49 protein-coding genes, 1 tRNA gene and 1 riboswitch (1 of these 51 cut by a window edge) are annotated in these 57,391 nt (G+C 65.4%); of the genes, 22 read left to right on the top strand and 28 right to left on the bottom strand.

The window, feature by feature from the left end; translation table 11 throughout:
* Positions 1 to 80, bottom strand: the 5' portion of a protein-coding gene (gene tcuC, locus B9Z01_RS04450; RefSeq protein ID WP_085480998.1) for an MFS transporter. 1,222 nt of this gene lie to the left of the window's left edge; 80 of the gene's 1,302 nt are visible here — the first part of the coding sequence; it begins with the start codon at positions 78 to 80; the stop codon falls past the left edge of the window.
* A gap of 313 nt (positions 81 to 393) precedes the next feature.
* Here tcuC and B9Z01_RS04455 point away from each other — a divergent pair, with 313 nt between their 5' ends.
* Positions 394 to 918 carry a GNAT family N-acetyltransferase gene (locus B9Z01_RS04455; RefSeq protein ID WP_085480999.1) on the top strand — a complete coding sequence of 175 codons (525 nt, stop codon included), beginning with the start codon at positions 394 to 396 and terminating at the stop codon, positions 916 to 918.
* 304 nt (positions 919 to 1,222) lie between these two features.
* Positions 1,223 to 2,413, top strand: a complete 1,191-nt coding sequence (locus B9Z01_RS04460; protein WP_085481000.1) for a hypothetical protein — start codon at positions 1,223 to 1,225, stop codon at positions 2,411 to 2,413.
* A 175-nt stretch (positions 2,414 to 2,588) separates the two neighbouring features.
* Here B9Z01_RS04460 and B9Z01_RS04465 read toward each other — a convergent pair whose 3' ends face one another.
* The 3 genes from B9Z01_RS04465 to B9Z01_RS04475 form a co-directional block, all read right to left on the bottom strand.
* On the bottom strand, positions 2,589 to 3,308 hold the full coding sequence (locus B9Z01_RS04465; protein WP_085481001.1) for a DUF2968 domain-containing protein: 720 nt from the start codon (positions 3,306 to 3,308) through the stop codon (positions 2,589 to 2,591).
* A gap of 419 nt (positions 3,309 to 3,727) precedes the next feature.
* Positions 3,728 to 5,227 (bottom strand): gamma-glutamyl-gamma-aminobutyrate hydrolase family protein, encoded by a 1,500-nt coding sequence (locus B9Z01_RS04470; protein WP_085481002.1) that lies wholly within the window; start codon positions 5,225 to 5,227, stop codon positions 3,728 to 3,730.
* Between the two features lie 161 nt (positions 5,228 to 5,388).
* The gene (locus B9Z01_RS04475; protein ID WP_085481003.1) at positions 5,389 to 7,146 is read right to left on the bottom strand and encodes a cation:proton antiporter; all 1,758 of its coding nucleotides are present in this window, start codon (positions 7,144 to 7,146) and stop codon (positions 5,389 to 5,391) included.
* Between the two features lie 261 nt (positions 7,147 to 7,407).
* On the opposite strand from B9Z01_RS04475, the gene B9Z01_RS04480 reads away from it, so the two are divergent.
* The 13 genes from B9Z01_RS04480 to B9Z01_RS04540 all read left to right on the top strand — a co-directional run bounded on the left by B9Z01_RS04480 (position 7,408) and on the right by B9Z01_RS04540 (position 24,518).
* Positions 7,408 to 8,094, top strand: a complete 687-nt coding sequence (locus B9Z01_RS04480; RefSeq protein WP_085481004.1) for a DUF2848 domain-containing protein — start codon at positions 7,408 to 7,410, stop codon at positions 8,092 to 8,094.
* 44 nt (positions 8,095 to 8,138) lie between these two features.
* Positions 8,139 to 9,479, top strand: a complete 1,341-nt coding sequence (locus B9Z01_RS04485) for an MFS transporter (protein WP_085481005.1) — start codon at positions 8,139 to 8,141, stop codon at positions 9,477 to 9,479.
* A 103-nt stretch (positions 9,480 to 9,582) separates the two neighbouring features.
* Positions 9,583 to 10,263: a GntR family transcriptional regulator gene (locus B9Z01_RS04490; protein WP_085481006.1), complete on the top strand. Its 681-nt coding sequence runs from the start codon at positions 9,583 to 9,585 to the stop codon at positions 10,261 to 10,263.
* Between the two features lie 54 nt (positions 10,264 to 10,317).
* Positions 10,318 to 11,697 carry an amidase gene (locus B9Z01_RS04495; protein WP_085481007.1) on the top strand — a complete coding sequence of 460 codons (1,380 nt, stop codon included), beginning with the start codon at positions 10,318 to 10,320 and terminating at the stop codon, positions 11,695 to 11,697.
* A 248-nt stretch (positions 11,698 to 11,945) separates the two neighbouring features.
* On the top strand, positions 11,946 to 12,455 hold the full coding sequence (locus B9Z01_RS04500) for a disulfide bond formation protein B (protein WP_085481008.1): 510 nt from the start codon (positions 11,946 to 11,948) through the stop codon (positions 12,453 to 12,455).
* A gap of 378 nt (positions 12,456 to 12,833) precedes the next feature.
* On the top strand, positions 12,834 to 14,459 hold the full coding sequence (gene xdhA, locus B9Z01_RS04505; RefSeq protein WP_208625849.1) for a xanthine dehydrogenase small subunit: 1,626 nt from the start codon (positions 12,834 to 12,836) through the stop codon (positions 14,457 to 14,459).
* A complete protein-coding gene (gene xdhB, locus B9Z01_RS04510) occupies positions 14,459 to 17,029 on the top strand; it encodes a xanthine dehydrogenase molybdopterin binding subunit (protein ID WP_085481010.1) in 2,571 nt (856 codons plus the stop codon). The genes xdhA and xdhB overlap by 1 nt, the downstream gene beginning before the upstream one ends.
* Entirely contained in the window at positions 17,010 to 18,035 is a 1,026-nt protein-coding gene (xdhC, locus tag B9Z01_RS04515) for a xanthine dehydrogenase accessory protein XdhC (protein WP_085481011.1), read from the top strand. The genes xdhB and xdhC overlap by 20 nt, the downstream gene beginning before the upstream one ends.
* A 116-nt stretch (positions 18,036 to 18,151) precedes the next feature.
* Positions 18,152 to 19,204, top strand: coding sequence for an adenosine deaminase (locus tag B9Z01_RS04520; protein WP_085481012.1), 1,053 nt, complete (start codon positions 18,152 to 18,154; stop codon positions 19,202 to 19,204).
* 217 nt (positions 19,205 to 19,421) lie between these two features.
* Positions 19,422 to 20,786: a guanine deaminase gene (gene guaD / locus B9Z01_RS04525; protein ID WP_085481013.1), complete on the top strand. Its 1,365-nt coding sequence runs from the start codon at positions 19,422 to 19,424 to the stop codon at positions 20,784 to 20,786.
* Between the two features lie 278 nt (positions 20,787 to 21,064).
* The gene (locus B9Z01_RS04530; protein ID WP_085481014.1) at positions 21,065 to 22,366 is read left to right on the top strand and encodes an Nramp family divalent metal transporter; all 1,302 of its coding nucleotides are present in this window, start codon (positions 21,065 to 21,067) and stop codon (positions 22,364 to 22,366) included.
* A gap of 149 nt (positions 22,367 to 22,515) precedes the next feature.
* Positions 22,516 to 23,538 (top strand): YVTN family beta-propeller repeat protein, encoded by a 1,023-nt coding sequence (locus tag B9Z01_RS04535; protein WP_167387437.1) that lies wholly within the window; start codon positions 22,516 to 22,518, stop codon positions 23,536 to 23,538.
* Between the two features lie 14 nt (positions 23,539 to 23,552).
* On the top strand, positions 23,553 to 24,518 hold the full coding sequence (locus tag B9Z01_RS04540; protein ID WP_085481016.1) for a sterol desaturase family protein: 966 nt from the start codon (positions 23,553 to 23,555) through the stop codon (positions 24,516 to 24,518).
* A gap of 48 nt (positions 24,519 to 24,566) precedes the next feature.
* Here B9Z01_RS04540 and B9Z01_RS04545 read toward each other — a convergent pair whose 3' ends face one another.
* From B9Z01_RS04545 to B9Z01_RS04625, 17 genes are all read right to left on the bottom strand, one after another.
* On the bottom strand, positions 24,567 to 25,811 hold the full coding sequence (locus B9Z01_RS04545) for an NAD(P)/FAD-dependent oxidoreductase (RefSeq protein WP_085481017.1): 1,245 nt from the start codon (positions 25,809 to 25,811) through the stop codon (positions 24,567 to 24,569).
* Between the two features lie 63 nt (positions 25,812 to 25,874).
* Positions 25,875 to 27,122, bottom strand: a complete 1,248-nt coding sequence (locus B9Z01_RS04550; protein ID WP_085481018.1) for a beta-ketoacyl-[acyl-carrier-protein] synthase family protein — start codon at positions 27,120 to 27,122, stop codon at positions 25,875 to 25,877.
* On the bottom strand, positions 27,119 to 28,345 hold the full coding sequence (locus B9Z01_RS04555; protein ID WP_085481019.1) for a beta-ketoacyl-ACP synthase: 1,227 nt from the start codon (positions 28,343 to 28,345) through the stop codon (positions 27,119 to 27,121). Before B9Z01_RS04555 ends, B9Z01_RS04550 begins: the two co-directional genes overlap by 4 nt.
* Positions 28,345 to 29,070, bottom strand: a complete 726-nt coding sequence (locus B9Z01_RS04560; RefSeq protein WP_085481020.1) for a 3-ketoacyl-ACP reductase FabG2 — start codon at positions 29,068 to 29,070, stop codon at positions 28,345 to 28,347. Before B9Z01_RS04560 ends, B9Z01_RS04555 begins: the two co-directional genes overlap by 1 nt.
* Positions 29,067 to 29,561, bottom strand: a complete 495-nt coding sequence (locus B9Z01_RS04565; protein WP_085481021.1) for an ApeP family dehydratase — start codon at positions 29,559 to 29,561, stop codon at positions 29,067 to 29,069. Before B9Z01_RS04565 ends, B9Z01_RS04560 begins: the two co-directional genes overlap by 4 nt.
* Before the next feature lie 4 nt (positions 29,562 to 29,565).
* Entirely contained in the window at positions 29,566 to 30,750 is a 1,185-nt protein-coding gene (locus B9Z01_RS04570) for a beta-ketoacyl-[acyl-carrier-protein] synthase family protein (protein ID WP_085481022.1), read from the bottom strand.
* Entirely contained in the window at positions 30,747 to 33,413 is a 2,667-nt protein-coding gene (locus B9Z01_RS04575) for an MMPL family transporter (protein WP_085481023.1), read from the bottom strand. Before B9Z01_RS04575 ends, B9Z01_RS04570 begins: the two co-directional genes overlap by 4 nt.
* Positions 33,413 to 34,162 (bottom strand): outer membrane lipoprotein carrier protein LolA, encoded by a 750-nt coding sequence (locus B9Z01_RS04580; RefSeq protein WP_085481024.1) that lies wholly within the window; start codon positions 34,160 to 34,162, stop codon positions 33,413 to 33,415. The genes B9Z01_RS04575 and B9Z01_RS04580 overlap by 1 nt, the downstream gene beginning before the upstream one ends.
* Positions 34,150 to 34,581 carry an acyl-CoA thioesterase gene (locus B9Z01_RS04585; protein WP_085481186.1) on the bottom strand — a complete coding sequence of 144 codons (432 nt, stop codon included), beginning with the start codon at positions 34,579 to 34,581 and terminating at the stop codon, positions 34,150 to 34,152. The genes B9Z01_RS04580 and B9Z01_RS04585 overlap by 13 nt, the downstream gene beginning before the upstream one ends.
* Positions 34,578 to 36,230 (bottom strand): HAL/PAL/TAL family ammonia-lyase, encoded by a 1,653-nt coding sequence (locus tag B9Z01_RS04590; RefSeq protein WP_085481025.1) that lies wholly within the window; start codon positions 36,228 to 36,230, stop codon positions 34,578 to 34,580. The genes B9Z01_RS04585 and B9Z01_RS04590 overlap by 4 nt, the downstream gene beginning before the upstream one ends.
* Positions 36,217 to 38,055, bottom strand: coding sequence for a glycosyltransferase family 2 protein (locus B9Z01_RS04595; protein ID WP_085481187.1), 1,839 nt, complete (start codon positions 38,053 to 38,055; stop codon positions 36,217 to 36,219). Before B9Z01_RS04595 ends, B9Z01_RS04590 begins: the two co-directional genes overlap by 14 nt.
* Complete coding sequence (locus B9Z01_RS04600) at positions 38,052 to 39,785, bottom strand: ApeI family dehydratase (RefSeq protein ID WP_085481026.1); 1,734 nt, start codon at positions 39,783 to 39,785, stop codon at positions 38,052 to 38,054. The genes B9Z01_RS04595 and B9Z01_RS04600 overlap by 4 nt, the downstream gene beginning before the upstream one ends.
* Positions 39,782 to 40,450 (bottom strand): COG4648 family protein, encoded by a 669-nt coding sequence (locus B9Z01_RS04605; protein ID WP_085481027.1) that lies wholly within the window; start codon positions 40,448 to 40,450, stop codon positions 39,782 to 39,784. The genes B9Z01_RS04600 and B9Z01_RS04605 overlap by 4 nt, the downstream gene beginning before the upstream one ends.
* Positions 40,450 to 40,701: an acyl carrier protein gene (locus B9Z01_RS04610; protein WP_208625852.1), complete on the bottom strand. Its 252-nt coding sequence runs from the start codon at positions 40,699 to 40,701 to the stop codon at positions 40,450 to 40,452. The genes B9Z01_RS04605 and B9Z01_RS04610 overlap by 1 nt, the downstream gene beginning before the upstream one ends.
* Positions 40,702 to 40,703: 2 nt before the next feature.
* A complete protein-coding gene (locus B9Z01_RS04615) occupies positions 40,704 to 41,003 on the bottom strand; it encodes a phosphopantetheine-binding protein (protein WP_085481029.1) in 300 nt (99 codons plus the stop codon).
* Positions 40,978 to 41,772, bottom strand: a complete 795-nt coding sequence (locus tag B9Z01_RS04620) for a lysophospholipid acyltransferase family protein (protein WP_085481030.1) — start codon at positions 41,770 to 41,772, stop codon at positions 40,978 to 40,980. The genes B9Z01_RS04615 and B9Z01_RS04620 overlap by 26 nt, the downstream gene beginning before the upstream one ends.
* Entirely contained in the window at positions 41,756 to 42,496 is a 741-nt protein-coding gene (locus B9Z01_RS04625) for a beta-ketoacyl synthase chain length factor (protein ID WP_085481031.1), read from the bottom strand. Before B9Z01_RS04625 ends, B9Z01_RS04620 begins: the two co-directional genes overlap by 17 nt.
* Positions 42,497 to 42,960: 464 nt before the next feature.
* Positions 42,961 to 43,109: riboswitch (yybP-ykoY riboswitch) on the top strand.
* Positions 43,110 to 43,186: 77 nt separating this feature from the next.
* Here B9Z01_RS04625 and B9Z01_RS04630 point away from each other — a divergent pair.
* Entirely contained in the window at positions 43,187 to 43,759 is a 573-nt protein-coding gene (locus B9Z01_RS04630; protein WP_085481188.1) for a TMEM165/GDT1 family protein, read from the top strand.
* Positions 43,760 to 43,801: 42 nt separating this feature from the next.
* On the opposite strand, the gene B9Z01_RS04635 is transcribed toward B9Z01_RS04630, so the two are convergent.
* The gene (locus B9Z01_RS04635; protein ID WP_085481032.1) at positions 43,802 to 44,524 is read right to left on the bottom strand and encodes a DUF4136 domain-containing protein; all 723 of its coding nucleotides are present in this window, start codon (positions 44,522 to 44,524) and stop codon (positions 43,802 to 43,804) included.
* A 405-nt stretch (positions 44,525 to 44,929) separates the two neighbouring features.
* Between B9Z01_RS04635 and pepN the strand changes: the two genes are divergently transcribed.
* The 3 genes from pepN (at position 44,930) to B9Z01_RS04650 (ending at position 49,068) form a co-directional block, all read left to right on the top strand.
* Positions 44,930 to 47,647, top strand: a complete 2,718-nt coding sequence (gene pepN / locus B9Z01_RS04640; RefSeq protein WP_085481033.1) for an aminopeptidase N — start codon at positions 44,930 to 44,932, stop codon at positions 47,645 to 47,647.
* A gap of 254 nt (positions 47,648 to 47,901) precedes the next feature.
* Positions 47,902 to 48,918, top strand: a complete 1,017-nt coding sequence (locus B9Z01_RS04645; protein ID WP_085481034.1) for a class 1 fructose-bisphosphatase — start codon at positions 47,902 to 47,904, stop codon at positions 48,916 to 48,918.
* A 74-nt stretch (positions 48,919 to 48,992) separates the two neighbouring features.
* Positions 48,993 to 49,068: transfer RNA gene (locus tag B9Z01_RS04650), tRNA-Thr, on the top strand.
* Positions 49,069 to 49,448: 380 nt separating this feature from the next.
* Here B9Z01_RS04650 and B9Z01_RS04655 read toward each other — a convergent pair.
* A complete protein-coding gene (locus B9Z01_RS04655; RefSeq protein WP_085481035.1) occupies positions 49,449 to 50,378 on the bottom strand; it encodes a LysR family transcriptional regulator in 930 nt (309 codons plus the stop codon).
* A 180-nt stretch (positions 50,379 to 50,558) separates the two neighbouring features.
* On the opposite strand from B9Z01_RS04655, the gene B9Z01_RS04660 reads away from it, so the two are divergent.
* Complete coding sequence (locus B9Z01_RS04660; protein WP_085481036.1) at positions 50,559 to 51,161, top strand: NADPH-dependent F420 reductase; 603 nt, start codon at positions 50,559 to 50,561, stop codon at positions 51,159 to 51,161.
* 203 nt (positions 51,162 to 51,364) lie between these two features.
* Here B9Z01_RS04660 and B9Z01_RS04665 read toward each other — a convergent pair whose 3' ends face one another.
* Entirely contained in the window at positions 51,365 to 51,970 is a 606-nt protein-coding gene (locus B9Z01_RS04665) for a TetR/AcrR family transcriptional regulator (RefSeq protein WP_085481037.1), read from the bottom strand.
* A gap of 169 nt (positions 51,971 to 52,139) precedes the next feature.
* Between B9Z01_RS04665 and B9Z01_RS04670 the strand changes: the two genes are divergently transcribed.
* Positions 52,140 to 52,910, top strand: coding sequence for an alpha/beta fold hydrolase (locus B9Z01_RS04670; protein WP_085481038.1), 771 nt, complete (start codon positions 52,140 to 52,142; stop codon positions 52,908 to 52,910).
* 130 nt (positions 52,911 to 53,040) lie between these two features.
* Here the strand turns inward: B9Z01_RS04670 and map are convergent, their stop codons facing one another.
* Positions 53,041 to 53,808 carry a type I methionyl aminopeptidase gene (map, locus tag B9Z01_RS04675; RefSeq protein WP_085481039.1) on the bottom strand — a complete coding sequence of 256 codons (768 nt, stop codon included), beginning with the start codon at positions 53,806 to 53,808 and terminating at the stop codon, positions 53,041 to 53,043.
* Positions 53,805 to 54,017, bottom strand: a complete 213-nt coding sequence (locus B9Z01_RS04680; RefSeq protein WP_085481040.1) for a ParD-like family protein — start codon at positions 54,015 to 54,017, stop codon at positions 53,805 to 53,807. Before B9Z01_RS04680 ends, map begins: the two co-directional genes overlap by 4 nt.
* Positions 54,018 to 54,331: 314 nt before the next feature.
* Between B9Z01_RS04680 and B9Z01_RS04685 the strand changes: the two genes are divergently transcribed.
* Positions 54,332 to 54,994: a dihydrofolate reductase family protein gene (locus B9Z01_RS04685; RefSeq protein WP_085481041.1), complete on the top strand. Its 663-nt coding sequence runs from the start codon at positions 54,332 to 54,334 to the stop codon at positions 54,992 to 54,994.
* Positions 54,995 to 55,083: 89 nt separating this feature from the next.
* On the opposite strand, the gene B9Z01_RS04690 is transcribed toward B9Z01_RS04685, so the two are convergent.
* Both B9Z01_RS04690 and B9Z01_RS04695 read right to left on the bottom strand, forming a co-directional pair.
* On the bottom strand, positions 55,084 to 56,547 hold the full coding sequence (locus tag B9Z01_RS04690) for an MFS transporter (protein ID WP_085481042.1): 1,464 nt from the start codon (positions 56,545 to 56,547) through the stop codon (positions 55,084 to 55,086).
* Positions 56,548 to 56,551: 4 nt separating this feature from the next.
* A complete protein-coding gene (locus tag B9Z01_RS04695) occupies positions 56,552 to 57,304 on the bottom strand; it encodes an alpha/beta hydrolase (protein WP_085481189.1) in 753 nt (250 codons plus the stop codon).
* Positions 57,305 to 57,391 lie beyond the last annotated feature (87 nt).

Raw genomic sequence — 57,391 nt, forward strand, 5'->3', positions numbered from 1 at the left:
AAGTTGCCGCTGACAACGCGGAAAACTGTCTTGACTTTGGATTCTTCCGTGGCGGAAGTAGCGGGGGTCGCAGTAGACATGACACTCTCAGATAAACCCGCCGCCCTGTTCGATGGGAATGGACAGAAGCGATCGGGCAGTTGAAACGATCCACTGCGTTTGGCAAGCGGATGCCACAGACGAACGGAAAAGCGCGCCTTGGGGCGCCGCATTTTGCGGCTCAAAGCGCTTAACCGGTATCAGGGTAAACCTTGTGATTCATGCGGAGCCCGCGCCACGTAATGTTACTGCTGATAGCGCCGTCGCGAAATGCATACAGTTCGCTTACGCGCGAGACCGGCACGCAACGCGGTAGGCTTTTCGTGCAACACCATTGAGTTGATTCTTACCCCGATGCGAACCACCCCTGCTCTTTCGCTGCGCCCCGCGACCATCGAGGACGCCGCGCTCATTGCGTCGATTCACAGCGCCAGTTGGCAGGCCACCTATCGCGACCTGTTGCCCGACACGTTCCTCGACGGCGAAGTCACGCGCGAACGCGCCACCTACTGGGCAGCACGCCTTCGCGCTCCCGGCGGCGAGCGCCGCATCGTGCTGATCGCCGAGCTCGCCGGCGAGCCGACCGGCTTCGTGTGCGTCGAGCGTCAGCCGGAATCCACGTGGGGCGTGTTGCTCGACAATCTGCACGCGCTGCCTCGCTACCAGGGCATCGGCGTCGGCAAGCTGCTGATGCGCGCCGCCGAAGACTGGGCGCGCACACAGGGAGAAACGCAGCTGTATCTGTACGTGCTCGAGGGCAACACGCCGGCGATCGGCTTTTATGAGCGGCACGGCTGGAAGTTCGTCGGCGCGGAGCCGGATCATATGGGCGGCGTGGACATCACCGCGTTGCGGTATGTGTACCGGTTGAATCCCTGAGATTGCCGGCCATTGGCGTTGCTGGGCACGTCAATGGAATAGTCGGGAATGTTCGCGCCCGGATCCCCAAGCGACGCGGTCATTTTCAGAACAGTCCGATCGTCAGAACGGACTGTTTCGAAGCATCATTTTCTGTTGCCGATGGCTTCACAAGGTAATGCCTCCTCTCGTCGTGCTGCGTCAGGTGTCTGGACCGGGGTGCGGAATTCGGTGGCAGCCTGAGCTCGCACCGAGTCGCCATCAACGTCCCCAGATCCTGTGACGGCCCACCAGCGGCCCCGTCATCGTGCACCGGAAGAAACCCATGTCCAGCACTCCGTTCACCTTGATCGAAGGTGCTTACGCGCTACCACGCCTGCGCCCGTTCGAACATCTACCCGAGTCATTCGGCCGCGACTGGGCAACGCTCGCCCCCAGCCACAGCTGGCGCACGGAACTCGAATCGCTCTATGCAGCGCTGCTGCGCACCGCCTGCATACGCAACGAAGACATCTTCGCGCGTTGCAAGTGGCAGCCTCTCGATGTGCAACATGCGGCCGCGCCTGCGGCGAGAGATGCGCAGCCCGCCGTGATCGCCAACGTCAACACAATACGCGGCGATGTTCCGCGGCCAAACACCCAGCTGCCGATGCGAATCCAGCTCAAGGTTCGCCCGTCCCGAAAGGCGAGGCGTCGCGCTTCACGGCATTGGAGTGTGATGGCGGGCGCCGCCTGCATAGCCGGCGGCGGGGCCCTGCTTGTGTGGATGGCGCTTGGTCAGCATCTCACGCCTCGTCAGATAGCGAGCGAACTGCTCAGGCCCGTGAACGTGACAATGGCCCGTCGCGACGCGCAGTTGGAGAAGGATCGCCCGCGCGATGGTGTTGCGGCTCGGCAGGCGCCTGTCGTGGGCAACACCAATGTTCAGATTCCGCCTCGGCAAACGGTTGCCGCTGGCAAGGCCGATGGTCCGGTTTCGCCAGCGGCGCCAGTGCAGCCCGCGTCTGGTTCCACGCCCGCACCGGTGGCGGCTGCGGCTCAGGAAACGGCGACGCAGAGCGAGCCAACCCGCTCAGGCAATCCGCTCGCCACAGTGCATGCTCATCCGCGCGGCGTGCTGCGTCCCAAGGCGCATCCGCATCCGCGCGACGTGCTGCACCCAAAGGCGCATCGCAAGCCAGAGTATGGCGGCGCGTCGTATCTGACGTCGCCAGCCCACGGCAAACCGCGCGTCGCGCACACACGTGCCGCGCCGATCGTGTCGCTTCGATTGCACGCGCATCCGGCTGCACGAGCCGACGCGCTGCCCACGCAGGCACGAGCACAAGCACAACCGCGGTTCACTAACAACGAATACACCGCCGTGATGACATCCGCCGCCACGTATGTACGCGACATCGCATCGCTGCCCCGCCCTGCCGCGTCGACTGATCCGTCGGCGGGCAGCGGCACGGCGTGGATGAATCACATCTCGCAGCGCCGCGTCACCGAAATTCCAGAGCAATTCGCGAAGTGAGTTGATCGTCCGCGCGCCGTTATCCGGTTCCGTCATTCGAATCCATTCCTCGACCGAATCGACGCAAAAAGCCCGGCTCTGTCCACTGAACTGCACCCCAATCGTTGGACGGGTGTCCAACTTTCCGGGGTGCAGTTCACCACAGAGGCGGGCTTTTTGTCGTCCGTCGATGCTGCTATTTCTGCACAGGCAAACCGGCTTCCGTCTGTTGCCGCAACTGCGTGATCTCGCTTTGCACCTGACGCAATTGCGCCTGCGCCTTGTCCCGCTCCGCGTGCAGCGTGAGCGCCTCGCCTCGCGCTTGCCGCTGATAGTCGTCGGCCTTGGCCTGCTGCGTACGCGCGACGTCGAGATCGGCCTGCAAGCGTTGCGCCTGTTCCTGCGATGTCGCGATGATGCCCTGCAGATACGCGGTCTGCGCCTGCAATCGCGTGCGGCGAATCTCGACATCCGCGAGTTGCGTCGTTTGCTGCGCGAAATTGGCGTAGATGGCTTCAGCACGCTCGACGTCTTCGGACTTGATCACGCGCCAGAAATGTTTGTCCTGAAATAGCGCGATGTAGTACGTCATCCGCGACGGATGGAAAAACAGGCTTGCACCGTAGTTGCCGTTGTACGTGGTGCGCAGTTCATTCAGGTTCGCGTCGTGAATCAGTTGCATCAGTTCGGCGACATCGCCTCGCGCGCCGCCCGGCGTTGCCGGTACGCTCGATGCCAAGGGCGTATTTGCAAACGCAGCGGCGCCGGGTTGCGGCGTCAGCTCGCTCATGGCGGGCCGCGTACCGGCTACCGGCGCGACCGTGCCGTCCTGCGCCGCCTGCACGGCGCCGGCATGCCAGAGCACATACGCGCCCGCGACCAGCATCGTGCGTTGAACTATCAAGGGAAACCTCATACTGCCTGCTCCACGCAAATCCGGAATAGCCGCGGATTATCGCGCGGATTGGCTGCTAGGCGAAACACCGAGCCGCTATCTCAATACACTCAAAATCGAGATACGTCGGTCGCAAAAAACTCGCGCGTTCCCGAAATGACAGCCGTAAATTGATGACGATCGGGCAACGACTTGGAGTCCTGATTATCCCGATAAAAAACCGCGACCGCGAATGCGTGCGGGCAGCCTATGCGGACCAGCAACAGGACAACGAAGGAGACGGAGACAAGCAAAAGAGAACAGCAAGGACAACAACGGGAACGACCGAAGAAAACGCGCCGCCGCAGATCGCGGCGACGCGTCGAACAGAGCAAACAGACCTGCCAGAAAAACGGAAAAGCGCACTCGCGATCACACGCGGGCGGCCATACCTCGCCACCTCAAAACCGCGTTTCGCGCGCCACCCGCAGGAACGTATCGAGCAAAGGCGTGCAATCGAGCAACTCCGGCCCGCCCGCGCGATGAAACTCCGGATGCCACTGCACGCCCATCACGAACGGCGCGCGCCGGTAGCGCACGGCCTCGATGATGCCGTCCGCCGCCGACACCGCCTCGATGTTGAGATCGCGGCCAAGCGTCTTCACCGCCTGATGGTGAATCGAGTTGACGATCGCGTCGCGCCGCCCCGGGAACATGTTGAGCAGCGTCGAGCCATCCGGAAAATGAACACCGTGGCGGTGCTGATCGTAGTTTTCGCTGACGTGCACGCCGGCGGTCGGCACATCGGTCGCGATGTCCTGATACAACGTGCCGCCAAACGCGACGTTGATTAGCTGGCAGCCGCGGCATACGCCGAGCACCGGCTTGCCCGACTCGATGAACTCGTGCAGCAGCTCGAGTTCGTACATGTCGCGCACGCGGTCGCCGGGCCATTCGGGGCTCGTCGCCGTTTCCGCATACGATTGCGGCGAGACGTCGGAGCCGCCTTGCAGCAACAGACCGTCGAGATGCTTCGCGTAGTCGCGCAAGCGGATGTTGCTCGGGTGCAGCATGCCCTGATGACCGACGGTCGGAATCATGAACACGATCACGTCGCGCGACATCACCCAGTGCGCGATCGATTCCTCGAGATATTGCAAGGTCTTGCCGCGCAACCCCTTCGCACCCGGCTCCGGATGGAAGATGCGCGCCGACACGCCGATGCGCAGCGTGCGCTGGGTGATCCGCTGCCCGGCGCGATCGAACAGTTGCCGCGCGCGCGCCGCGATGATGCGGCCAAACACGCTCCACGCCGAATCGTTCTGCTTCAGATAGCGCGGCGGCGACGGCGGGAATGCATTGGGCGGCGGCGGATTGGTCGCGCTGAAATCGGGCGCCGCGCCGAATCCGGGCGGCGGCGCGCCGGTCGGACGCGCGGTGGAGGCGGCGGCGTCCTGGGTGGCGGGAACGTCGTCGGTTGCGGCGGCCGAGGCGCCTGCGGTGCCCACGGTGCGGGTTGCCGTGCCCACAGGCGTCTCGCTGCCCGCGAACGCCGGCCCAGCCTTCGCAGTCGCCCGCGCGCTCGCCGCCTGCGTGCCGGCGCGGCGCGCTTCGCGCTCGTGAACCGCGGCCTCCTGCTGCGCGGTGGATGCCGCGGCGGCGCTGCGCGCCTCGGCCGCGTCGCGTTGCCGGGCCGTTTGCGGCGCTTCGGGCGTCACCGTCGACGCGCTGATCGGATCGTCGGTCGACGACATCGCGGCCGCTTTCTCGTCAGCGAGACTCGGCGTGTTTCTGGCCGGCGACTCCGGCAACCGGATGGCGTCTTCATGCGGCGGCGGCGAGGAGGCTGCCGGCTCGAGCGGCGCGGAGCCGGATTTCGGTGTGCCTGACGGCGCGGGCGAGCCCGACGCTGGCGGGGGACTACCGGCCGTGCCGGCGTTTTCGGGTTTGTTTTCGCTCATGACTGTCGGACGGGCGCCTTCCACGCGAACGAATGAATATGCCCTGATTATCCGTCAGCGCAACAGGCCCGGCAAACCCGCACACAATTGCTCACATTGTTGCGAAGCGTGACAGGAAGCGGCGGCGTCCATCGATGACCCATCGATAACTAAGCAATAACTCAAGGGTCCGGCTGTTCTTCGAAAGTTTCCCGCAAGGCAATCTGCATCGACGCGTGGATCTTCACGCACCAGCGCCACACGAGCGCAAGCAGCAGCGCCGCGCAGACCAGCACCGCGACGAGCAGCCCGGTAGGCGGCAGGATGCTGCTCGACAGCGCGGCCACGAGCAGAAACACGCCGATCATCGAGACGATCGGCACGAGGTCGGCGATCGCGTGGCGCAGCGCGCTCGTGAAGCGCCCCGCCGTCGCGGGCTGCACGCTGACTTCCGAGAGCAGCAGCGCGAGCGACTTCGTCTTGCGATACACAGCCACGAGAAACGGCAACGCCACGACGAGCGCCACGCTCCATTGCACGACACGCTGCAGCGACTCCTCGCCGAGCCAGTGCGCCAGCACCCTGCCGGTCTGCGGCGCGCTATACGACACGGTCAGAAAAATCGCCGCGACGAGCGCCAGATTCACTGCGATCTGCACGATGATCCGCCGCGTCATGCTGAACAGCGTCGGCTCGCCGCGCTCCGTGCTCAGGCTGCGCAGCCATTGCCCGTACATGCCGAAGACATTGGAAAGCGTATCGGGCATCGCCCGCGCGATGCTGCGCGTGAGCGGATCGGCGGCGCGGATCAGATACGGCGTGAGCAGCGTGGTCAGCGCCGACACCGCGACCGCAATCGGATACAGAAACGCGCTCGTCACCTTCAGCGTCACGCCGAGCGACGCGATGATGAACGAGAACTCGCCGATCTGCGAAACGGTCATGCCCACGCGCATCGACGTGCGCGCGTCCTGCCCCGAGAGAAAGGTGCCGAGCCCGCACGAGACGATCTTGCCGACGATCACCGCGAGCGTGATGATCGCGATCGGCCATCCGTAGTCGAGCAGCACGGCCGGGTTCAGCATGAGCCCGATCGTCACGAAGAAGATCGCGGAAAACGCGTCGCGCAGCGGCGCGATCAGATGCTCGATGCGATGCAGATGGCGCGACTCGGCCATGATCGCGCCGATCAGGAACGCGCCGAGCGCAATGCTGTAATCGAGCTTGACCACCAGCAGACAGAAGCCGAAGCAGAAGCCGAGCACGGACACGAGCAGCATCTCGTCGCTGCGGGTGCGCGCGACGTAATTGAGCGCGCGCGGCACGAGCAGCACGCCGACGATCAGCGACACCGTCATGAAGAGCAGCAGCTTGCCGAGCGTGACCGCGGCGAGCCCGGCGGAGAGTTGCCCGGTTTGCGCGATGCCGGTCAGCAGCACGAGCATCGCGATGCCGAGAATGTCCTCGACGATCAGGATGCCGAACACGAGCTGCGCGAAGCTCTCGCGCTTGAGCCCGAGGTCGGACAGCGCCTTCACGATGATCGTCGTCGACGAGATCGCGAGGATCGCGCCGAGGAACAGCGAATCCATCGGGCTCCAGCCGAACGCGCTGCCGATCTCGTAGCCGATCCACAGCATCAGCACGATCTCGGAGAGCGCGGCGACGATCGCCGTCGCGCCGACCTTGAACAGCTTGCGCAGGCTGAATTCGAGGCCGAGCGAAAACATCAGGAACACGACGCCGAGTTCGCCGAGCGTCTGGATGGTCTGTTCGTCGTGGATCAGCTGGAACGGCGGCGTGTACGGCCCGATGATGAGCCCGGCGGCGATATAGCCCAGCACCACCGGCTGCTTCAGGCGATGGAACAGCACGGTGACGACGCCGGCCAGCGCCATCACGACGGCCAGATCCTGAATGAAGCCAATACCCTGGTGCATGAACGCCTTTCCTTACAAAAAGTAATCTCTAACCGCAGTTTAACAAACGAAGCGGTGCTCCCTGAGCGTGGTTCGACTGAATATTTGAGCGGCCTGACGCGCGGATCGCCCGCCCGGAAGGCCCGGTGCCGCCGCCCGCGCGCCGTTGCAGCGAGTCGCGCCGCTATGAGGCGCCGGCTTTCATCCGGCTTAATTTTGAAACGCTGGACATCAGTGAAATATCACAATAATATTTGGCGCATATTTTTATCGGAGCCAGCCATGCAGTCGTTGCCGTTCAATCTCGAAGACCGCGCGGGCCGCCGCCGCACCGAGCACGTCGAAGTCAGCCGTTTGACGATCGCCGGCTGGGCGGGCCGCGACCAGGCCGCGATCGAGCACCACATTGCCGAGCTGGCCGAGCTCGGCGTGAAACGCCCGTCGACCACGCCGTGCTTCTACCGGCTCGGCGCGGAACTGCTGACGCAGGCCGAACAGATCGACGTGGTCGGTGTCAAGTCGAGCGGCGAAGCCGAATGCGTGCTGCTGCAAACGCCGGCGGGCCTGCTCGTCACGATCGGCTCGGATCACACCGACCGCGAAGTCGAGGCCTACGGCGTAACCGTCTCCAAACAGGTTTGCCCGAAGCCGCTCGCGCGCGACGCGTGGCTCTTCGACGACGTGGCCGGCCACTGGGATCAGCTCGAAATGCGCGCCTATGCGCTCGCCGGCGGCGCGCGGCGCGTCTACCAGCAAGGCAGCGTCGCGTCGCTGCTGCCGGCCGCCGATCTGCTCGCGCGCGCGCCGCTCGAACAAGGCGCGGCGATGTTCTGCGGCACGCTCGCGGTGCAAGGTGGCATCGTCGGCATGGCCGATGGCGATGCGCTCGAACTCGAGCTGCACGACCCCGTGCTGAACCGCACGCTGCGCCACGCGTATCGCGTGCGGGCGCTGCCCATCATCGAGTAACGCGTCGAATCAACGCGTCGAATAATGCTGAACGAGACACCCCCATGAGCACCCCTTCGCTTTCCGTTAGCGCCGCCGCCCCTTCCGACGCGTGGCTCGAAGCCGCCGCGTTGCGCAAGATCACGTGGCGCATCATGCCGTTCCTGTTTCTCGTCTACGTGCTGTCGTATCTGGACCGCGTCAATATCGGTTACGCGAAGCTGCAGTTCACGGGCGACCTCGGTCTCTCGAACGCGGCGTACGGGCTCGGCGCGGGGATCTTTTTCTTCGGCTACTTCGTGTTCGAGGTGCCGAGCAATCTGCTGCTGAAGAAATTCGGCGCCCGCGCGACGATCGCCCGCATCACGATGCTGTGGGGCCTGCTCTCGTGTCTGATGATGTTCGTGCGCAGCGAGACGATGTTCTACGTGCTGCGCTTTTTCCTCGGCGTGGCCGAGGCCGGGCTCGTGCCCGGCGTGGTGCTCTATCTGACCTTCTGGTTTCCGTCCGACCGCCGCGCGCGCATGGTCGCGGTGTTCATGGCGGCGATTCCGGTCGCGGGCATCATCGGCGCGCCGCTCTCGGGCTTTCTGATGTCGGCGCTGCACGAGGCGCACGGCCTGCGCGGCTGGCAATGGATGTTCCTGATCGAGGGCATCCCGTCGATCCTGGCGGGCATCTGGGCGCTCGCGGTGCTGCGCAACACGCCGTCCGAAGCCGCGTGGCTCAGCGCCGACGAAAAGCGCGTCATCATGGGCCGCCTCGAGCGGGAAAACAGCGCGGCCGCGGCGGCCGGCGCCGAACACCGGCTGGGGACCGCGCTGCGCTCGGGCCGCTTCTGGATGCTCACGCTGATCTACTTCTGCCTCGTCACCGGCAACGCGGGCTTCTCGTTCTGGCTGCCGCAGATCGTCAAGGACCTCGGCGTGACGAACCTCGTCACCAACGGCTTCGTGACCGCGATTCCGTATCTCGCGGCCGGTATCGGCATGATCGTGATCGGCCGCTCGTCGGACATCACGGGCGAGCGGCGCTGGCACTATGCGGTGTGCTGCTTCATCGGCGCGGCGGGGCTGCTCGGCAGCGCGTCCGTCACGCATTCGATTCCGCTCGCGGTCACGGGCCTGTCGATCGCCTATGTGGGCATCCTCGCGGGCTTCGGCATCTTCTGGTCGATGTCGACGACGTTCCTGCAAGGCACGGCGGCCGTCGCCGGTATCGCGGTCATCAACTCGATCGCGAACCTCGCCGGCTACGTGAGCCCGTACGTGCTCGGCATCATCAAGGACGCGACGCATAGCGTGACGCTCGGGCTCGTGCTGATCGCCGGGGCGCTGATCGTGGGCGGCCTCGTCACGCTGCTGATGCCGCGCGTGAACGTGCAGCATGCGAACGGGCGCGCATGACGGGCGGGCATGAAACACGCCCCCACAGGCGCGGGACGCCCACGCGCCGCGCGCGCAAAACCTTGCTCTACAATGCGGACGACATCGCCCGCTCGCTCCATCCATGACGCTTACGCAGACTGCCCGTCCCTCTCCGCCCGCCCGCGCAACCGCGGCGGGAAGCCTCGCTGAACAGGCCTACGAGTTCGTCAAGCGCGAAATCATCACGATGCGCCTGCGCCCGAGCGAGGTGCTCAACGAGGCGGAGCTGATGGCGCTGACCGGCATCGGCAGAACGCCGGTGCACCAGGCGCTGCACCGGCTCGTGCACGAGGGCATGCTGACGATCATGCCGAGAAAGGGCATCATGGTCCGGCCAGTGTCGCTCGAAGACGTGCTCGCGATCATCGACGTGCGGCTCGTCAACGAAAGCTACTGCGTCGAGCTGGCCGCGCGTCATGCGCAGCAGCACGACTACGACGCGATGCAGGCGCTGCTCGAGCGCTCGGCCGTGTGCGTCGCCGCGCACGACGTCGGCGGCATGATGGACATCGACCGCGAATTTCATCTGGCGATCTCGGCGGCCTCGCGCAACGCGGTGCTCGCCGACATTCTGCGCGGACTGCACGAGCGTTCGCTGCGCTTCTGGTTCATTTCGCTGTCCGAGCCGCATCATCTGGAGGACGTTCACGAGGAGCATCTCGAACTGTTTCGCCTGCTGCGCGAGCGCGACGCCGAAGGCGCGCGCCGCTCGGTGCAGAAGCATATCGAGGCGTTTCGCGCGACGCTGTTCAAGCGTATCTGAGCGCGCGGCGCCTCATCACTCTTCACCCGCTTCAACCGGATCTGAACGAACATCATGGCCACTGAATTCGCCCCCTTCCCGCCGCTTGCCCAGCTTGCCGCCGATCTCGCCGCCGGCCGCACCACGAGCCGCGCGCTCGTCGAAACCGCGCTCGAACGGATCGCCGATCCGGCGGGCCAGGGCGCTTCCGTATTCATGCACGTCGACGCCGAATCCGCCCGCGCCGCCGCCGATGCGCACGACCGCCTGCGCGCGGCCGGCACCGCGCTCTCGCCGCTCGCCGGCATTCCGGTGTCGGTCAAGGACCTGTTCGACATCGAAGGCCAGCCGACCCGCGCGGGCTCCGTCGTGCTCGCCGACGCCCCCGCCGCGAAGGCCGACGCCGTCGCGGTCGCGCGTCTGAAGCGGGCCGGCGCGGTGATCGTCGGGCGCACCAACATGAGCGAGTTCGCGTTCTCCGGGCTCGGTCTGAATCCGCACTACGGCCATCCGCTCTCGCCATACCGGCGCGGCGTGAAGGGCGACGAACGGATTTCGGGCGGCTCGTCCTCGGGCGCGGCGGCCTCGGTCGCCGACGGCATGGCCGCGATCGCGCTCGGCACCGACACCGGCGGCTCGATCCGCATTCCGGCCGCGCTGTGCGGGCTGACCGGCTTCAAGCCGACCGCCTCGCGCATCCCGAAACAGGGCGGCGTACCGCTTTCGCCGACGCTCGATTCGTTCGGGCCGATCGGCGTCTCGGTCGCGTGCTGCGCGCTCGTCGACCGGATGCTCGCCGGGCTCGAACCGCGCATTCCGGCCGCGCGGCCGCTCGAAGGCGTGCGCCTCGGCGTGCTGACCAATTTCGTGACCGACGGCGTGGAAGCCGAAGTCGCCCGCGCGATCGACACCGCGCTCAAGCATCTCGAAGCAGCGGGCGCGATCGTCAGCGAGGTGCGTTTCGCGCCGCTCGACCGCCTGCCCGAGGTCAACCGCTTCGGCTTTTCGCCGATCGAGGCGTATGCGTGGCACCGCCCGCTGCTCGAGAAGCATCGCGACCAGTACGATCCGCGCGTGCTCGTGCGCATCATGAAGGGCGAGCCGGCCAGCGCCGTCGACTATCTGGACCTGCTCGCCGGGCGCGAGGCGATGCTCGACGAAGCCGCGCGCACGCTGTGGCCGCGTTTCGACGCGGTCGTCGCGCCGACGGTGCCGGTCGTGCCGCCGCGTCTGGCCGACCTGCTCCACGACGACGACGCGTTCGGCCGCACCAACGCGCTGATTCTGCGCAATCCGAGCGCGTTCAACTTCCTCGATAGCTGTGCGCTGTCGCTGCCGTGCCATCTGCGCGGCGACGCGCCGGTCGGCCTGATGCTAGCGGGCGCGCCGCACGCCGACGATGCGCTGCTCGCGATCGGGCGCGCGGCGGAGGCGGTGCTCAACGCGATCCGCTAGGCACGAGGCGGGGGCGGTCGCCGGGCACGGCGCGATTGGCTGAGCGACGCGCGGTTCATTGAACGCGACCCAGTTCGCGCAGCGGCGATGCGACGCGCCAGACGGCACAATGCCGCGGCGCGCGGCATTGGACGCGGCGCGCTACGCCAGGCGGCCGCGCGCGCTATTACGCGATAAGCGGGAGGGCGGGGCTTCGCGCTAGAATCGCGGGCACCCGCCTTTTCCGTTTCCAGACAAACTGACGACCGATGAACAACGACTCCGCGATGCTGCGCCGCGAGCGCTCCCTGCTGGTTCTGCTTAGCCTGATCTGCCTCGCCCTCGTGGGCGGTGCGTTGTACCTGCAGTTTTTCCTGCACGAAGACCCATGCCCGCTGTGCATCATCCAGCGCTACTTCTTCCTGCTGATCGCGATCTTCGCGTTCCTCGGCGCGCGCTTTAACAACTGGCGCGGCGTGCGCCTGCTCGAAGTGCTCGCGGCGCTGTCCGCGCTCGCCGGCATCGTGACCGCGGTCCGGCACGTCTACGTGCAGGCGAATCCGGGCTTCAGCTGCGGCTTCGACGCGCTGCAGCCGGTCGTGGACAGCCTGCCGCCCGCGCATTGGCTGCCGGGCGTGTTCAAGGTCGCCGGCCTGTGCGAAACCGCCTATCCGCCGATTCTCGGCCTTACGCTGCCGATGTGGTCGCTGGTCGGGTTCGTCGTCGCGTTTCTTGCGCTTGTATTGAGCCTGGTTCGCAACCGCCGCCGCATTAGCTGAGTCGGGCCGACCTGGTTGGACGGGGGCGGGCGCTGCCGGGGTTGGTGTTCGGGTTGGCGTCCGGTTTGCCGGCCCTCGCACTATCTCCGTTGTTCGCGCTGTCCCGGCTGTTTCCGCCGTTCCCGCTGTTCCCGCCCTCGCCTCCCGCCGGTGCGCCGGCCTCCCCGCACCGTCTTTCCCCCCCACGCAACTTCCCGCCGCCGCGCGAATCGTATAAAGGGCATGACTGCCGCCGAATAAGCTTCATGTGATCCGGGAAATATTTTCTGGACCGCGTAGTGCTATTGTCGGATATGGATGGCGATCTACGTGCGCGAGGCCGGCTTCGGCGACCCCATGCGTAACGCGCGCCCGGTCCGCAATGTCTTCCGGTTCTCTATGACAACGCAAACCATCCGCTTCTATCACCAGGGGTCCGTCCGCGAGGTCGCGGGCGTCCCGGCAACGCGCACCGTGCTCCAGCACCTGCGTGAGGACCTCCGCTGCACCGGCACCAAGGAAGGTTGCGCGGAAGGCGATTGCGGCGCGTGCACGGTCGTGATCGGCGAACTCGACGCGCGTGGCGGCCTCGCGCTGAAGGCGGTCAACGCCTGCATCCAGTTCCTGCCGACGCTCGACGGCCGCGCCCTCTTCACCGTCGAAGACCTGCGCGCCGCCAACGGCGCGCTGCATCCGGTGCAGCAGGCGCTGGTTGACTGCCACGGTTCGCAATGCGGCTTCTGCACGCCCGGCTTCGTGATGTCGATGTGGGCGCTCTACGAAAACCAGCCGGCGGGCGCTGGCCTGCCGACCCGCGACGAAATCAACGCCGCGCTGTCCGGCAATCTGTGCCGCTGCACCGGCTACCGGCCGATTATCGACGCCGCGCAAAAGATGTTCGACTACGCGCAGCACCCGCGCGTCGCGCTCGACCGCGAGGCGGTCGTGGCAACGCTGCGCACGCTGCAACGCGGCGACACCTTCGAGTACAGCGCGCCCGACGCACGCGGCGCCGCGTTCGGATCCTCGACCTTTCACGCCCCGCTCACGCTCGACGCGTTCGCGACGCTGCGCGCGCGACACAGCGCTGCACGCATCGTCGCGGGCAGCACCGACGTCGGCCTGTGGGTCACCAAGCAGTTCCGCGATCTCGGCGACATGCTGTACGTCGGCAACGTCGCCGAACTGAAGACGCTCGCGCGCGACGCGCAGACGCTGACGATCGGCGCGGCCGTCACGCTCGAAGACGCGTTCGCGGCGCTCGCCGCCGATTACCCCGAACTCGCCGAGATGTGGACACGCTTCGCATCGCGGCCGATCCGCAATGCCGGCACGCTCGGCGGCAATGTCGCGAACGGCTCGCCGATCGGCGATTCGATGCCCGCGCTGCTCGCGCTCGGCGCCGAAGTCGTGCTGCGCCGCGAGCGCGCGACGCGCACGCTACCGCTCGACGCGTTCTATGCCGGTTATCAGAAAACCGCGCTCGCGGCGGGCGAATTCGTCATGGCGCTGCGCGTGCCGCGCCCGGCAGGCGATCTGCGCTTTCGCACCTACAAGGTGTCGAAACGCTACGACCAGGACATCTCGGCGGTGTGCGCGGCGTTTGCGCTGCGCATCGGCGAAAATGGCGAGAGTCATGGCGAAATTCGCGGCGAAAGTCACAGCGAGAATCACGGCGAAGCGCGCAGCGAAATTCGCTCCGCCCGCATCGCGTTCGGCGGCATGGCGGCCACGCCGAAGCGGGCCGCGCAAACCGAGGCGGTGCTCAACGGCGCGGCATGGAGCGAATCGACCGTGCGCCGCGCGATGGACGCGCTCGCCGCCGATTACCAGCCGCTTACCGACATGCGCGCATCGAGCGCGTACCGGCTGAAAGTCGCGCGCAATCTGCTGTGGCGCTTCTATCTCGAAACGCGCGACGATGCACCGCTCGCGCTGTGCGACGTGAATGCGTTCGCGTTCGAAGCGGCGGTGCCAGGCGTATCGGGTACACTCGACGCGCCCGTCGCGAAGGAGGCGCCGTGATGAACCGCACCGATGCCTTTATCGAACGCACAGGCGGCCCGTTTGCCGATTCCCACGGCAACGCGCAAGGCAACGCACAAGGCAACGCACACGCTACCGGGCAAAACGACGCATCGATCGGCGTCCCCCTGCCGCACGAATCGGCCGCGCTGCACGTGAGCGGCGAAGCGGCCTACACCGACGACATCGCCGAGCTGCACGGCACGCTGCACGCGGCGCTCGGCCTCTCGCGCCACGCGCATGCGCGGATCGTTTCGATGGATCTCGACGCGGTCAGAAACGCACCCGGCGTCATCGCGGTGCTGACCGCCGACGACATCCCCGGTGAAAACAATTGCGGCCCCGTGCTGCACGACGATCCGATTCTCGCCGACGGCGAAGTGCTGTATCTCGGCCAGCCGGTATTCGCCGTGATCGCCGAGACTCACGAACTCGCGCGCCGCGCGGCCGCGCTCGCGCACAGCGGCGACGTGCTGCGCTATGAGCCGCTCGACGCGATTCTCAGCGTGGCCGACGCGAAGGCCGCGAAACAATTCGTGCTGCCGCCGCTGCATCTGCGGCGCGGCGAGCCCGACGCGCAAATCGCCGGCGCGCCGCATCGCCTGAGCGGCCGGTTCGAAGTGGGCGGCCAGGAGCAGTTCTATCTCGAAGGCCAGATCGCCTACGCGGTGCCGAAGGAAATGGACGGCATGCTCGTCTACAGCTCGACGCAGCATCCGAGCGAAATGCAGCAGGTCGTCGCGCATATGCTCGCCTGGCCCGCGCACAACGTCTTGTGCGAATGTCGGCGCATGGGCGGCGGCTTCGGCGGCAAGGAATCGCAATCGGCCCTCTTTGCGTGCGTGGCCGCGCTCGCCGCGCAGCGCCTGCGCCGGCCGGTCAAGCTGCGCGCCGATCGCGACGACGACTTCATGATTACCGGCAAGCGCCACGACGCGCTCTACGAATACGAAGCGGGTTTCGACGACAGCGGGCGCCTGCTCGGCGTGCGCGTCGAGATCGCATTGCGCGCGGGCTACTCCGCCGATCTCTCCGGCGCGGTCGCGACGCGCGCGGTGTGCCACTTCGACAACGCGTACTACCTGTCCGACGTCGATATCGTCGCGCTGTGCTGCAAGACGAATACGCAGTCGAACACCGCGTTTCGCGGCTTCGGCGGCCCACAGGGCGCGCTCGTGATGGAAGTGCTGCTCGATGGCATCGCGCGCGAGTTGCAGCTCGATCCGCTCGACGTGCGGCTCGCGAACTACTACGGCATCGGCGAGCGCGATACGACACCATACGGTCAGCGCGTCGAAGACAACATCATCGCGCCGCTCACCGAAGCGCTGCTCGATTCGAGCGGCTATCGCGCACGCCGCGCGGCACTCGCCGAATTCAATGCGAAGAGCCCGGTGCTCAAGCGCGGTCTCGCGTTTTCGCCGGTCAAGTTCGGCATCTCGTTCAACGTGCCGTTTCTGAATCAGGCCGGCGCGCTCGTCCACGTGTACAAGGACGGCTCGGTGCTCGTCAATCACGGCGGCACCGAGATGGGCCAGGGGCTCAACACGAAGGTCGCGCAGGTGGTCGCGAATCAGTTCGGCTTGCCGCTGTCGCGCGTGCGCGTGACGGCCGCCGATACGTCGAAGGTCGCCAACACGTCGGCGACCGCGGCCTCCACCGGCAGCGATCTGAACGGCAAGGCCGCGGAAGCGGCGGCGCAAACGATCCGCGTGCGGCTCGCCGAACTCGCTGCGCAACAACTCGGCGGTCAGGCGGGCGATGTACAGTTCGCGCACGGCACCGTGTCCGCGAACGGCGGCGCGATGCCGTTCGAACAGCTCGTCAACGCCGCGTATCTGGCACGCGTGCAGTTGTGGTCGGACGGTTTCTACTCGACGCCGAAGGTGCATTGGAATGCGCAAACGCTGATCGGTCATCCGTTCTATTACTTCGCGTATGGCGCGGCGGTGTCGGAAGTCGTGATCGACACGCTGACCGGCGAATGGAAGCTCGTGCGTGCGGACGTGCTGCATGATGCGGGCCAGTCGATCAATCCGGCCATCGATCTCGGCCAGGTCGAAGGCGGCTTCATTCAGGGCATGGGCTGGCTCACGAGCGAGGAATTGTGGTGGAACCGCGAGGGCCGCCTGATGACGCACGCGCCGTCCACGTACAAGATTCCCGCGGTCAGCGACACGCCCGCCGCGTTCCACGTGCGGCTCTACGAGAACAACAACGCGGAGCCGACCGTGTTCCGCTCGAAAGCGGTCGGCGAGCCGCCGTTGCTGCTGCCGTTCTCGGTGTTCCTTGCGATCCGCGATGCGATCGCCGCCGCGGTGCCGGGTGCGCAGCATGCTCCGCCATTGCGGGCGCCGGCCACGCCCGAGGCGATACTCGATGCGCTAGAGGCGTTGCAGAGCGGGAACCCGGGCACGCCCGCGGCCGAGTCCGCGAACGAATCCGCAGCCGAGTCCGCAGCCGAATCCGAAACATCATCCGCAAGCGCCAACGGCCGCACGCAACCCGCCGCACGGACACCCCGCGCGGCCCCGAATGGAGAACCGCCGGATGCAAGCCTGGCTCACTGACCTGCAACAACTGCTCACCCATGGCGACGCCGCCGTGCTCGTGACCGTCGCACGCGTCGAGGGTTCGGCGCCGCGCGAGGCCGGCACGAAGATGATCGTCACGCGCGAAGCGGCGAAGCACACGATCGGCGGCGGCCACCTCGAATGGAAGGCGATCGAGACCGCGCGCCAGGTGCTGCGCGACGGCATGCGCGCGCCGCACACGCGCCGGCTCGAACGCTTCGCGCTTGGACCGAGCCTCGGCCAGTGCTGCGGCGGCGCGGTGGTTCTCGCGTTCGAGCGGCTCGACATCGGCGATCTCGGCTGGATCACGTCGCTCGTGAAGCGGCTCGCGGCGGGTCAATCGACGGTGCGTAGCATATCATTCGGCCCCGCCCCCGATGCGGTGATGCTGTCCGACCCCGAGCCCGGCATCCACACCGCCGACTGCCTGCTCTGGGACGGTGCCGGTTTCGACGACAGCAGCGCGCTGCTCACCGAAACGATCGCGCCCGGCGAGTTCGCCGTCGTGCTGTTCGGCGCCGGCCACGTCGGCGCGGCGCTCGTGCGCGTGCTCGCGACGCTGCCGTGCACGGTGCGCTGGGTCGACGAACGTGACGCGCAGTTTCCGCCGCCCGCGGCCCTCGCAGCACTGCATGCGCCGAACGTGACGATCGACGCCAACGACGCGCCCGACGAGGCGATCGACCAAGCCGCGCCGAATACGTACTTCGTCGTGATGACGCACAACCACACGCTCGATCTCGAACTGGCCGAGCGCATCCTGCGGCGCGGCGACTTCGCGTTCTTCGGCATGATCGGCTCGCACAGCAAGCGCAAGCAGTTCGAGCACCGGCTCGCGGCGCGCGGCATCGATCCGTCGCAGATCGCGCGGATGAAGTGCCCGCTCGGCGTCGACGGCATCGTCGACAAGTCGCCCGAGATCATTGCGATTTCGGCGGCCGCGCAGGTGCTGCAGGCCGTCGAGGCGAACGCGGGTGCGCGCCGCGCGGCGCAGACGGTCTGAAGCGGCGCGCGACAGCCGGACCGGCGGGCGCGTTGCCCTTTATTGGCATCCCAATTTGCACCCCATTGGCACCCTCATTGACCTCGACACCCGCTCCAACAGAATCCATAACGAAGATGAATACCGCCACCGCTACCCCGCCCCCGCTCGCCGACAAAACCGCGCGAGCCCCGAAGGCCGAGCTGCACATTCACATCGAAGGCTCGCTCGAACCCGAACTGATCTTCGCGCTCGCGCAGCGCAACGGCGTGAAGCTCGGCTACGACTCCGTCGAAGCGCTGCGCGCCGCGTACGCGTTCACCGACCTGCAATCGTTCCTCGACATCTACTACGCGGGCGCAAGCGTGCTGCTGCACGAGCAGGACTTCTACGACATGACGATGGCCTACGTCGAACGGTGCCTGGCCGACAACGTGATCCACAGTGAAATCTTCTTCGATCCGCAGACGCACACCGAGCGCGGCGTCCCGATCGCAACGGTCGTGGCCGGCATCGAACGCGCGCTCGCCGACGCGCAACAGCGCGGCATGTCGAGCAAGCTGATTCTGTGCTTCCTGCGGCATCTGTCCGAAGAAGACGCGCTCGCCACCTTCGAGGAAGCGCTGCCGCTCTTCGAGCAGTACAGGCACCGGTTGATCGGCGTCGGTCTCGATTCGTCCGAGCGCGGCCATCCGCCTTCCAAGTTCGAACGCGTGTTCGCGAAGGCGCGCGCGCTCGGCCTGAAACTCGTCGCGCACGCGGGCGAGGAAGGCCCGCCCTCGTATATCTACGAAGCGCTCGACGTGCTCAAGGTGGATCGCGTCGATCACGGCGTGCGCAGCATCGAAGACCCGGCGCTCGTCTCGCGGCTTGCCGACACGCGCGTCGCGCTGACCGTGTGCCCGCTGTCGAACCTCAAGCTCTGCGTGTTCGACGACCTGACCAAACACACGCTGAAGGACCTGCTCGATCGCGGCGTCGCGGTGACCGTGAATTCCGACGACCCGGCCTACTTCGGCGGCTACGTGAACGCGAACTATCTGGCGACGATCGATGCGTTGAAGCTCGGCGACGCCGAGGTCTACACGATCATCCGCAACGGCTTTGAAGCGTCGTTCGTGACGCCCGAGGAACGCAGTGCGCTGATCGCGAAGCTCGACGCGCACTGGCAGCAGAGCCGTGCGCACTGACGCGGCTTTGACCGAGAGGCTTTGATTCGAAAGCTTTGATTCAAAAGCATCGACTCGAATGCATTAACTCAAACGGATTAACCCAAAGGCTTTAACCGGCGGCCGGCGGCAACGGTCGCGTTCGCGAAAAATCGTGAAGCCCTCACGAACCCGCGCGAACGCAGGCCTTGCCGCCGTGCTCGCCGCCCAGCTTTCTACATCAGGAGACAGTTTTCCCATGACCGAATCGGCTCACACCGCGCCCGCGGCGCAAACGGCATTCCGCGCACAACTGCTGACCTTCAACGGCGATCCCGCGCACTCGCCCAACGCGACGGTTTTCCACGAAGACGGCCTGCTGATCGTCGAAGACGGCCGCGTCGTCGCGGCGGACGCGTATGCCACGCTCGCGGCGCGGCTCGCGCCGGGCACGCAGATCGTGGACCGGCGCGACAAGCTGATCGTGCCGGGCTTCATCGACACGCACATCCACTATCCGCAGACCGACATGATCGCGTCGCCGGCACCCGGGTTGCTGCCGTGGCTCGACACGTACACGTTTCCGACCGAGCGCCGCTTCGCCGATTCCGCGTACGCGCGCGATACCGCGAGCTTTTTCGTCGACGAACTGCTCGCGTGCGGCACGACCACCGCGCTCGTGTACTGCACGGTGCACAAGGAATCGGCCGACGCGCTTTTCGCCGAGAGCGAGGCGCGCAATCTGCGCATGGTCGCGGGCAAGGTGTTGATGGACCGCAACTGCCCCGAGTTCCTGCGCGACACCGCGCAATCGGGCTACGACGACAGCGCCGAGCTGATCGGCCGCTGGCACAAGCGCGGGCGCCAGATGTACGCGCTCACGCCGCGCTTCGCGCCGACCTCGACCGAAGCGCAGCTCGAAGCGTGCGGCGCGCTCGCTCGCCTGCATCCGGACATCTTCATCCAGAGCCACGTCGCGGAAAACACCGACGAAGTGAAATGGGTCGCCGACCTGTTCCCCGGTCACCGCAGCTATCTGGACATCTACGATCACTACGGGCTCCTGCGCCGCCGCGCCGTGTACGGCCACTGCATCCACCTCGACGAGGAAGACCGCAAACGCATGGCGCAAACCGGCGCGCTCGCCTCGCATTGCCCGACCTCGAACCTGTTCCTCGGCAGCGGCCTGTTCGATTTCGACAAAGCCGACGCGGCCGGCATGCCGATCGCGCTCGCGACGGACGTCGGCGGCGGCACGTCGTTCTCGATGCTGCAAACGATGAACGAAGCGCACAAGGTCGCGCGTCTGGGCGGCCATCATCTGACGGCCACGCGCATGTTTTATCTGGCCACCGCGGGCGCGGCCGCGGCGCTCGATCTCGCGGACCACGTCGGCACGCTGCGGCCACACACCGAAGCGGACTTCGTCGTGCTCGATCCGCAGGCGACGTCGCTGCTCGCGCGCCGCACCGGTCGGCGCGAATCGCTCGAAGAACTGCTGTTCGCGTTCGCGCTGCTCGGTGACGACCGTGCGGTGTACGAAACGTATGCGGCGGGCAAGCGCGTGCATCGTCGCGACGATGCGCGCCAGCGCGCGGCGGGAGGCGCGAGGATCGCGGCTTGATTGCCACATGAGCGCCGCGTGACCCGGCCGCGGTTGGATCGCGCTTCGACCTCTCGCCCTGCAGGACAAAACGGCGCTTCGTGATCGAAGCGCCGTTTTTTTGGTTCTTCGCCGATCTGCGGGAAGATGCACGCACCCCAAGCTTATTGGAATCATTGGAACGTTCAATTGTTCTTTTCGAGCCGAACAGGCCAAGATCGGGTCATACGATACGGCTGCGTGATACCGGCCGGTCAACATGAGGCCAGCGACTGCGTGGATCGAACCCGAGGATTGACATGAGCACAGCGGAAGGACAAATGGGGATCACGGCGCGCGCATCACGAGGGATGGCGGGTGTGCTGGCGGGCCGCGACCATCGCTGGACCTCGAAGCTGCTGTTCGCCGGACCGGCTGTCGTCGCGTCGATCGCGTACATGGATCCGGGCAATTTTGCGACCAACATTCAGGCGGGAGCCAGATACGGCTACTCATTGCTTTGGGTCGTACTCGCCGCGAATCTCATTGCAATGCTGTTTCAGGCGTTGTCGGCCAAACTCGGCATCGTCACCGGGCGCAATCTTGCGGAGCTGAGCCGCGAGCACTTTCCTGCGCCGGTTGTCCTCGGGATGTGGGCTATCAGCGAGATAGCCGCGATGGCGACCGACCTCGCCGAGTTCCTCGGCGGGGCAATCGGCTTGTCGCTGCTTTTTCACATACCGCTGCTGTTCGGCATGGTCATCACCGGCGTTGTGACATACGCCATTCTGATGGGTGAGAAGCAGGGTTTTCGCCCTCTCGAGTTGATAATCGGCGGCCTCGTGGCGGCCGTTGCGTTGTCGTACGTCATCGAGCTGCTGATCGTTCAGGTTGCGTGGCCCGCCGTGGTGACCGGAACATTCGTGCCCCGATTGCAAGGCCCCGGTGCGCTATCCGTTGCAGTCGGCATTCTCGGTGCGACGGTGATGCCGCACGCGATCTATCTGCATTCAGGGCTGACGCAGCATCGCACCCGGGCGAACAACGACGTGGAGCGCAGCAAGCTCGTCCGGTTCTCGAATGTCGAGGTCCTGATCGCGCTTACGGTGGCGGGGCTCGTCAATATGGCGATGGTCATCATGGCTTCGGGCGCATTCCACGCGGGACACCCCGACGTGGCGGAAATCGAAACGGCCTATCACAGCCTGACACCGCTGCTTGGCGCCGCGGCAGCCGGAATTTTTCTTGTCTCTCTGCTGGCCTCCGGCATCTCGAGTTCAGTGGTCGGGACGATGGCCGGCCAGATGATCATGCAAGGTTTCACGGGCTTTCACATCCCGGCCTGGATTCGCCGGCTGGTGACGATGGTCCCGTCGTTCATCGTCGTCGCGCTCGGTCTGAATGCAACCGATGCGCTGGTCTACAGCCAGGTGGTACTGAGTTTCGCGCTGCCCGTGCCGATGATCGCGCTGGTGATCCTGACGTCGCGCCGCGACGTCATGGGCGCCTTCGCGAATCGCCGATGGGTGGCCGGCACCGCGATGGCCGGCACGGTCGTCATTCTCGCCCTCAATGCGGTCCTGTTGCTGCAGACTTTTGGCGTGACGATACCGGGGCTGTGAGAGCGCGGCTTGAGGGTGCGGCTTGAGGGTGCATTACGCGCGTGCGCATGGGTGAAATTGAAAGCCTGGGTCGCTATAGTTATCCGAGCAACGCAAGGCGACCGGGGTTCGAGGGAGCGTTAGCGTCAACTTTCCAATTGCATGCGCCCATGAATTTTTCTCGTCGTAAATGGCTTGAGCAAAGCTTCGCCGTACCATTGAGCTTCACTCTGTCGCCGCTTCTTTCAGTCGTTTCCAAGGCAGCGGATGCTGCCGCCACCGAACCGGCGCTCGCCATAGTCATGAATTCCGGCGAAGCGAGCGTCTCCGTCATCGACATGGCGACGCGCCAGGTCGTCCGCACGCTGCCGACACTGCGTGAACCCAGCCACTGGGCGCTGACGCCGGATCGCAGCAAGCTCTACATCGCCGACGCAAGCGGCAACGCGCTCTTCATCGTCGATCCGCGCACCGGTACGGCAATCGGTCACAAGACGATCGCGGACCCTTATCAGCTTGGCTTCAGTCCCGACCGCCGCTATCTGGTCGTCAACGCGCTGCGACTGAACTATGTCGATATTTATCGGGCCGACGACCTGACGCTGGTGAAGCGCTTCGAGGCCGGCAAGATGCCGAGTCATCTCGATTTCGCACCGGATTCGCGTACGAGCTTCAGTTCGATGCAGGAGTCCGACACGCTCGTCGCGTTCGACCTGAACAACATGACGGTGCGCTGGACGTCGAAAGTGGGCGCCACGCCCGCCGGCGTGCTGTGGCACAACGGCAAGGTTCTCGTCTGCGTGATGGGGGCCGACCACGTCGCCGAGGTCGACCCGGTGGATGGCAAGGTGCTGCGCAAAATCAAGACGGGCGTCGGCCCGCACAACATCTTCCTGACGCCGGACGGCAAGACGCTCTACGTGAGCAACCGGATCGGCGGCTCGCTGGTCGCGCTCGATCCCGTCACTTACGAACTCCGCCGCACCTACCCGTTCCGTGCCGCGGGGCCCGACGACGTGAGCGTTGGACCGGACGGCAAGCTGTGGGTGACGCTGCGTTTTCGCGAACAGGTGGCGGTGCTCGATCCGCTCAGCGGCAACTACGGGACGATCGAGGTGGGCCGCTCGCCGCACGGCATTTTCCTCTCGACCGAGCTTAGCCGGCCCGGCCTGATTACCGCCGAAACCCTGTAACAGGCAGGCTCGCGATGCTGACATTCATCGACAGGTTCTTCAACATGCTCGCCGGCGAGATCGACCAGTACCTCGTCTTGCCGATGCTCTATCACTTCGGCTGGATGCAGTGGGAGGAGCTTTCGTTCGACTGGGCGCTCATCTGCGTCTACGGCTTCTTCGCGGTCGTCGTGACATACGCGGTGTGCTGGCCGCTCGAAGCCTTCTTCCCGATCGAACACTGGAAGGACCGCAAAGCGGTTGTGACCGACGCGTTCTATACGGTCCTCAACCGCGTCGGCGTGCTGCCGGTCGTCAGCTTCCTCCTGTTCTACCAGGCGCAGGTATGGGTCAACGGTTTCGTCGTCGGTCTCGGCTATATTCCGCCGACGCTCGAAACGATCTTTCCGGCGCTGCTCGGGCGCCCGGTCGTCACGTTCATCTGCTATGCGCTGATTCTCGATTGCGCCGATTACTGGCGACACCGGCTTTCCCACTCGTTCCGGAGCTGGTACGCGCTGCACGCCCTGCACCACGCGCAGCGGCAGATGAGCTTCTGGTCCGACGACCGCAACCACCTGCTCGACGACCTCATCGCCGGCCTGTGGTTCGGCATTGTCGGCCTTGCGATCGGAATTCCGCCTTTGCAGTTCCCGCTGCTGTTTTTGTTCATGCGGTTCATCGAAAGCCTGAGCCATGCGAACATCAAGCTCTCGTTCGGCTGGCTCGGCGACCGGCTGCTGGTTTCGCCGCGCTTTCACCGTCTGCATCATGGCCTGCGTGCGGCCGGCCGCAACTCGTGCAATTACGGCGCGGTGTTCCCGTTCTGGGACATGCTGTTCGGCACGGCCGACTTCTCGAACGAGTATCCGCCGACCGGCGACAAGCGTGCTCCGGAATCGATGGCGACAGGCGGCTATCTCGCGCAGCAATTGGGGGGCTTGCGGTTCTTCCTCGACGAATACCGGGCTGCTTCGCGAAGTGCGCGGCGTGGTTCATGACGCAGTCGATCAGCGGCCTCGCCACGCGAGTGTGTGCCGGCGCTGCGCTCAGCCCGCCTTGCACACCTCGTGCAGCGCATTAAGCCGCCTGACCGGATCGGCGACATACGGATTCGATTCGTCCCACGCATAGCCGGCGAGCACCGCGCAGATCATGCGCCGGATCGACGGCGTCTGCTCCGGGTAGTAGATGATGTCCTGCAACTCGCCCGTGTACCAGCGCTCGACGAACGCGCGAAACGTATCGATCCCTTTGCGTAACGGCACGTCGTAATCGGCGGACCAGTCGACCGTTGCGCCGTCGAGTTGCCGGTTCAGCGTGTGCGCGGCGAGATGCGCGGAGCGCAGCGCGATCGTCACGCCCGACGAAAACACCGGGTCGAGAAATTCCCCCGCGTTGCCGAGCAGCGCATAACCGGGACCATGCAGACGCGCGACGTTCGCCGCGTAACCGCCGATCTGCCGCACCGGCATCAGGAACGGCGCGGCTCCGATCAGCCGGTTCAGCGTCGGCTCCTGCTGGATCAGCGCGCGCAGCGTCGCGTCGCGCTGCGCTTCCTGCACGTCGAGAAAACTCGCCTCGGCGACACACCCCACCGACGAGCGGCCGCCCGCGAGCGGAATCATCCAGAACCACACGTCGCGGCGCTCGGGATGCGTCGCGACGCAAATCTTGTTGCGATCGGCTGCATCGAGCGCGAGACCGTCGCGCACGTGCGTGAAGATCGCGGCGCGCGCCGGCATGCGCGTCGGCGTTTCGAGATTCAGCAGGCGCGGCAGCACGCGCCCGAAACCGCTCGCATCGAGCACGAAGCGCGCTTCGACCTGATATGTGCGATCCGCTTCATCGGCTACGTCGAGCACCGGCGTCGCGCCCGTTTGCACCGCGCGCACCGTGTGGCCGAAACGCACGTCGGCGCCCTGCGCGGCCGCGCAGCGAATCAGCACGTCGTCGAACACCGCGCGCTCGACCTGATACGTGGTGCCCCAGCCGGGCGAATGCTTGTCGCGGAAATCGAACGACGCGGTCTGGTCGCGATAGACAAAATACGCGCCGTTCTTGTGCTGGAAACCGGCCTCGACGACGGCCTGCAGCATGCCGGCCTCTTCGAGGTACGCCATGCTTTGCGGCAGCAGACTCTCGCCGATCGAAAAGCGCGGGAAATGCTGACGCTCGAGCACGAGCACCGAACGGCCAGCCTTGCGCAACAGCGCGGCAGCGACCGCGCCAGCCGGGCCCGCGCCGATGATCGCGACGTCGGCCACCGTGCGCTCTAATGAATCGCTATTCAAATCTCTGCTCCAACGGTTGGCATGCGTGGTGCCACGCATGCGGGATTTGCCTGCTTCGCGCGATCAGACGCCTCGCCACGCTTCGAACATCAGGCTCGCGCAACAGCCGCCGAACCCGAATGAAACCGACATCGCCGTCTCGATGCGTGCGTCGCGCGCGCTGCGCACGAGCGGCATGCCGAGCATTTCGGGCTCCTGCGCATCGATTGCCGCCGTTCCTGCGATAAAGCCGTCGCGCATCATCAGCAGCGTATAGATCGCTTCGTGCGCGCCGCATGCGCCGAGCGAATGTCCGGTCATGCCCTTGGTCGACGAAAACGCCGGCATGCCTTCAGTGGATGCGCCGAACACGTCGCGCAACGCGCGCAGTTCCTCGATGTCGCCAAGCGGTGTCGACGGCGCATGTGTATTCACGTAGTCGGGGCGGCGGCCCGCCTCGGCGAGCGCGCCGCGCATCGCGCGCGCGATGCCGGCCGCACGCGGCGCGACCATGCCGGCGCGATCGGTGCAATCGGTGCAATCGCCGAAGCCACTCAACTCGGCGTAAATGCGCGCGCCGCGCGCCAACGCGTGATCGAGCGCCTCGAGCACGAGCACCCCGCCACCCGACGCGATCACGAAACCGTCGCGCTGCGTGTCGTACGGACGCGAGGCGTGCTGCGGCGTGTCGTTGAAGCGGCGCGACAATGCGCTCATCGCGTCGAACATCAGCGTCACGTTGTCGTGCAGTGCTTCGCTGCCGCCCGCGAGCACGATCTGCTGACGGCCGGTCTGGATCAACTGCATCGCCTGGCCGATGGCAAGCGCCGACGTCGTGCACGCCGACGACGGCGAGTAGCTGACGCCCTCGAGCCCGAACATCTGCGCGACGTTGGCCGACGCGGTGCTGCTCATCACCTGCGGCACCGTGTAGGGCGGCACCTTGTCGACGCCGCGTGTGTGCGCTATCGCAAGCGCCGCTTCGTAGCTCGACATAGCGCCGACGCCCGAACCGATCACCGCGCCCGCGCGCGGCGAATGCAGTGCCTCAGGCGCGAGCCCCGCATCGTCGATTGCGCGCCGCGCCGCGTGGCAGGCAAAGCGCGCGGTGTCGCCCATGAAGCGCTCGAGCTTGCGCTCGAACGGCACTTCATGGGCGACCGACGCGACGCCCGCGACCTGCGACGCGAAACCGCGCTCGCGCCACGCGTCGACGCGCGTGATGCGCGAGCGGCCCGCGCGCAGTGCGGCCGAAACTTCGTCGAGCGTATTGCCGAGACACGACACGATGCCCATGCCGGTCACGACGACGCGTTGCAGTGCGACGCTCATCGGACGCGCCGGAAAATCAGCGACGTGTTGATGCCGCCGAACGCGAAGTTGTTGCTCATCACGTAGTCGGCGTCGATCTCGCGCGCGCCGCCGACGATGTAATCGAGCGGCGCGCAGGCCGGATCGACGTTGTCGAGGTTGAGCGTCGGCACGTACCAGTTGCGCTTCATCATCTCGATGGTCCACCATGCTTCGATCGCGCCGCACGCACCGAGCGTGTGGCCGATATAGCTCTTGAGAGAACTGATCGGCACGCGCGCGCCGAAGGTCCGCGCGCTCGCCTGGCTTTCGGCGATGTCGCCGCGATCAGTCGCGGTGCCGTGCGCGTTCACGTAGGCAATCGCCTCGGGCGTGAGCCGTGCGTCCTGCAGCGCGAGCTGCATCGCGAGCGCCATCGTTTCGGCGGTCGGCTGCGTCATGTGCGCGCCGTCCGAGTTGCAGCCGAAACCGACGATCTCCGCATGAATTCGCGCGCCACGCGCGAGCGCATGTTCGTACTCTTCGAGCACGAGCGTGGCCGCGCCCTCGCCGACCACGAGACCGTCGCGCGCGGCATCGAACGGACGCGGCGTCAGATGCGGCTCGTCGTTGCGCGTGCTGGTCGCATAGAGCGTGTCGAACACGGCGACCGCCGGACCCGACAGTTCCTCCGCGCCGCCCGCGAACATCAGCGTCTGCTTGCCCGACTGGATCGCCTCGTACGCGTAACCAATCGCCTGGCTGCCCGACGCGCATGCGCACGAAGTCGGGATGATGCGGCCTTTGAGATCCCAGAACAGGCTCACGTTGACGGCCGTGGTATGCGGCATCATCTGCACGTAACTGTTCGATGTGACGTTGCTCATCGAGCCGGTTTCGAGCATCGTGCCGAATGCGCGGATCGGCTGCACCGAGCCCGACGACGAGCCATACGCAACGCCCATGCGGCCATCGGCGATGCTCGCGTCGTTGGCGAGGCCCGCATCGGCGAGCGCGAGTTCGCTCGCGCGCACCGAGTACAGCGAGACCGGCCCCATCGAGCGCACCTTCTTGCGCGGATAATGCGCGGGCAGCGCAAATTCGGGCAGCGGACACGCGATGCGTGTGTGCAGCGATTCGAAGTAGTCCCACTCGGGCATGCGGCGCACCGCGTTTTCGCCGCGTTTCAGACGCGCTTCGATCGCGTCCCAGCTATCGCCGAGCGCGGTGACGCCGCCCATGCCGGTAATCACGACGCGCTTCATCAGACCATCCCGCCATTCACGCCGATCACCTGGCGCGTCACATACGACGCGCTATCGGACATCAGAAAGCTCACGACCGACGCCACCTCGGCAGGCTGGCCGACGCGGTTCATCGGCACGGCCTTCAGCGCATGTTCGAGCGTGACCTGTTCGAGCATGCCGGTTTCGATCAGGCCCGGCGCGACGCAATTGACCGTGATGTTGCGCGAGGCAAGCTCGGCCGCGAGCGCCTTGGTCGCGCCGATCAAACCCGCCTTCGCCGCGCTGTAGTTGACCTGGCCGCGGTTGCCCATCACGCCCGACACCGACGCGATCGTGACGATGCGCCCGCCCTTGCGCGCGCGCACCATCGGCATCGTGAGCGGATGCACGACGTTATAGAACGCGTCGAGTCCGGTCTCGATCACGATGTCCCAGTCTTCTTCCGTGAGCGCGGGAAATGCCGCGTCGCGCGTGACGCCCGCGCTGCAGACGATGCCGTAGTACGGACCGTGAGCGGCGACATCCGCTTCGAGCACTTCGCGGCAGACGGCACGCTCGCGCACGTCGAATTGCAGCACGCGCGCCGTGCCGCCCTGCGCGGCGATGCCCGTCACGACCGCCTCGGCTTCGCTGCGTCCGGTGCGGCAATGCACGGAGACCGCGAAGCCGTCGGCGGCCAGCTTGTACGCAATCGCGCGGCCGATGCCGCGGCTTGCGCCGGTAACGAGAACACGCCGGCTCATGAACTGATACTCCCTTCGATGAATGACTGGAAATCGGGCGGTTGATACACCTTGATGACGGCTTCGGCACAGCGCACGCCGCCTGCGTCGATCGTGCATTCGTAGGCGCTGTGGCCTTCCCCGCCGCGCAGCAACTCGCTCACGTGGACCGACAGACGCGCGCCGCTCCCGAAAACCGGCTGCAACGCCTGATAGCTGCGCGAGCCGAGCAGCACACCGTGACGCGCGTGGCCGCCGTTGCGTATCGCGAGCAGAGCGATGTGCGCGGCGATGGCCTGCGCCATCAGTTCGATACCGATCCATGCGGGCATCGCGCCGTCGGCGTCGGCGTCGGCGTACCACGCATGCGGATCGACGCTCGCGTGCGCGCTCAGCGTGGTTTCGTCGAACGCATCGACCGCGTCGATCAGCAGCATGCTGCCGCGATGCGGGATGATCGCTTCGATCGGTTGCCGCACGAGTTGCTCGACGGTGGTAAGCGAAGTCGTCATGCGCTCACCGTGCAAGGATCAGGCTGACATTGCTGCCGCCGAACGCGAACGAATTGCTCATCGTGTATTGCGTGCCGATGCCGCGCGGCAGATAGCGCGCACTTTCGACGAGATCGAGCGCGGGCAGTGCGGGATCGGCCTCGCCGTCCCATAGATGCGGCGGCAGCGGCGCGTTCTCGCGCGCGAGCGTGAGCCACGCGAAGCCGAGCTCGGTCGCGCCCGCCGCGCCGAGCTGGTGGCCGGTCAGCGGCTTGGTGCCGCTTGCCGCGACGCCGCCGGGAAAGACGCGCGCCATCAACTGCGCTTCCATCTCGTCGTTCTTGCGCGTCGCGGTCGCGTGCAGATTCACGTAGCCGAGCGCCGACGCCGCGATGCCCGCATCGGCGAGCGCTTCGCGCAGCGCGAGTTCGCCGCCCACGCCCTGCGGGTCCGGCGAGGAAATATGATGCGCGTCGCTCGATTCGCCGAGACCCGCGAGCCGCACCGCCGCTTCGTCGCGGCTCATCAGGAACACGGCCGCGCCCTCGCCGACGTTGATCCCGCAACGATTGCGGCTCATCGGATTGGTGCGCACGCTGCTCGTCGATTCGAGCGACGCGAAACCTTGCACCGTCAGTTCGCATAACGAATCGACACCGCCCACGACGACCGCGTCGCACAACTGCAATTGCAGCAGCCGCCGCCCCGATGCGAAGGCTTTAGCGCTCGACGTGCATGCGGTCGAAATCGTGAACGCCGGTCCCTGCACGCCGAGCACGGCGGCGGCGAACGGCGCGGCCGTGCCGATTTCCATCTGCCGGTAGTTGAAGTTGCTGGGCAGCTCGCCGGCGCGTGCGTGATAGACGAACGCGGTTTCGGCCGCCTCGATGCCCGACGTGCTCGTGCCGAGCACGACGCCGATGCGCTCCGAGCCGTAGCGTTCGCGCGCGGCTTCGATCGCGGGTGCGATCTGCGCGAGTGCGGCAAGCAGCAGACGGTTGTTGCGGCAGTCGTAGCGCGCGAGATCGGCGCGCGGCGCGAGTTCGAGCGGCGTGAGCGCACTGCCGACGAACGCATCGCCGATGCCGGTGCCCACGTTGCCCATGCCGGGCGCGCGAGCGGCGGCGAGCGCGGGCACGATCTCGTCGACGTCGCCGCCGAGCGCGTTGATCATGCCGAGTGCGTGCAAATAAACTGGTGGCGCTTTCATGCCGCCCTCCCTGATTCCGATGGCTTGCCCGATGGTATGTCCGCGGGTATGCCCGCCGGCATACCCATAGGCGCGAGCAGCACCGCAACCGCGATGCCAAGTGCGAGCGTCGTGCCGAAGCTCCTGAGCGCGGGCATCGCGCTCAGGCCGAGCATGCCGAACGACAGCAGCGTGGTCGCCGCCGAGAGCAGCACGCCCGTCCACACCGCGCCGAGATCCGCATCGGCGCGCAAGCAGCCTTCGCGTAGAAACACCGCATAGTTTGCGCCGACGCCGAGCACGAGCATCAGCGCGAGCCAGTTGAACAGATTGAGCGGCACGCCCGCATAGCCGAACACCGCAAGCGCCACGCCGATTGCGAGCAGCACCGGCAAGGTCGTCGCGATGCCGCCGCGCAGCGTGTCCGCGAGGCGGACTGCCTGCGAGGCGTCGGCCGGAGAGCCTGCCTGCGAGGCGTCTCCCAGGGAGACCTTCTGTGAGGCGTGCGCCAAAGAGACTTTTTGCAAAGCTCCCCCACGGCCGCCCTGCTTCGGTGCGTACCGCAGCGTCAACAGCGCACACACCAGCACCAGCGCGCCGCCCAGCCACCAGCCGCTGTCCACGCGATACGCACCGAACAGCTTCGACACGCTCGCGGCCTTGTCGACGAACACGACGCCCGGCACGCCGTGCGCAAGCGCGAGCAGCGCGGGCTCGTTCCGCGGCGTAACGCCTTGCGGGATCACGACGGCGGCATAGCCCGGCTCATTAGCCGACTTGCCCGCATTGGCCTCGCCCGACCCCACCGCACCGAGCCACAGATGCCGGTATGGCTGCGACCACGGTGCCGCGAGCCAGCGCTCGACCGTGAGCGGCGGCTGCGGCTTCGCAGAGGCGGCGAGCCACGCATCGGCGACTTCGTCCTTGAAGCCCGCTTGCAGCAGGATCGCACGCAAGGCGGCGGAATCGTTGAACACGTGCTGCGCGAGCAACGCACGGTCTTCGTTCTGACGCTGCGCCGATGGCACGAACTGCGTGACCGACTGATAGCCGCCAACGCTGTTCGCGGTGCCGTTCAGCGCATCGAGCTTCGTGCCGAGTGCTTCGGCGCGTTGCAGCACTGCCTCGGGCGTCGCGCCGCGCACGACGAAAAACTGCGCGCTGTTGTCGACGCCGACCGCCTCGCGCACCGCGTTCTCCTGCGCCACGAGCGACGCATCGCGCTGGATCAGCAGATGGATGTCGTCGTCGCTCGTGAGACGCAGCCAGCCGGGCGCCGCGACGATCACCAGCAGCGCCGCGATCAGCCACGCGCGCTTGCCGCCGATCGCTCGCTGCCAGTGCGCGAGCAGTCGCGCCGCACCCATGAACACGCGTTGCGGGCGGCGCTTCGGCGCCCGCGTAAGCAACGCGGGCAGCAGCCACAGCACCGACGCGAACGCGGTCGTGATGCCGACCATCGCAAAGCACGCGATCTGCTTGAGCGCGGGGAATGGCACCCACATCAGGATCGCGTAGCCGAGCAGGCTCGTCGCCAGCGCGACCGTCAACGCGGGCCGCACCATGCGCGCGCCGCGCCGCGCGTCCCAGTCGCGCCCCGCGCCGAGATAGACGACGAAGTACTGGATCGAATAATCGACCGCCTCGCCGATCAGGCTCGCGCCGAACACGAGCGTCAGCAGATGCAGCTTGCCGAAAACCAGCAAGGTCGCCGCGAGCGCGCAGACGATGCCGAGCGCCGTCGACACGAAGCCGAGCAGCAACAGACGCGGCGAGCGGAACACCCATATCATCAGCAACGCGATGCCGCACAGCGAAGCGACGCCGATCAGATGCACCTCGCGCTCGGCGGCGGCGCGCGCGGCCTCCGCGTAGAACACCGCGCCGGCGCGCGCAACCGATACGTCGGGGAAGGTTTGCCGCAACGCGCTTTCGGCATCGGCGAGCGCCGCGTGAACCGCGCGCTGTGTCTTCGTTTCGTATGCGGAGCCCGGCAGCGTCGCGACGATCAGCACGCTCGTGGTATTGGCGTGAGTGTTGCCGTGAGCATCGTCACGAGCGTCGCCGCGATGCGAGACCAGCAGGTTGTCCTCGACTTCGAGATTCGACGTCGCGAGCGGCAGGTTGCCGAGCCAGCGTTCGAGCCAGCCGAACGGATCGTCGGCGAGCGGTGTGCTCAGGCCGCCTTGCAGCGGGCTGTAGAGGCGCTGCGCGAGCTGGTCGCGCAGAGTCGCGCCGACTGCCGATGCCACTGCCGATGCCGATCCAGCACCCGCCAACGCCGCGCGATCGGCAGGCGCGAGCAGGCCGAAGCGATACGGCATGTACAGCGCCGCGATCTGCGACAGATCGAACGGCGGCAACTCGGCCGTCACCGACGCGAACGCACCGCTCTTTTGCAACGACGCGCCCAGTTGCTTCGCCGCCGCTTTTGCGTGCGCATCGTCGCGGCTCGTGACGAGCAGCACGGTGCGATCGCCGAGCGCGCTCGCGAGTGTATCGACGGCCTTCTCGGCGACCGGGTCCGCCTCGGTCGCGGGCAACAGCGCGAGCAGATTGGTCTCGAGCGGTGCGGGTCCGGCGAAGCGCCAGCCGCAATACAGCGCCGCCAGCAGCGCGAGCACGAGCCATGCGGCGCGCACGCCCCATGCCTGTTTCGCGGACCGCTGTTGCAGCATGTCCATCACGGCGCTCCAAAGAGGCTGCGCTCGGCCGGCGTCGGTTCGTCGACGGCCGTGCTCTTCGCGAACTCGAGCTGCGTCACGTCACCGTTCGCGAGCATGATGCGCAGACTTTGCAGATAGCCGCCGCCGCTCATGTCGAGGCCCTTGATCGACTGCGCGATCTGCGGCTGGTTCGGCGTGAGCCGCATGCGCCACTGCGCGGGGCTGCCCTCGGCCGCCACATCGAATTGCGAATACAGCGCGGACAGATCGCCGCCGAGCATCGCGCGCATCATCTTCGAGACCTGCGCGACGCCGCGCGTGCCCTGCGCGCTCTGTGTGCTCACGCGCTGGCCGTCGGCGTTGACCTGCACGACGCCCGCATCGGTGATGACATAGGTGGCCTTGTATGGCGTGTCGATCTGCCAGATCACGCCGCGCTCGCGAAAGAACAGCAACGTGCCGCTGCTGACGAGCGGCCGCTTCATCGCGGCGAGCGTCTGCGTCTGCGTGAATTGCGCGCGCACGCCTTTGGCCTGCGCGAGATGCGCGGCGATCTGCGAGACGAGCGCGGGGTTGGTGGCGGTGGTTGCGGTTGTGGTTCTTACAGTTGCCGCGGTTGTTGCGGCTGCCGCATTGGCGTTGGCGTCGGCATTCGCCGTCGCCGCATGCGCCGGCGCCTGCGGCCACATAACCGCGCCCATCACGGCCATTGCACCCATCACCGAAGAACCAACCACGAGCGCCGCACACCGACTCATCGCCCCCATACGCGCTCCAGCTTTTCGAATACGACCGGCGGCGACACGAACTGCAACTCCTGGGTCGCGGCATCGACGGCGACCTGGATCGTGTAGCCCTTCGTCAACCGCGTGCCCGATGCGCAATCGACGATTTCATAGCCTATTTTCAGGCGATTTTCGTATTCGAGCAGTTGCGCGCGCACCTCGATCTGTTGTCCATAGATAGCGGGCCGCACGTATTTCAGATGCGCCTCGACGATCGGCCACAGGTAGCCCGACGCCTGCATCTCGCGATAGTCGTAGTCGAACGCGCGCAGCAGCGCGGCGCGGCCTATCTCGAAGTACTTCAGATAATTGCCGTGCCAGCACACGTTCATCGCGTCGACGTCGTGAAACGGCACTTCGACCGTCGCGCTCGCACTCAGCGTTTTCGGCGCCCCGCTCATGCGTTCCATCCTTTGCGGTATTGATCCGATGTCGTTCGATAGCCGCCGTGCAGATCGCACGCGCCGATGCGCGCGGTCAACGCGCGCAGTTCGCCTTCCAGCGCGCGATCCTCGTCGACGAACGGCGAACTCGCGCTCACCTCGTCGATAAATGCGTGCAGCGGCGCGGGCACCGGCGTCGCGGCATCGATCCGCAGACGCAGGCGCACAGCCTGCACGGTGGCGAGCGTATGCGCGGCGGCCACCTGCTCCGTCAATTCGAGCACGCGCAAACAGTCGCGCGCGGCGATCGTGCCCATGCTGACCTTGTCCTGATTGTGCGCCTCGGTCGAGCGCGAGAAGACGCTCGCGGGCATCGTGTGCTTGAGCGCTTCGGCAGTCCATGCGGACGACGAAATCTGCACGGCCTTGAAACCGTGGTTGATCGCCGCGCGCGCGGGCGCGGCGCCCGACAGGTTGCGCGGCAAGCCGTTGTTGAAATTCACGTCGACGAGCAGCGCGAGTTGCCGGTCCATCAGATCGGCGAGATTGGCGACTGCGACTTTCAGCGCATCCATCGCGAACGCGATATGACCGCCGTAGAAGTTGCCGCCGTGCAGCACGCGTTCGTTGTCGGGGTCGATCAGCGGATTGTCGTTGGCGCTGTTCAGTTCGTTTTCGACGTCGCGGCGCACCCACGTAAGCGCATCGCGCGCCACGCCGATCACATGCGGCGCGCAGCGAATCGAATAGCGGTCCTGCAGACGATGCCCCGGCGTGTCATCGCGACCGGCGAGATCGCTGCGAATCCACGCGGCCGCTTCGGCCTGGCCCGCGTGCGGCTTCACCTCGAAGAGCGTCGCGTCGAAATGCGCGGCACGGCCGTCGAGCGCGACGGTCGACAACGCAGTCAGACGCGTCGTGAGCCGCGTCAGATGATCGGCCCGCGCGAACGCGAGACAGGCGAGCCCCGTCATCACTGCCGTGCCGTTCATGAGCGCGAGACCTTCTTTCGGCCCGAGCGCGAGTGGAGCGACACCGAGTTCGGCCCATACGTCGCGCGCATCGCGCAACGCGCCGTCGAACATCACGTTGCGTTCGCCTACGAGCGCCGCCGCCACGTACGAGAGCGGCGTGAGATCGCCGCTCGCGCCGACCGAGCCTTCGGCCGGAATGCGCGGCAACACGCGGTGATTGATCAGGTCGGCGAGACGTTCGAGCAACACGGGCCGCACGCCGGAAAAGCCGTAAGCGAGCGAGTTCAGGCGCGCCGCGATCACCGCGAGCGCTTGCGCGTCGTCGAGATACGCGCCCATGCCGCAGCCGTGATAGCGCGTCAGTTGCAGCGGCAACGCTTCGACGAGTTCAGCCGGCACGCCGACGACGCAGGCATCGCCGTAACCGGTGTTGACGCCGTAGACGGTCGCGCCCGCGGCCAGATGCCGGCGCAGAAAGTCCGCGCCGCGCTCGATGCGCGCGCGCCAGGCGGCATCGTCGCTCAACGCGACCGGCGCGCGGTGCTGCGCGATGGCGACGACCTCTTCGATCGTCAGCCGGCGCCCGCCGATCACGATCGCCGCCGCGTTCGCGCGCGTGTCCGCATCCGCGCCGGTGTTCATGTCCGCGCGGGCCTCGAACACGGTACGGGTACTCAGATCATGTTCGGCCATTCGCGCCTCGCCTGGGGCTCGCCCAGAAATCGAAGAAGTTGAACCATTGGTAAGGGGCCTTGCGGCAGTAATGCTCGAGACGCACAGCATAGCGCTGCGCCCACGCGGCGAGATGCTGCGCGCGTTCGCGGCGCGGCAGCTCGATGCGCTCGGCAAACGGCTCGAAGTACATGTGGTATCCGTCGCGCTCCCCGACGTGCTCCTTGATGCAGAAGAACAGATAGACCGGGCAGCCGAGCGCATGCGCGAGCACGTACGGGCCTTGCGCGAACGGCGCGCTCGCGCCGAGGAATTGCGCGTCGGTGGTGCGGGCCGCTTCGCGCGCGGGCACGCGATCGCCGACGATCACGAGCAGTTCGCCCTCATCGATGCGCTGCTGCATCAGCACCGCGGTCTCGGGACCGAAGTCGCCGACTTCGAGCAGGTGCCGCGCGAACTCGTCATTGGCCGACGCCAGCACGCGATTGAAGCGCCGCGCGTGTTCGGTATAGACGACCGCCGTGACTTTCGCATAAGCGCCACGCACGGCAAGCGCGCGCATCATTTCGATATTGCCGAGATGCGCGCCGATCACGAGCGCGCCCTTGCCGCTCGCGATCAATGCTTCGAACGCCGAAGGATCGTCGAAGGTGACGTCAGCGTCATTGATGCGGCCGCTCCACGCGGCGAGCTTGTCGAAGCCCGACTGCGCGAACGCGAGCATGTGCCGATACGCGGACAGCCAGCCCGGACGCGGCGTGTCGCCTGACGGCGCAACCGCGTTGAGATGCCTGAAGTAGTTGTCCGACGCCTCGCGCGCGGCGCGGCCCGTCAGCAGAAAATACGCGACGACCGGATGCAGCCAGAGCGCGGTGAAGCGGCGGCCGAACAGCTTGCAACTGAGCGCGAGCAGGCTCATGCCGAGATGGCTGCCGCGTTCGGCGATGCGCCACCAGGCTTCGGGAGCGGCTTCTGTTTCTGCTTTTGCTCGTGCGGCCTCTGCTTCCGCTCGTGCACCAGCGGCTTCAGCCATTTCTGCATCGGCGGCCACTTCCGCCGCACCCTTGACTTCGTCACCCTCATCATCGCCGGGCGCGACACGGCGCGGCATCACCTTATGCGCGAGCAGCACCGGCAAGCGCCACAGCATGCCGAACACGAGCCGGGTATGGCTGCGGCTGATGCGCACGTTGTCCCACAGCACGTCGAAATGCGACACGCCGTCGGCCGCGTAAGTGACGCGCGTCGGGATCGAGCGGAACACCGCGCGCCGCCAGTGCAGGCGCACGAGGATCTCGATGTCGAAGTCCATGCGCGTCGGCAGCGGCACGCTGTCGATCAGCTCGCACGCGAGCGCCAGCGGATAAAGACGGAAGCCGCACATCGAATCGCGAATCGTCAGCGACAGCGTTTCGATCCACACCCACACGTGCGTCAGATAGCGGCCATAGAGACGCGCCTTCGGCACGCTGTCGTCGTAGACTGGGCGGCCGAGAATCACCGCGCCCGGCTCGGCGCGCGCCGCGTCGATGAAGCGCGGCACGTCGGCGGCATCGTGCTGGCCGTCGGCGTCGATCTGCAACGCGTGCGTGTAGCCTGCCGTCCTCGCGGCGCGCAGGCCCGCCATCACCGCCGCGCCCTTGCCGCCGTTTTCAGGCAGACGCAGCAGCGTGAGCTGATCCGCGTACTGCCGCGCGAGCGCGGCGAGCACCTGCTGGGTCGCCTCGTCGCTGCCGTCGTCGACGACGAAGATCGGCAGACCGTGCACCGCGAGATGCGCGAGCGTCGAGCCAATCGCATCCTTGTGGTTGTAGATCGGAATGACGATGCAGGGAGCGAAGCTCATCGCGCGCCCTCCCGATGCACGAGCACGCCCGAGGCGCATTCGCGCCCTTCGGTCCGGTACGCGAACTGCACGCGCCGGCGCGCGGCGTCGTAAGTCAGCGTGAGTTTGAGCACCGCGCGAGGAGGGACCGGCGCCATGAACTTGAGACGATCGACCGATGCGAGCGCGCGCACCTGCGGCCAATGACCGGCGGCGAGCCGCACCGCCCAGTCGACCTGCACAACGCCGGGCAGAATCGGCAGGCCCGGAAAGTGACCGGAGAAATGCACGAGCGTGGGCGGCACGCGCAACTCGTAGTGCAGCGTATCGCCGCGGCGTGCTTCGGCGAGCACTTCCATGCCTTCGGCGCGCGGCTCGAACGCAGCCGCCACCGCGCGCGCGGGCAGCTTGCCGCGCGCGTCGAACGGCAGACTCACGCGAAAACGCCAGTGACGCGGCAGCACCACGGCATCGAAATAATCGGCGAGATGACGGCGCAGCGTTTTCGCGAGCGCCACGCGGCCTTCGGCGCACAAGGCCGCGCCGCCCGCTTCGCTCAGCGCGACCACCGCGCCGACCCGTTCGCGCGACACGCCTTCGAGCGGCACGAGCGCTGCCTGCGCAACGTAAGGATGCAGCGCGAGACGCGCCTCCATCTCCGGCAGCGACACGCGCTTGCCGCCGAGCTTCAGCACGCGGTCGAGGCGCCCTTGCAGGCGGAAGCGGCCGTCGGCGTCGAAGGCGATGCGGTCGCCGGTGCGATGCCAGCCGTCGTGACCGAGATGCGCAGAGCGCACGCACAACGCGCCGTCTTCGTCGCGGCGCACTTCGGCGCCCGCGACCGGCTGCCACGCGTCGCCGTGATCCTGGCGGCGCCACGCGATGCCGCCCGTTTCCGTGCTGCCGTAGATTTCGAGCGGAGCCGAACCGTAGGCGGCGGCATAGTGCCGCGCGGCCTCGTCAGCGAGCGGGCCGCCCGACGAAAAGAACGCGCGCGGCGCGGGGACGAGCGCGGCGAAGCCCGGCAACGCGGGCCAGCGCGACAGTTGCGCGGGCGTCGAAACGATCGCGGCCGCGCCGTACTGCGCGATGCGCTGCTGCAGTTGCTGCGGCTCCGTGCCGATCGCGCGATCGAACGCGCGGCCGGCCGCGAGCGGCCACAACACGCGAAACAGCAAACCGTAGATGTGATGATGCGGCACGCTCGCGAGCATCGTCGCGTCGCCGATCAATGCGCCCCACTGTTTTTCGAGCGTCCGCACCTCGGCGTCGAACTGCGCGAGCGTCTTGCGGATCGGCTTCGGTGTGCCGCTGCTGCCGGACGTGTAGAGCGTGAGCGGCGCATGTGGATCGATTGGATATGCGGGGTGGACTGCGCAGGAATGTGCGTGCTCTGATGCGACGAACGGCGGCAGGTCCGCATCCGTCAGCATGAAGTCGTAGGCATCCGCGAGATCGGCGAGATAGCCGGGCGTCGCGTTGGCCGGAATCACCGGCTCCTTGCCGCACGCGAAGAGCGCGAACAGCGCGCAGGCGAAATCGAACGGATCGTCGATGCACAGTGCGCAGCGCTGCGCCGCATGCGGCTGCACGAGCGCGATCAAACGCGCGACGCGCGCGCGAAACGCCGCGCGATCGATGAGCGTCGTGCCGTCCCGGCAAACCGGCGCGGCATACGCCGCGGATGCGTCGGATACGTTGGATGGGGGCAGCCCGGCCGCATCCGCCAGCAGATCGTGCAGCGCGATCATTCGGACTCCGAACCCGCGCGCGCGGCGCGCGGCAGCACAACGAGATAGCGCCAGACGATCTCGCCGGCGAGCAGCACGCCGATCAACCCATAAGCGATCAAGCCGTTATAGAGCGACCAGCTCGCGCGGCTCCAGTAGAGCGCCGTATAAACGGAAAACGCGCCGTTCAGCACGAAGAACGCGCACCACACCTGGGTCACGCGCCGCGTGTAGCGCACGGCGCCCGCCGGCAGATCGGGATTGCCGAGCCGCGCGAATTTTTCGATCATCGACGGCCCGCGCACGAGCGTCGCGCCGAACGCGACGAGCAGGCCGAGATTGACGAGCGAAGGATAGAAACGCAGCAGCAGCTCGCTATCGGTAATGACGATCGCCGCCGACGCGCAACTCAGCAGACCCAGCACGCCCCAGTCGAGCGAGGAAAGCTGCTGCAGCGACAGCGCGACGGTGCCGCCGCCGGCCCAGCACCGCAGCCACAGGATCGCGAGCAGCATGAAGCCGACCAGACGCGGCGTATCCCAATGCCACGCGCACAGGATCAGCGCCGGATACGCGAGCCTCAGCAGCACCTGCGCGACGATTCTGCCCCAGTGAGGCCGCGTGCCGGGCACGCTTGCCGCGGGGCGCGACGGCGCCATCGGCGATCGCGAGCGTGCGGCGGGCATCAGCCTTGGGCCGCGAGCAGCGATTCGACCGCGCCGATCACGTCGCCGACGGTGCGCACGGACTTGAAATCTTCCGGCTTGATACGGCGGCCGGTCAGGTCCTGCAGCTTGATCGCGAGATCGACGGCGTCGATGCTGTCGAGATCGAGGTCTTCGAACAGATGCGCGTCTGGCGTCACGCGCTCGGGCTCGATCGCGAAGTTCTCCTTGAAGATCGCGCGGATGCGCTCAAGAATCTCAGTCTCAGACACGGTTATTCCCCCTTCCTTGCAGTTTCGTTCGCAGCATGCGCCGCTTCTCGCTGACTCTCGACCAGCGCGGCGAGCGTGCTGATCGAGCGGAAGTGTTCGCGTGTGCGTTCGTCGTTCGCCGCGATGGTCAGTTGGTATTGTTTGCGCAGCACGATGCCGATTTCGAGCGCGTCGATCGAGTCGAGGCCGATGCCGTCGGTATCGAAGAGCGGTGCATCGTCGTCGATATCGGCCGGGCTCAGGTCTTCGAGATCGAGGGCTTCGATCAGAAGCTTTTTAATTTCCAGTTTTAAAGAATCCATAATCGAACAGGTGCTGGGTAATGTAGGCTTCGACGGCGCTCGTCACGCTGCGCGCCGCGAGAGCCGGGGTCGTGCCGTCGGCCGCGAGCTGCTCGACGTCGAGCGGCGCGAGCACGTTCACGCGCATCCGGAAAGCGCGCGCCGGCACGTCGTACCAGCGCATCTGCCGCGTGAACGCGGGCGGATCGCAATCCATCAGCACCGGCACGATCGGCGCGCCGGCCTTCAACGCCATGTGTGCGAAGCCGCGCGAGAACGCGTGCAGCCGGTTTGGCGCGGGGCTGCGCGTGCCTTCCGGAAAAATAATCATCGTGTAGCCGGCCGCGAGCTGGCGCGCGCCGGCTTCGACGAGCGCGATCGCGTCGGCATTGCTCACGTATTCGGCCGCGCGCACGATCCCCCAGAAACACGGGTTGCGCCAGTGCGCATTCTTCACGACGCAGCACGCGCGCGGCGTGAGCGACAGCAGGACCATCACGTCGAGATAGGTCGGGTGATTCGCGACGACGATCGCGGGGCCGCCCGCGCGCAACGCGTCCGCGCCCGTCACCTCGAGTTCCATCACGCCGATGCGCCGCAGCACTGCGACGAGCGCGCGAAAAAAACCGTGGATCACGGCCGTCACCGCGCGTTGCCGCGAGGCTCGCCGTGGCCACAGCCACGCGAGCGGAAACACGAGCACCGAAAACAGCACGCCGCAGATGCCGAACACGACGAAGGCCACGCCGGTCGCGCAAAAACGCCACAAATAATCAAGCCGCGCGGTCATGCCACCTCCAATGCCAGAGGGCGCCGGCATGTTGCCAGCGCGCGGGCTGGCCGGTTTCGAGGCAGTGCAGCAACGCCTGGCTCTGGGTGGCGAAGCTGGCTGCGCCGTCGGCAGTGCGCCCGGGGGGGCCGTCGGCGGCGCCGCCGGCGGGCGCGGGCTGCGGGCCATCCGCGCGGGACAACGAGCATACGATGTGCCCGGCGGATGCCGCCTGATCGAGCAGCAGCGCGATCGCGCCGCCCTGCACTTCGTCTTCGATCGTGCCGTAAGCGAGATCGGCCGGTTCGTCGGCGTAGACGAGCAGCACCGGCGCATCGGGTTGCGTCGCGTATTGGGCGTACGCTTCGAGCAGCGCGTAGCCGAGCGTCTGCGCGCCGGCCGATATCGCGCTCGCCGCCGAGCGGTCGCCGCGCGCAATGCCGAATATCCCCGTCATCGCATTGAGCACCGACAGGCTGAACGCGGTCGGCGAAACCGGCTCGCCGGCACTGATGCTGCGCAGGATGTCGGTGGTGCGCCGCAACTCCCCGTGCCGCGACGCGAACACCACGCGCACCGGATCCTGCACGACGCAGTCGTGCGCGACCTTGAGCGCGACTTTGGACAGCGTGCTGAGACGCCGCCGCACGATCGGCTCGATAAAGCCGATATCGGGTGCGGCAGATGCGGTAGCCGGCCAGCTAGACCAGCGACCGACCGGAATGGTCCAGTGCAGATCGGGCATATCGGTGTTCGCGCGTAGAAACGGGAAGAGGCTCGAGCGCCGGACGGAATACGCAGCCGTCACAGCGTGCGGCGCCGCGCGGATCGGGAGGTATCAGCCGGGATCGACCCGTCTTCTTATGGGAATTCAGCGAATTTCCGCAATTGGCCCCGATTATTTGGGCGACGCTATCAATGGGTCTGCGGGGTTGGCTCGGGCTCCTTTTGTGGCCGGAATCATACTGACTATTCTGGATTAAATCAGCCAGAAAAGACGTATCCATCTGTATCCGCACCGTTACGTTGAAACAACAACTTGTCTGACAAATCGGCAAGGCGCCCCGGAACGCCGCGATGCCGCTCGCAGGCGGGCCGGCGGGAGGCGCTCGCGGCGATTTGGCAGTGCCGCCCACGCAACATTCACGCAATATTCACGCAACATCGGCGCAAGATCGGCGGCAAGGGCGCCGCCGGCTCTGCTATACTCCGGCCCTCATTGGGGAGTAGCCGCCCCGCGGCACGTCCGCACCGCGTTTCGCCGGTGCGTCGCACGTGCGCTTCGCGGGGGCGCCTGTCAACAGACTTGGCCGTCAGGCCATGGCAGCCGCAGCCTCTGGCCTGGCGAGACCGATGACCCACACGCGCCGCAACAGGGCCCGGCGTGTCGTGGGTCGTCGCTCGCACATCATTCGGCCCGGCGAATCCATTCAAAGTGAATCAAGCTTTTCTCATTTCGACCGGAGCGGTCGCGCTCGCCGAGATCGGCGACAAGACGCAACTGCTCTCGCTCGTGCTGGCCGCCCGCTACCGCAAACCCGTACCAATCATTCTCGGCGTGCTCGCCGCGACGCTCATCAATCACGCGGGCGCCGGCGCGCTCGGCACGTGGCTCGGCTCGCTGCTGACGCCGACCATCATGCGCTGGGCGCTCGCCGCGTCGTTCGTCGGCATGGGGCTGTGGATTCTCGTGCCCGACAAGCTCGAGGACGAGGAAGCCAACACGAACCGCACGCATTTCGGCGTGTTCGGCGCGACGGTCGTCACGTTCTTCATCGCGGAGATGGGCGACAAGACGCAGATCGCGACCGTCGCCCTCGCCGCGCGCTTTCACGATTTCTTCGGCGTGGTGGCGGGCACCACGCTCGGCATGATGATCGCCAACGTGCCGGCTATTCTGCTCGGCGACCGCTTCGCCCACCGTCTGCCGACGAAGCTCGTACATGGCATCGCGGCGGTGATGTTCGTCGTGCTCGGCGCGATGGCGCTGTTTGGTGTCGGGGTTTAGCGCGACCGAACGCGCGACCGGGCACGCAACTAAACGCGCGATTTACTGCCCGACCTTCGCCCCCGATGCTGTCCCCGACGCCGTTCCCGATGCTGTCCCCGGCGCCGTTCCCGATGCAACCGCTGGCAGCGACACCTCGTTCGCGGCCGCGCCGTGGCTGTCGAGCGGAATCTTCACGGTATGCACGGCGCCGTTACCGAGCGGGAAATCGGTGAGCGCGCTGCGCGCGAGATAAGGCATCGTCCTGACCAGCGACGACTCACCGCCGAAATTGCGCGCCGTCACGTTGTAGACCTCCTTGCCGCTCGCACGCTCGGTGATCCGTATGCCGAGCAGATGCGTGAAAACCGGGTAGCTCTGATTCACGTAGGTAGCCGGGAACGGCCCCCACGGTCCCCACGGATCGAACGGCCGGCCCCAGTACGGGCCGGGCCACGGGTTGTAGTACACCGGCTCCGCGACGGTCACGATGTCCGAGCGAATGCCGTACGCGAGTTCGACCAGATAACGCGCGTCGTCATGCGCGACTTCACGGAACGAATGCACGGCGAGTTCGTTCGCGACGATCCGCTCGTACGCGCTGAGTTCGAGATTGTTCTGCTGATCCTTCGGCCGTGTGAACGCATAGGTGCGGGTCGCGTCGCTGCCGTTCCACGCCGAGAACGCCGTGACCTGCGTCGTCACGTAGGTCGTGCAGCCGGACAGCAGGACCGTCAGCGCGGCGAACAGCAGCGTGATGCGGCGGGTCCATCGATCGATGTTCATGGTCTACCTCGTGATGCCTCTCAAGTGCTGCAGTTAAAACCGTGGATTGACCGCGATTATTCCGTGCCTGTTTCCGTCATGATTGCGTGACTCGGTTGCGTGACTCGGTTGCGTGACCCGGTTGCGTGATTCGATTCCGCAATCCGGTCCGCCATCGGATCGATGCCACCCCGTCGGCACCGAACTCGCCGGCACGCAGCCCGCGCGGACCGCCGTCACGCGCGGCGCCCGATAATACGCTGACCTCGCCAGCCGGTAAAAGGTTCTTCCCCTGCCCCGCGAGAGCCGGACTCGCCCCCGCTTCGCTCCGCACGATTGCCCGAGGCTTTGTACAATGGCTCGAGCAAGCCCGGCTTGCGCGCCCTTCGCGCGCCTGACCGCTCGAGTCCACCACCACAGAACGCCATGGCCGATACCGCAACGCCCAATGTGATCCGCCGCGCCGATTACGCGCCGCCCGCCTTCCTGATCGACACCGTCGCGCTCGAATTCGATCTGGTCCCCGAACGCACGGTCGTGAAGAATACGATGCGCGTGCGCCGCAACCCGGATGCGTCGCGCGCCGCTCATTTCGAACTGATGGGCGAGCAGCTCGAGTTCGTGAGCGCCGAGATCGACGGCAAGCCGTTCGCCAACGCGCATCCGCACGAGCATGGGCTCCTGCTCGACAACGTGCCGGAGAGCTTCGAGCTCACGCTCACGAGCATCTGCAATCCCGCTGAGAACACCACGCTGTCGGGCCTGTATGTGTCGAGCGGCAACTTCTTCACGCAGTGCGAAGCCGAGGGCTTTCGCCGCATCACCTACTTCCTCGACCGCCCCGACGTGATGGCGAGCTTCACGGTCACGCTGCGCGCGAGCAAGGCCGACTATCCGGTGCTGCTGTCGAACGGCAATCTGCTCGAAGAAGGCGATCTGCCCGACGGCCGCCATTTCGCGCGCTGGGAAGATCCGTTCAGGAAGCCGAGCTATCTGTTCGCGCTCGTCGCGGGCAAGCTCGTCGCGCTCGAAGAACGCGTGAAGACCGGCTCGGGCAAGGAAAAACTGCTGCAGGTGTGGGTCGAGCCACACGACCTCGACAAGACCCGTCACGCGATGGACTCGCTGATCCATTCCATCGAATGGGACGAGAAGCGCTTCGGGCTCGAACTCGATCTCGACCGCTTCATGATAGTCGCGGTCAGCGACTTCAACATGGGCGCGATGGAGAACAAAGGGCTCAACATCTTCAACACGAAGTACGTGCTCGCGAACCCCGAAACGGCAACCGACACCGACTTCGCGAACATCGAGGCCGTAGTCGGCCATGAGTATTTCCACAACTGGACCGGCAACCGCGTGACCTGCCGCGACTGGTTCCAGCTGAGCCTGAAGGAAGGCCTCACCGTGTTCCGCGACCAGGAGTTCTCGGCCGACATGGCGGGCGGCCAAATGGGCAGTCAAACGGACAGCAGCAACGAAGCCGCGCGCGCGACCAAGCGCATCGAGGACGTGCGCGTGCTGCGCCAGATGCAGTTCGCCGAGGACGCGGGTCCGATGGCGCATCCGGTGCGCCCGGAAAGCTACGTCGAAATCAACAACTTCTACACGATGACCGTCTACGAGAAAGGCTCGGAAGTCGTGCGGATGTATCAGACGCTGTTCGGCCGCGAAGGCTTTCGCAAGGGCATGGACCTGTATTTCAAGCGGCACGATGGCCAGGCCGTGACCTGCGACGACTTCCGCCACGCGCTCGCCGACGCGAACGGCCGCGACCTCGCGCAGTTCGAGCGCTGGTATAGCCAGGCGGGCACGCCGCGCGCATCGGTGCGCACGCGTTATGACGCCACGCAGCAGCGCTACAGCGTGACGCTCAGGCAAGGTTACGGCGACGCCGCGCCAGCCGCGCGCGAAACGCAAAAAGGCCCGCTGCTGATTCCGTTCGCGATCGGCCTGATCGACAAGGACGGCCGCGACCTGCCACTGCAACTCGAAGGCGAGGCGCAGGCGGCGGAGTCGACCACGCGCGTGCTCGAATTCACGCAGACCGAGCAGACCTTCACGTTCGTCAATGTCGCGCAGGAACCGCTGCCGTCGCTGCTGCGTAATTTCTCGGCGCCGGTCATCGTCGAATACGACTACACGGCCGAACAGCTCGCGTTCCTGCTCGCGCACGACAGCGATCCGTTCAACCGCTGGGAAGCCGGCCAGCGACTTGCGACGCGCGAGCTGCTCGCGCTCGCCGCACGCGCGGCGACGGGCGCGCCGCTGCAACTCGACGACTCGGTGGTCGCCGCGTTCGCGCGCGTGCTCACCGACGAAACGCTGTCGCCGGCGTTCCGCGAACTCGCGCTGATGCTGCCGTCCGAAGCGTATCTCGCCGAGCAGATGGCCGAGTCGAATCCGGCTGCGGTCCACGCGGCGCGGCAGTTCGTGCGCAAGCGTCTCGCCAATGCGCTGAAGAACGACTGGCTCGACGTGTACGAGCAGCATCTCACACCGGGCGCCTACGAAGCCACGCCCGAGGCCGCTGGTCATCGCGCGTTGAAGAATCTCGCGCTCTCGTATCTGACGGAGCTGGACGATCCGGCGCAAGCCGTGCGCCTCGCGTCCGCGCAATATGAGACCGCGAACAACATGACCGACCGCGCGGCCGCGCTTTCCGCTCTGCTCAACGCGGCCGCGCCGCAAGGCGGCAGCGCCGAGGCGCAGCACGCGCTCGACGACTTCTACCGGCGCTTCGAGAAGGAGCCGCTCGTCATCGACAAGTGGTTCGCGTTGCAGGCCACGCAGCGCGGCAGCGCGCAGCATCCGCTGATCGACACGGTGCGCAGGCTGATGGCGCATCCGGCCTTCAACCTGAAGAACCCGAATCGCGCGCGTTCGCTGATCTTCAGCTTCTGCGCGGCGAACCCCGCGCAGTTCCACGCCGAAGACGGTTCGGGCTACGCGTTCTGGGCCGATCAGGTCATCGCGCTCGACGCGCTCAATCCGCAGGTGGCCGCCCGCCTCGCGCGCTCGCTCGAACTGTGGCGCCGCTTCACGCCGGCACTGCGCGACGGCATGCGCGCGGCGCTCGAGAAAGTGGCCGCGCAGGTGAAATCGCGCGACGTGCGCGAGATCGTCGAGAAAGCGTTGGCGTGATGCTCGCTTGAGCGCTTCGCCCGCATCGAAAAACCGGCACGGGTTGCCGGTTTTTTTTCGCCTTCTCACTGGCTTTTTACTGGCTTCTCACGGGATTCACGCGGTCTTGCTCCGGCGCAGCCGACGATGGACGCACGACGCCGCGCCACGCCTCGCCACGCGGCCTCACGCATCCCAACGCGGCCAAAACCACGGAACCGACACAACGAGCGGTTAAAATCCCAATATTCTTCTAGCCTTCCCGGAGTACAGCAATGTCTTTGCAACGTCGTACCACTCTCTCGAAGTACCTGATCGAGCAGCAGCGCGAAACGAACAACCTGCCGGCCGATCTGCGCCTTTTGATCGAAGTCGTCGCGCGTGCGTGCAAGGCGATCAGCTACCACGTCAGCAAAGGCGCGCTCGGCGACGCGCTCGGAACGGCGGGCAGCGAGAACGTCCAGGGCGAGGTGCAGAAGAAGCTCGACATCCTCTCGAACGAAATCCTGCTCGAAGCGAACGAATGGGGCGGCAACCTCGCCGGCATGGCGTCCGAGGAAATGGAACAGTTCTTCCCGATCCCGGCCAACTATCCGAAGGGCGAATACCTGCTCGTGTTCGATCCGCTCGACGGCTCGTCGAACATCGACGTCAACGTGTCGATCGGCACGATCTTCTCGGTGCTGCGCTGCCCGGACGGCCATCAGGCCACCGAGCAATCGTTCCTGCAGCCGGGCACGCAGCAGGTCGCCGCGGGTTACGCAGTGTATGGCCCGCAAACCGTGCTCGTGCTGACCACTGGCAACGGCGTGAACTGCTTTACGCTCGATCGCGAACTCGGCTCGTGGGTGCTCACGCAAAGCGACATGCGCATTCCGGTCGAAACGCGCGAGTATGCGATCAACGCGTCGAACGAGCGCCAATGGTATGCGCCGGTCCAGCAATACATCGGCGAATTGAAAGCGGGCAAGGATGGTTCGCGCCAGGCCGACTTCAACATGCGCTGGATCGCATCGATGGTCGCAGACGTGCACCGTATCCTGAATCGCGGCGGCATCTTCATGTACCCGGCCGACAAGCGCACACCGGACAAGCCGGGCAAGCTACGTCTGATGTACGAGGCGAATCCGATGGCGTTCATCGTCGAGCAGGCGGGCGGCGCCGCAACCAATGGCGAGAAGCGCATTCTCGACATCCAGCCGAAGAGTCTGCACGAACGCGTCGCGGTGTTCCTCGGCTCGAAGAACGAGGTCGATCGTGTGACCCGCTACCACCTCGAAGCGAAAAAGTGATCTCGAAATAAAAAAGTGCCGCCAAGGACTTGCCAAGGCACTAAAACAATACCTATAATCTCGTTTCTCCTGATGCCGGAATAGCTCAGACGGTAGAGCAGCGCATTCGTAATGCGAAGGTCGGGGGTTCGATTCCTCTTTCCGGCACCACAAGATTCAAGCAAAAAGCCCAGTCATTGCGACTGGGCTTTTTGCTTTCTGGAATTCGTGTAAGCGCAGGTGTAAGCAATTTTCAGCAATGCACGGAACCGCGCCGTTCGCCAGCGTTGAGTGGTACGCCCGGCGCCGGAAGCCGGAAGCTACCAGCCGCCGCCCCATTTCAGGCAGTGCCACATACGCCGCCATGTGGGATATCTGATTTTTCGGTGTATCCGTATTTCGCGGTTGCCGTTTCACTGTGCATCGCAGTGAAGAGAGCGACATGGATCTGGCCTGCTCCGGTGTCGTTGAACGGCCAGGAGCAGCCGCTCCCGAACACCCCGGATACGACGCCGCAATGACCGAACGGCATCAACCAGCTGACGTTCAACTCATTCGATGCTTCCGGCAAACCTTTCGGCCAACTGCTCCCGCTCGAACGCTTCGACAACGAAGTCGACAAACACCCGTGTTTTCGCCGGCAGCAGCGCTCGCGTTGCGTAATAGATCGAAATCGACCCGGCGTTCGCGTACCAGCGCGGTAGCAATCGTATGAGTTCCCCCCGTTCGATTGACGACAGCACGTCTGACACGGACAGCAGCGCAACGCCCAGTCCGAGAATCGCCGCTTCACGCATCGCTGCCGGGTCGTTGACCGTGATGGTCTCGCGAAGTTGCGCAGGCTTTTCACTGCCTGCTGTGTCACGCATCGTCCGGTGACGCACGCGCCCGGTGCGGCTCGAACGCATCACGATGCCGTCGAGTTGCGCAAGATCTCCGGGATCGGCCAGCGGTAGGCGGCCAGCCATGTAGGCCGGGGACGCAACCGCCACGAGATGTGCGGGCGCCAACGCGCGAGACACGACACCCGGTGCGAGATCGAATCCGCCACCCAGCGCCGCATCGTATCCCTCTGCGATCAGGTCGACCTGCCGGTTTTCGAAGTACCAATCCAGACGAACCATCGGATAGCGTGCGAGGAACGCCGGCAGCAGCGGCATGACGTACGTGATGCCGAACGTCGGCGCCAGGCTGACTTTCAGCACGCCGGCAGGCTCACTACGATCGGTCGAGACGGACGCGATCGCTGCCTGCAAGGCGTCCAGATTGCCACCAATTTCCATGAGAAAGCGCTCTCCCGCCTCGGTCAGCGTGAGCTTGCGCGTCGAGCGCTGGAACAGCCGCACGCCGAGATTGCGTTCTAGCAGAGCAACGTTGCGACTGACCGCGGCGGGCGTCAATGCAAGACGCCGCGCTGCTGCCGAGAAGCTGCCCGTTTCGGCGCTGCGCGCGAACGACTCGAGGTTGGCGAGGGTTTCCATGTCGGAATATTAAAGTATTGCTTGAAAATAATTCAAGCAATTACCGGCTAATCATCGAGCAATAAAAGCGCCAACATTCGCTCATCGAGCTTTGGGGAGTGAACGTCTCATGCTCTTCCCCTCGCCGGCACAGACGTCGGTTTTGTCACTGATTCATCACCCTTCATCAGGAGCATCGTTATGAGCACCATCGGTATCATCGGAGCAGGCGCCATTGGGTCCGCGTTCGCGAGAGCGCTCACCCGCAAAGGCATCGAAGCCATCATCGCGAACAGCCGGGGCCCAGATTCGCTCACGGACCTCGCCCGCGAACTCGGCTCCTCGATCACGCCGGGAACGCGTGAGCAGGCAGCCGCGCAGGATATCGTTCTCGTCGCAGTGAACTGGTCGAAGCTGCCGTCGGCCCTCTCCGGATTACCGGACTTCGGCGGACGCATCGTGATTGATGCAAACAACCCGATCGAGGCGCCGCGGTTCGAACCAGCGGAATTGCATGGCCGGACGTCGAGTGAAGTATTCGCGGACCTCGTCCCGGGCGCGCGCGTCGTGAAGGCGTTCAATCATCTGCCGGCGCACCTCATCTCCGACGATCCGCAAGCTGAAGGCGGACGCCGCGTGTTGTTCTTCGCGGGAGACGATACGCATGCGAAATCGGCTGTGAGCGGACTGATCGAGCAGATCGGCTTCTTTGGCATCGACCTGGGTTTGCTCGAAGGCGGGGGGAAGCTAGCTCAAATCCCGGGTGGCCCGTTGCCGGTGCTTAATCTCGTCAAATTTGGATAGGTGATGAAAGGGGCACGGCGCCTTCATGCAATAACGCTGGCATTCCCCATGAGTGGCCGCCTGGGTTTGCAAACGGCCATCTCTATACCGAGTTTGCGCAAGACCGTTCCGGGTCGGGAGCGGTCCATCGATTGATGCAAGGAACCCGTGATTTCCCGCTCACCTCATCATGGACGAAGAGACGATGTACGCACCCCCGCACATCAGGTGGATCGAGCGCGTTTGCGGGGCTTCACCAGTCTCTCCACCGCACCTTCGGTGACATTCCCGAATAGTGCAACGTTGCCGCGAGCTCGCGCCGCAAACATGGCACCGTAGACCAGCGACACAAGCGTTGCCGCCTCGGTTTGCACTGATGAGTCCAGCTTGATGAGGCCGTTTTCCACGCCCGACTCGAGCACCTGCTCAAGCCACGAAGCCAGGTGGTCGAAGAACGCTTTCACCACTTTCGCCACGTCCTCAGGCAACGAAGGGAGCTCGGCGCCAAGCATGCCCGCTACGCAGAACGGAGCAGTGTCGTCGACAATGCAGCGCTCCCAATGGCCGATGTAGGCACGCAGCTGCGCAATGGCGTCGGCGCCGCTCGCCTGAAGCGACGCAATGTCGGCGTCAAACGCTTCCCGCCACTCGTTCAACACAGCAATCACGAGATCTGTCTTGACGGGGAAGTGATGGTGAATGCTCGCCTTTCGAATGTCGATCGCTTCCGAGACGTCGGCATAGCTAAACCCGCTATAGCCGCCGCGCATGATGAGCTGCCGCGCCGCCGCAATGATCCTGTTTGCCGTAAGGTCTCCGGTCGCTGTCATTTAGCCTACCATCTAGTCGGTTGAATATTCCACAGTCTACGCCGGGTGAAGCCTAATTTCCAGCCTCGAAAATTTTCTTGCATCTTAGCCATCCTACTAGTAGGATGGCTACATCGATCTGGAACTGTCCTGTCGACTTCTCCGTTACCTCACACTTAGGAGCATGAAAATGAAGATTTCCTCATACGCAGCCAGCATTGCCGCCGCTGTCGCCCTTTCCGCCGCCGCCCTTGGCTCGCAGGCCGCTACGGCCGCGCCGGTCAAGAACATCGTCCTCGTCCACGGCTATTTCGCCGACGGCTCGGGCTGGCAGGCCGTCTCGAAGATCCTCACGCGCGACGGCTACAAGGTCTCTGTCGTTCAGGAGCCGGAAACTTCGTTCGACGACGACGTGAAGGCAACCACCCGCGTCGTCGATGCGCAGGACGGCCCGAGCATCCTCGTCGGTCACAGCTACGGTGGCGCGGTAGTTACCGAGGCAGGCAACGACGAACGGGTCGCGGGTCTCGTCTACGTGGCGGCGTTCCAGCCAGACACGGGAGAATCCCCGCTCCAGCTGACCAAGAAAATGCCACCCGCGACCAAGGCCATCAAGGCGACGGCTGACGGCCACCTGTACATCGATCCGGCCAATTTCCATGAGGATTTCGCCGCCGATCTGCCCGCCGCGGAGGCCAGCTTCATGGCCATCTCCCAGGTCACGCCCGCCGCACAATCGTTCGGCGTTCCGATCACGCACGCCGCGTGGCGGACGAAACCGAGTTGGGCTGTCGTGGCGACCGCGGACCGCGCGATCAATCCCGATCTGGAACGCTTCATGACCCAGCGCGCAGGCAGCAAGACGGTCGAGATCAACTCGAGCCACGTGGCCTACATGTCGCACCCGGCCGAGGTCGCGAAGCTGATCGAGCAAGCCGCAGCGCAGTCCAGCAAAGAATGACGAAACGTGACTCGCCGCCTCGGACCGCGGTATCGGTCGAGGCGGTTCATATCACTCGCGTAGAAGCAAGCAAACGCAACTTGCGAAGCCAGCCCCGATGTCCGATCAGCGCGCGATAGCACCCGAGCCGTTAGTTAGGCATCCTTTCCTCGGGACGCAGCGTCAAGACCCGTACGCCGTTTCGGGTCACGGCTACAGTGTGCTCGAACTGCGCGGACAGTTGTCCATCGCGCGTAACGACCGTCCAGCCATCTTCTTCTGTCCAAACCGCAGGGCGCCCCTGGTTAATCATGGGTTCGATGGTGAACACCATGCCTTCCCGCAACATCAAACCGGTTTGCGGTTTTCCCCAGTGCAGCACCTGGGGATCCTCGTGCATTTCCCGCCCAATGCCATGCCCGCAATATTCTCTTACGACCGAATAGCCGTTTCTCCGGGCGTGCCGCTCAATGGCATGGCCCACATCGCCAAGTCTGGCGCCTGGACGAACAGCCCTGATCCCTTTCCACATGGCTTCGTAGGTCACTTGCACGAGCCGTTCAGCCAGCGGCGACACATCACCGACAAGATATGTTTTGCTGGAGTCAGCGATATAGCCATTTTTCTCTAACGTGATGTCGAAATTGACGATGTCCCCGCTTTGCAAGATCTCGGTGATAGACGGAACACCGTGGCAAACCACGTTGTTGCGGGAAGAGTTGAGCGCGTAGGCATACCCATACTGACCTTTGCTTGCGGGCCGTGCGTTGAGTTCATTGACGATGAAGCTATCGACCAGGTCATTGACCTGCATAGTCGACATGCCGATCAGGTTCAACTGATCCAGATAGCCGAAGACACCCGCCAGCAACGTGCCTGACTCTGCCAGCAATGCAATTTCTTCTGGCCGCTTTGTCATTTCGAAGCCACGTTGACGACTTGCGCTACAACGCCCGCGGCTCGCAGTTCCCCGGCAACGATCTCATTGAAAGCCCGCGTCGGATTCATCTCGCACAACATGCCAATCTTGATCCAGAACGCTGCTTGCGCGTTGATCGACCGGCACGACACTGCGCTGGCCTTACGGATCTGATCGTGTAAATCGTCGTCGATATTCACAATGCCCACATCACTCTCCATATATGAAACGTATACGAATCATATATGCATGCTAAATCGCGATGCAAGCGCTTTCTGGCGTGAGTGAGTGCGGGTTGGCGGATATCGGCCAAAAGCGGCCATGCAATGTCATCAACACAACCAGAGTGCTTGCAGTGTTTGGGTGGATGCCTGCTGCTCCATGCCAGCTTACAGATTCAGAAAATTTCTCTTAAAGACATAGGGTTAAGCAAACATATGCTGTCAGAATATTTCGCATGATTCCGGCAAACCATGCAGATTTGCTGTCCACATCACGTTAGGCGTCTAAACGGAGGCAAACGATGACACGAGTTCGCGTTAATGGCTTCACCATCTCGCTCGACGGATACGGAGCAGGCCCGAATCAGGACATCAATAATCCGCTCGGCGTTGGCGGGACGGAACTGCACCAATGGCTTGTCCCGACACGCACGTTCCAGCGGGCCTTGTTCGGCAAGGACGGCGGTACGACCGGGGTTGACGATGACTTCGCCGCTCGTGGCTTTCAGAATGTCGGGGCCTGGATTCTTGGGAGAAACATGTTCGGACCCATTCGAGGGGACTGGCCGGACACAAACTGGAAAGGCTGGTGGGGAGACAATCCACCGTATCACGCTCCCGTCTTCATCTTGACCCATCATGCTCGTCCCCCCATCGAGATGGAAGGCGGCACGACGTTCCACTTCATAACAGGAGGCATTCGCGAGGCGCTCGACCGTGCACGCGAGACCGCTGCCGGAATGGACGTGCGGATCGGCGGTGGGCCGGACACAATCAAGCAGTATCTTCGTGAGGGCCTCATCGATGAACTGCACATTGCTATCTCGCCGGTCCTGCTCGGCCGGGGAGAATCGCTGTTCCAAGGGGTCGACTCGCGGGCTCTGGGATACGAATGCGTTGAATGCGTAGCGTCGGAGAAGGCCACGCATGTCGTCCTGCGGCGCCAAGGGCGCACAAACGCCTAACCACTCGCTGAAGGCCGACGTCCCTGACGGGCCGCGGCCTTAGCCTCGACGTTGAGTGTCCGCTTTTCCGATTCCTCTTTCTGCGCTCGTCAAAGCCGCGATCGATCGCCCAGTCCTTCAAAGTCGCCCGGCAACTGTGTGGTGTCGCAGTACGACCTTTCACGACATGACGAACGAAGATGCGTATGTTCGCGGGAAGGAACGGCCGCAGCCGAACTGCTGTAGTCGCTCGTGGACGCCGCGTATTCTCCGCCCTTCCAGTCGTCGCGCAAAGTGCGCCGTCCGGTCCGCGACAGCAGCACGAGCGCGATAGCCAGCAGGCTCGTGCCGAACAGATAGCTCGGTGGAAGGTAGCTGGCGTCCGTGAACCGCGCGACCATCGAGATGTAGAACGGCGCAAGGCCGCCGAACAACATCACCGCCGTGTTATACGCAATCGCGACGCCCGTCGAGCGGCCTTGCACCGTAAAGATCTTCACCAGCATCCCAGGATGGGCCGCACCCTGCAGTGTCAGGAACAGCGTGCCGACGATCTGCACGAACATCAGTCTCTGCTCACTCGGCTGCGCCAGCAGAAACCAGAAGAGCGGAAAGACGCACACGAGCCAGCCCGCGATGAAGAAGCAGAACAGCCGGTAAGCGCCAACGCGATCCGCAAGCAAGCCGAACAGCGGCGACAGCATCGTCGTGGCGAGACTCGTCACCAGCACGCCCTTTAGCGTCGAGCCCAGCGACAGGTGCAGATGGAACTGCGCATAGTTCGGCAGATACGCATGCCAGACGTAGTTCAGCGACGTGCCGGCGATCATCACGCCCATCGCGCAAACGAGCGCATCGCCATTTTCGCGGACGAACTGACGTGCACGCGCGAGCGCCGGTGCCTGCGCGGCCGGGCGTGCCTGCATCCGGTGAAAATCGTCCGACTCGTTGACGTGATGCCGTATGTAGAAACCAATCGGCCCGACGAGCGCGCCGATCAGAAACGGTATGCGCCATCCCCACGCGGCGAGCGCTTCATGCGACAGGTGACTCGACAGCAGGTAGCTGAAGCCCGACGACAGGATCGTCGCAAAGCCGAGCGACAGCATGTTGAAGCTGCCGTAGAACATTTTCTTGCCCGGCGGCGCCACTTCGTAGATCGTGACCGAAGACAGCGCGAACTGCGCGCCGACCGCGAAGCCCTGCGCGAGCCGGCCGGCGACGACGAGAACCGGTGCCACCGCACCGATCGTCGCGTAGCCCGGCGTCAACGCGAGCAGCAACGAGGCCATCGACATCGCCACCATGATCCACGACAGCGCCTTCACGCGCCCTGCCCGGTCGGCATACATTCCCATCACGACGCCGCCGATCGGCCGCATCAGAAAACCGACGGCGAACGTCGCGAACGTCAGCAACAGCGACTCGCCGCGGCTGACGGCGGGAAAGAACGTCCGGGCGATGATGCCCGAGAAGAAGGCATACACCGAGAAGTCGAACCACTCGAACGTGCCCCCCGCCACGGTCGTGACGATGACTTTACGAATCCTGCTGGCTTCGCTTGCCGTGTCCATGCGCCTATCCCTGGGTTCGCATCGCGCGCAGTTGCTGCGCGAAGAAGTCCTGGACCACGTCGACCACCTGCATGCCGTTGTGGGCGATATTGTCGAGCTCGTCGAAGCGCACGCCAATACCCGCTGCGTCGAACGACGCCTTGAGCGTTCTCAGCCGCTCGGGGCGCGTGGCGCCCGCGTCATTGATACCCGGCAGGTACATCGGGCTATCGTCGCGCACCGTAATTTCCCAGGTTTCCAGGTCCGCGCGCCCCACCACCATCTGCACCGGCACACGCCGCAGCGCGGGGAGATCGAAGGGCTTGCCGAAATGCCGCTCGAAGCCGCCGAGCCCGAGCCACCAGTCTTTCGATTGATCGAGCACGGTCACATTGCCCGGCGCGCCGATCGAAGCTGCCCACAGCCGTTCCGGGTGAACGTACGCGAAGCGGTTCACGAACTGGCCACCGCCTGAGTAGCCGAACAGCGCAAACGTGTTGAACTGTTTGCCGTAACGCTCGCCTACTTCGCTCACCATGTCGAGCAGCACCCTGTCGTAGCGGATGTCGCCCTCGACGAGGCGCTTGAAGCCGTTGCGATTGCCATCGCCGCGCACCCCTACCGGAAACAGCGGGCACAACACGATACAGCGGTTCCAGCGGCCGAATGGCGCGAACGCATCGCGGTATTGCGTGAACTGACGGCCGGTACCGTGCATCACGACGACGAGTTCGACGTCGTTGCCGGGCGTCGTCACTTCGTGAGGCACGTATAGCACGTACGGAAAGCGCGGATCGCTCCGGCTCGCGTAGACGGTCGTCGTGCCGAGGTCGTACAGCGCTTCGGCTTTCACGTGACCGGTATG

Origin of the sequence: Paraburkholderia susongensis, from assembly GCF_900177725.1 — a bacterium.
Taxonomy (GTDB): Bacteria; Pseudomonadota; Gammaproteobacteria; order Burkholderiales; family Burkholderiaceae; genus Paraburkholderia; species Paraburkholderia susongensis.

What these genes read in the sequence shown, in the direction of transcription:
- B9Z01_RS04540 (WP_085481016.1), top strand. Translation starts at nt 23,553, where the DNA reads ATGCTGACATTCATCGACAGGTTCTTCAACATGCTCGCCGGCGAGATC.
- B9Z01_RS04570 (WP_085481022.1), bottom strand. Translation starts at nt 30,750, where the DNA reads ATGAAAGCGCCACCAGTTTATTTGCACGCACTCGGCATGATCAACGCG.
- B9Z01_RS04535 (WP_167387437.1), top strand. Translation starts at nt 22,516, where the DNA reads ATGAATTTTTCTCGTCGTAAATGGCTTGAGCAAAGCTTCGCCGTACCA.
- B9Z01_RS04555 (WP_085481019.1), bottom strand. Translation starts at nt 28,345, where the DNA reads ATGAAGCGCGTCGTGATTACCGGCATGGGCGGCGTCACCGCGCTCGGC.
- B9Z01_RS04480 (WP_085481004.1), top strand. Translation starts at nt 7,408, where the DNA reads ATGCAGTCGTTGCCGTTCAATCTCGAAGACCGCGCGGGCCGCCGCCGC.
- B9Z01_RS04500 (WP_085481008.1), top strand. Translation starts at nt 11,946, where the DNA reads ATGAACAACGACTCCGCGATGCTGCGCCGCGAGCGCTCCCTGCTGGTT.
- B9Z01_RS04590 (WP_085481025.1), bottom strand. Translation starts at nt 36,230, where the DNA reads ATGGCCGAACATGATCTGAGTACCCGTACCGTGTTCGAGGCCCGCGCG.
- B9Z01_RS04550 (WP_085481018.1), bottom strand. Translation starts at nt 27,122, where the DNA reads ATGAGCGTCGCACTGCAACGCGTCGTCGTGACCGGCATGGGCATCGTG.
- pepN (WP_085481033.1), top strand. Translation starts at nt 44,930, where the DNA reads ATGGCCGATACCGCAACGCCCAATGTGATCCGCCGCGCCGATTACGCG.
- B9Z01_RS04655 (WP_085481035.1), bottom strand. Translation starts at nt 50,378, where the DNA reads ATGGAAACCCTCGCCAACCTCGAGTCGTTCGCGCGCAGCGCCGAAACG.
- B9Z01_RS04490 (WP_085481006.1), top strand. Translation starts at nt 9,583, where the DNA reads ATGACGCTTACGCAGACTGCCCGTCCCTCTCCGCCCGCCCGCGCAACC.
- xdhC (WP_085481011.1), top strand. Translation starts at nt 17,010, where the DNA reads ATGCAAGCCTGGCTCACTGACCTGCAACAACTGCTCACCCATGGCGAC.
- B9Z01_RS04635 (WP_085481032.1), bottom strand. Translation starts at nt 44,524, where the DNA reads ATGAACATCGATCGATGGACCCGCCGCATCACGCTGCTGTTCGCCGCG.
- B9Z01_RS04605 (WP_085481027.1), bottom strand. Translation starts at nt 40,450, where the DNA reads ATGCCCGCCGCACGCTCGCGATCGCCGATGGCGCCGTCGCGCCCCGCG.
- B9Z01_RS04560 (WP_085481020.1), bottom strand. Translation starts at nt 29,070, where the DNA reads ATGAGCCGGCGTGTTCTCGTTACCGGCGCAAGCCGCGGCATCGGCCGC.
- B9Z01_RS04460 (WP_085481000.1), top strand. Translation starts at nt 1,223, where the DNA reads ATGTCCAGCACTCCGTTCACCTTGATCGAAGGTGCTTACGCGCTACCA.
- B9Z01_RS04595 (WP_085481187.1), bottom strand. Translation starts at nt 38,055, where the DNA reads ATGAGCTTCGCTCCCTGCATCGTCATTCCGATCTACAACCACAAGGAT.
- B9Z01_RS04530 (WP_085481014.1), top strand. Translation starts at nt 21,065, where the DNA reads ATGAGCACAGCGGAAGGACAAATGGGGATCACGGCGCGCGCATCACGA.
- B9Z01_RS04585 (WP_085481186.1), bottom strand. Translation starts at nt 34,581, where the DNA reads ATGAGCGGGGCGCCGAAAACGCTGAGTGCGAGCGCGACGGTCGAAGTG.
- B9Z01_RS04470 (WP_085481002.1), bottom strand. Translation starts at nt 5,227, where the DNA reads ATGAGCGAAAACAAACCCGAAAACGCCGGCACGGCCGGTAGTCCCCCG.
- B9Z01_RS04665 (WP_085481037.1), bottom strand. Translation starts at nt 51,970, where the DNA reads ATGACAGCGACCGGAGACCTTACGGCAAACAGGATCATTGCGGCGGCG.
- B9Z01_RS04600 (WP_085481026.1), bottom strand. Translation starts at nt 39,785, where the DNA reads ATGATCGCGCTGCACGATCTGCTGGCGGATGCGGCCGGGCTGCCCCCA.
- B9Z01_RS04575 (WP_085481023.1), bottom strand. Translation starts at nt 33,413, where the DNA reads ATGGACATGCTGCAACAGCGGTCCGCGAAACAGGCATGGGGCGTGCGC.
- B9Z01_RS04520 (WP_085481012.1), top strand. Translation starts at nt 18,152, where the DNA reads ATGAATACCGCCACCGCTACCCCGCCCCCGCTCGCCGACAAAACCGCG.
- B9Z01_RS04685 (WP_085481041.1), top strand. Translation starts at nt 54,332, where the DNA reads ATGACACGAGTTCGCGTTAATGGCTTCACCATCTCGCTCGACGGATAC.
- B9Z01_RS04565 (WP_085481021.1), bottom strand. Translation starts at nt 29,561, where the DNA reads ATGACGACTTCGCTTACCACCGTCGAGCAACTCGTGCGGCAACCGATC.
- B9Z01_RS04485 (WP_085481005.1), top strand. Translation starts at nt 8,139, where the DNA reads ATGAGCACCCCTTCGCTTTCCGTTAGCGCCGCCGCCCCTTCCGACGCG.
- B9Z01_RS04455 (WP_085480999.1), top strand. Translation starts at nt 394, where the DNA reads ATGCGAACCACCCCTGCTCTTTCGCTGCGCCCCGCGACCATCGAGGAC.
- B9Z01_RS04670 (WP_085481038.1), top strand. Translation starts at nt 52,140, where the DNA reads ATGAAGATTTCCTCATACGCAGCCAGCATTGCCGCCGCTGTCGCCCTT.
- B9Z01_RS04690 (WP_085481042.1), bottom strand. Translation starts at nt 56,547, where the DNA reads ATGGACACGGCAAGCGAAGCCAGCAGGATTCGTAAAGTCATCGTCACG.
- B9Z01_RS04660 (WP_085481036.1), top strand. Translation starts at nt 50,559, where the DNA reads ATGAGCACCATCGGTATCATCGGAGCAGGCGCCATTGGGTCCGCGTTC.
- guaD (WP_085481013.1), top strand. Translation starts at nt 19,422, where the DNA reads ATGACCGAATCGGCTCACACCGCGCCCGCGGCGCAAACGGCATTCCGC.
- map (WP_085481039.1), bottom strand. Translation starts at nt 53,808, where the DNA reads ATGACAAAGCGGCCAGAAGAAATTGCATTGCTGGCAGAGTCAGGCACG.
- B9Z01_RS04620 (WP_085481030.1), bottom strand. Translation starts at nt 41,772, where the DNA reads ATGACCGCGCGGCTTGATTATTTGTGGCGTTTTTGCGCGACCGGCGTG.
- B9Z01_RS04580 (WP_085481024.1), bottom strand. Translation starts at nt 34,162, where the DNA reads ATGGGGGCGATGAGTCGGTGTGCGGCGCTCGTGGTTGGTTCTTCGGTG.
- xdhB (WP_085481010.1), top strand. Translation starts at nt 14,459, where the DNA reads ATGAACCGCACCGATGCCTTTATCGAACGCACAGGCGGCCCGTTTGCC.
- B9Z01_RS04475 (WP_085481003.1), bottom strand. Translation starts at nt 7,146, where the DNA reads ATGCACCAGGGTATTGGCTTCATTCAGGATCTGGCCGTCGTGATGGCG.
- B9Z01_RS04615 (WP_085481029.1), bottom strand. Translation starts at nt 41,003, where the DNA reads ATGGATTCTTTAAAACTGGAAATTAAAAAGCTTCTGATCGAAGCCCTC.
- B9Z01_RS04625 (WP_085481031.1), bottom strand. Translation starts at nt 42,496, where the DNA reads ATGCCCGATCTGCACTGGACCATTCCGGTCGGTCGCTGGTCTAGCTGG.
- xdhA (WP_208625849.1), top strand. Translation starts at nt 12,834, where the DNA reads ATGACAACGCAAACCATCCGCTTCTATCACCAGGGGTCCGTCCGCGAG.
- B9Z01_RS04495 (WP_085481007.1), top strand. Translation starts at nt 10,318, where the DNA reads ATGGCCACTGAATTCGCCCCCTTCCCGCCGCTTGCCCAGCTTGCCGCC.
- B9Z01_RS04465 (WP_085481001.1), bottom strand. Translation starts at nt 3,308, where the DNA reads ATGAGGTTTCCCTTGATAGTTCAACGCACGATGCTGGTCGCGGGCGCG.
- B9Z01_RS04645 (WP_085481034.1), top strand. Translation starts at nt 47,902, where the DNA reads ATGTCTTTGCAACGTCGTACCACTCTCTCGAAGTACCTGATCGAGCAG.